General features: G+C 27.4%; 63 protein-coding genes, 1 tRNA gene and 1 riboswitch (1 of these 65 running past the window's edge). Of the genes, 25 read left to right on the top strand and 39 right to left on the bottom strand.

Features of this window, described 5'->3' with window-relative positions; all coding sequences use genetic code 11:
* Positions 1–197: 197 nt before the first annotated feature.
* The gene (locus RT575_RS14265) at positions 198–956 is read right to left on the bottom strand and encodes a DUF4241 domain-containing protein (RefSeq protein WP_313581750.1); all 759 of its coding nucleotides are present in this window, start codon (positions 954–956) and stop codon (positions 198–200) included.
* Between the two features lie 79 nt (positions 957–1,035).
* Positions 1,036–1,401, bottom strand: coding sequence for a methylglyoxal synthase (locus tag RT575_RS14270; RefSeq protein ID WP_313386971.1), 366 nt, complete (start codon positions 1,399–1,401; stop codon positions 1,036–1,038).
* A gap of 101 nt (positions 1,402–1,502) precedes the next feature.
* On the opposite strand from RT575_RS14270, the gene RT575_RS14275 reads away from it, so the two are divergent.
* Positions 1,503–2,552 (top strand): 2Fe-2S iron-sulfur cluster-binding protein, encoded by a 1,050-nt coding sequence (locus RT575_RS14275; protein ID WP_313581752.1) that lies wholly within the window; start codon positions 1,503–1,505, stop codon positions 2,550–2,552.
* A 70-nt stretch (positions 2,553–2,622) separates the two neighbouring features.
* Here RT575_RS14275 and RT575_RS14280 read toward each other — a convergent pair whose 3' ends face one another.
* Positions 2,623–3,291, bottom strand: coding sequence for a head GIN domain-containing protein (locus tag RT575_RS14280; RefSeq protein ID WP_313386969.1), 669 nt, complete (start codon positions 3,289–3,291; stop codon positions 2,623–2,625).
* Between the two features lie 88 nt (positions 3,292–3,379).
* Positions 3,380–4,621 (bottom strand): peptidase T, encoded by a 1,242-nt coding sequence (gene pepT / locus RT575_RS14285; protein ID WP_313581754.1) that lies wholly within the window; start codon positions 4,619–4,621, stop codon positions 3,380–3,382.
* Positions 4,622–4,685: 64 nt separating this feature from the next.
* On the opposite strand from pepT, the gene RT575_RS14290 reads away from it, so the two are divergent.
* Together RT575_RS14290 and RT575_RS14295 are read left to right on the top strand one after the other, a co-directional pair.
* Positions 4,686–5,546 carry a hydroxymethylglutaryl-CoA lyase gene (locus tag RT575_RS14290; protein WP_313386967.1) on the top strand — a complete coding sequence of 287 codons (861 nt, stop codon included), beginning with the start codon at positions 4,686–4,688 and terminating at the stop codon, positions 5,544–5,546.
* Between the two features lie 150 nt (positions 5,547–5,696).
* Positions 5,697–7,046: a peptidylprolyl isomerase gene (locus RT575_RS14295; RefSeq protein WP_313386966.1), complete on the top strand. Its 1,350-nt coding sequence runs from the start codon at positions 5,697–5,699 to the stop codon at positions 7,044–7,046.
* 476 nt (positions 7,047–7,522) lie between these two features.
* Here the strand turns inward: RT575_RS14295 and RT575_RS14300 are convergent, their stop codons facing one another.
* The 5 genes from RT575_RS14300 to RT575_RS14320 form a co-directional block, all read right to left on the bottom strand.
* Complete coding sequence (locus RT575_RS14300; RefSeq protein ID WP_313581756.1) at positions 7,523–8,860, bottom strand: AbiH family protein; 1,338 nt, start codon at positions 8,858–8,860, stop codon at positions 7,523–7,525.
* Between the two features lie 142 nt (positions 8,861–9,002).
* Positions 9,003–9,075, bottom strand: a tRNA-Arg gene (locus RT575_RS14305).
* A 67-nt stretch (positions 9,076–9,142) separates the two neighbouring features.
* Positions 9,143–10,150: a hypothetical protein gene (locus tag RT575_RS14310; RefSeq protein WP_313581758.1), complete on the bottom strand. Its 1,008-nt coding sequence runs from the start codon at positions 10,148–10,150 to the stop codon at positions 9,143–9,145.
* Positions 10,143–10,730: a nicotinamide riboside transporter PnuC gene (gene pnuC / locus RT575_RS14315; protein ID WP_313386964.1), complete on the bottom strand. Its 588-nt coding sequence runs from the start codon at positions 10,728–10,730 to the stop codon at positions 10,143–10,145. The genes RT575_RS14310 and pnuC overlap by 8 nt, the downstream gene beginning before the upstream one ends.
* A gap of 28 nt (positions 10,731–10,758) precedes the next feature.
* Positions 10,759–10,866: riboswitch (TPP riboswitch) on the bottom strand.
* Positions 10,867–10,951: 85 nt separating this feature from the next.
* Positions 10,952–11,974: a hypothetical protein gene (locus RT575_RS14320; protein ID WP_313581760.1), complete on the bottom strand. Its 1,023-nt coding sequence runs from the start codon at positions 11,972–11,974 to the stop codon at positions 10,952–10,954.
* Positions 11,975–12,101: 127 nt separating this feature from the next.
* Between RT575_RS14320 and RT575_RS14325 the strand changes: the two genes are divergently transcribed.
* The gene (locus tag RT575_RS14325) at positions 12,102–12,911 is read left to right on the top strand and encodes a WG repeat-containing protein (protein WP_313581762.1); all 810 of its coding nucleotides are present in this window, start codon (positions 12,102–12,104) and stop codon (positions 12,909–12,911) included.
* Between the two features lie 65 nt (positions 12,912–12,976).
* Here the strand turns inward: RT575_RS14325 and RT575_RS14330 are convergent, their stop codons facing one another.
* The 5 genes from RT575_RS14330 to RT575_RS14350 form a co-directional block, all read right to left on the bottom strand.
* On the bottom strand, positions 12,977–13,669 hold the full coding sequence (locus tag RT575_RS14330; RefSeq protein ID WP_313386961.1) for a zinc metallopeptidase: 693 nt from the start codon (positions 13,667–13,669) through the stop codon (positions 12,977–12,979).
* Between the two features lie 175 nt (positions 13,670–13,844).
* Complete coding sequence (locus RT575_RS14335) at positions 13,845–14,699, bottom strand: sugar phosphate isomerase/epimerase family protein (protein ID WP_313386960.1); 855 nt, start codon at positions 14,697–14,699, stop codon at positions 13,845–13,847.
* 22 nt (positions 14,700–14,721) lie between these two features.
* Complete coding sequence (locus tag RT575_RS14340) at positions 14,722–15,936, bottom strand: sugar MFS transporter (protein ID WP_313581764.1); 1,215 nt, start codon at positions 15,934–15,936, stop codon at positions 14,722–14,724.
* Positions 15,920–16,882 (bottom strand): carbohydrate kinase, encoded by a 963-nt coding sequence (locus RT575_RS14345; RefSeq protein WP_313581766.1) that lies wholly within the window; start codon positions 16,880–16,882, stop codon positions 15,920–15,922. Before RT575_RS14345 ends, RT575_RS14340 begins: the two co-directional genes overlap by 17 nt.
* Before the next feature lie 44 nt (positions 16,883–16,926).
* On the bottom strand, positions 16,927–17,931 hold the full coding sequence (locus RT575_RS14350) for a LacI family DNA-binding transcriptional regulator (RefSeq protein ID WP_313386957.1): 1,005 nt from the start codon (positions 17,929–17,931) through the stop codon (positions 16,927–16,929).
* Between the two features lie 445 nt (positions 17,932–18,376).
* Here RT575_RS14350 and RT575_RS14355 point away from each other — a divergent pair, with 445 nt between their 5' ends.
* Positions 18,377–18,841, top strand: a complete 465-nt coding sequence (locus tag RT575_RS14355) for a DNA starvation/stationary phase protection protein (RefSeq protein WP_313581768.1) — start codon at positions 18,377–18,379, stop codon at positions 18,839–18,841.
* Between the two features lie 108 nt (positions 18,842–18,949).
* Here RT575_RS14355 and RT575_RS14360 read toward each other — a convergent pair whose 3' ends face one another.
* Positions 18,950–19,276 carry a YegP family protein gene (locus RT575_RS14360; RefSeq protein WP_313386955.1) on the bottom strand — a complete coding sequence of 109 codons (327 nt, stop codon included), beginning with the start codon at positions 19,274–19,276 and terminating at the stop codon, positions 18,950–18,952.
* 180 nt (positions 19,277–19,456) lie between these two features.
* On the opposite strand from RT575_RS14360, the gene RT575_RS14365 reads away from it, so the two are divergent.
* Genes RT575_RS14365 through RT575_RS14375 form a run of 3 tightly spaced genes read left to right on the top strand, consistent with a single transcriptional unit; the run spans position 19,457 to position 21,974 of the window.
* A complete protein-coding gene (locus RT575_RS14365; RefSeq protein WP_313581825.1) occupies positions 19,457–20,005 on the top strand; it encodes an L-threonylcarbamoyladenylate synthase in 549 nt (182 codons plus the stop codon).
* Between the two features lie 31 nt (positions 20,006–20,036).
* Positions 20,037–21,458, top strand: coding sequence for an HD domain-containing protein (locus RT575_RS14370; RefSeq protein ID WP_313387043.1), 1,422 nt, complete (start codon positions 20,037–20,039; stop codon positions 21,456–21,458).
* Between the two features lie 3 nt (positions 21,459–21,461).
* Entirely contained in the window at positions 21,462–21,974 is a 513-nt protein-coding gene (locus RT575_RS14375) for an IS1096 element passenger TnpR family protein (RefSeq protein ID WP_313387042.1), read from the top strand.
* Positions 21,975–22,099: 125 nt separating this feature from the next.
* Here the strand turns inward: RT575_RS14375 and trxB are convergent, their stop codons facing one another.
* Positions 22,100–23,047: a thioredoxin-disulfide reductase gene (gene trxB, locus RT575_RS14380; protein ID WP_313387041.1), complete on the bottom strand. Its 948-nt coding sequence runs from the start codon at positions 23,045–23,047 to the stop codon at positions 22,100–22,102.
* A gap of 73 nt (positions 23,048–23,120) precedes the next feature.
* Positions 23,121–24,131, bottom strand: a complete 1,011-nt coding sequence (gene holA, locus RT575_RS14385; RefSeq protein WP_313581771.1) for a DNA polymerase III subunit delta — start codon at positions 24,129–24,131, stop codon at positions 23,121–23,123.
* 3 nt (positions 24,132–24,134) lie between these two features.
* On the opposite strand from holA, the gene RT575_RS14390 reads away from it, so the two are divergent.
* A complete protein-coding gene (locus RT575_RS14390; RefSeq protein ID WP_313387039.1) occupies positions 24,135–24,584 on the top strand; it encodes a type I restriction enzyme HsdR N-terminal domain-containing protein in 450 nt (149 codons plus the stop codon).
* 14 nt (positions 24,585–24,598) lie between these two features.
* Here RT575_RS14390 and RT575_RS14395 read toward each other — a convergent pair whose 3' ends face one another.
* The 3 genes from RT575_RS14395 to RT575_RS14405 form a co-directional block, all read right to left on the bottom strand.
* Positions 24,599–25,540, bottom strand: coding sequence for a substrate-binding domain-containing protein (locus tag RT575_RS14395; protein ID WP_313581773.1), 942 nt, complete (start codon positions 25,538–25,540; stop codon positions 24,599–24,601).
* Positions 25,524–25,718, bottom strand: coding sequence for a C4-dicarboxylate ABC transporter (locus tag RT575_RS14400; RefSeq protein ID WP_313373820.1), 195 nt, complete (start codon positions 25,716–25,718; stop codon positions 25,524–25,526). Before RT575_RS14400 ends, RT575_RS14395 begins: the two co-directional genes overlap by 17 nt.
* Before the next feature lie 137 nt (positions 25,719–25,855).
* Positions 25,856–26,791 carry a hypothetical protein gene (locus tag RT575_RS14405; RefSeq protein ID WP_313581775.1) on the bottom strand — a complete coding sequence of 312 codons (936 nt, stop codon included), beginning with the start codon at positions 26,789–26,791 and terminating at the stop codon, positions 25,856–25,858.
* Between the two features lie 406 nt (positions 26,792–27,197).
* On the opposite strand from RT575_RS14405, the gene RT575_RS14410 reads away from it, so the two are divergent.
* The gene (locus RT575_RS14410) at positions 27,198–28,436 is read left to right on the top strand and encodes an MFS transporter (protein ID WP_313387036.1); all 1,239 of its coding nucleotides are present in this window, start codon (positions 27,198–27,200) and stop codon (positions 28,434–28,436) included.
* Positions 28,437–28,602: 166 nt separating this feature from the next.
* Here RT575_RS14410 and RT575_RS14415 read toward each other — a convergent pair whose 3' ends face one another.
* Both RT575_RS14415 and RT575_RS14420 read right to left on the bottom strand, forming a co-directional pair.
* Positions 28,603–29,019 carry a heme-binding protein gene (locus RT575_RS14415; protein WP_313581777.1) on the bottom strand — a complete coding sequence of 139 codons (417 nt, stop codon included), beginning with the start codon at positions 29,017–29,019 and terminating at the stop codon, positions 28,603–28,605.
* A 6-nt stretch (positions 29,020–29,025) separates the two neighbouring features.
* Positions 29,026–29,820 (bottom strand): siderophore-interacting protein, encoded by a 795-nt coding sequence (locus tag RT575_RS14420; protein WP_313581778.1) that lies wholly within the window; start codon positions 29,818–29,820, stop codon positions 29,026–29,028.
* A gap of 94 nt (positions 29,821–29,914) precedes the next feature.
* Between RT575_RS14420 and RT575_RS14425 the strand changes: the two genes are divergently transcribed.
* On the top strand, positions 29,915–30,754 hold the full coding sequence (locus tag RT575_RS14425) for an AraC family transcriptional regulator (RefSeq protein ID WP_313581780.1): 840 nt from the start codon (positions 29,915–29,917) through the stop codon (positions 30,752–30,754).
* Positions 30,755–30,759: 5 nt separating this feature from the next.
* Here RT575_RS14425 and RT575_RS14430 read toward each other — a convergent pair whose 3' ends face one another.
* The 8 genes from RT575_RS14430 to RT575_RS14465 form a co-directional block, all read right to left on the bottom strand.
* Positions 30,760–31,230 carry an OsmC family protein gene (locus RT575_RS14430; RefSeq protein ID WP_313581782.1) on the bottom strand — a complete coding sequence of 157 codons (471 nt, stop codon included), beginning with the start codon at positions 31,228–31,230 and terminating at the stop codon, positions 30,760–30,762.
* A gap of 162 nt (positions 31,231–31,392) precedes the next feature.
* Positions 31,393–32,076 carry a lycopene cyclase domain-containing protein gene (locus RT575_RS14435; protein WP_313581784.1) on the bottom strand — a complete coding sequence of 228 codons (684 nt, stop codon included), beginning with the start codon at positions 32,074–32,076 and terminating at the stop codon, positions 31,393–31,395.
* Positions 32,073–32,531 carry a sterol desaturase family protein gene (locus RT575_RS14440; protein WP_313387030.1) on the bottom strand — a complete coding sequence of 153 codons (459 nt, stop codon included), beginning with the start codon at positions 32,529–32,531 and terminating at the stop codon, positions 32,073–32,075. Before RT575_RS14440 ends, RT575_RS14435 begins: the two co-directional genes overlap by 4 nt.
* Positions 32,524–32,994 (bottom strand): SRPBCC family protein, encoded by a 471-nt coding sequence (locus tag RT575_RS14445; RefSeq protein ID WP_313581786.1) that lies wholly within the window; start codon positions 32,992–32,994, stop codon positions 32,524–32,526. Before RT575_RS14445 ends, RT575_RS14440 begins: the two co-directional genes overlap by 8 nt.
* 3 nt (positions 32,995–32,997) lie before the next feature.
* A complete protein-coding gene (locus RT575_RS14450; protein ID WP_313581788.1) occupies positions 32,998–33,456 on the bottom strand; it encodes a hypothetical protein in 459 nt (152 codons plus the stop codon).
* The gene (locus RT575_RS14455) at positions 33,456–34,292 is read right to left on the bottom strand and encodes a phytoene/squalene synthase family protein (protein WP_313387027.1); all 837 of its coding nucleotides are present in this window, start codon (positions 34,290–34,292) and stop codon (positions 33,456–33,458) included. The genes RT575_RS14450 and RT575_RS14455 overlap by 1 nt, the downstream gene beginning before the upstream one ends.
* A gap of 6 nt (positions 34,293–34,298) precedes the next feature.
* Positions 34,299–35,786, bottom strand: coding sequence for a phytoene desaturase family protein (locus RT575_RS14460; protein WP_313581790.1), 1,488 nt, complete (start codon positions 35,784–35,786; stop codon positions 34,299–34,301).
* Positions 35,787–35,846: 60 nt separating this feature from the next.
* Entirely contained in the window at positions 35,847–36,503 is a 657-nt protein-coding gene (locus RT575_RS14465; protein WP_313581792.1) for a helix-turn-helix domain-containing protein, read from the bottom strand.
* Positions 36,504–36,716: 213 nt separating this feature from the next.
* On the opposite strand from RT575_RS14465, the gene trpS reads away from it, so the two are divergent.
* The 7 genes from trpS (at position 36,717) to RT575_RS14500 (ending at position 44,176) form a co-directional block, all read left to right on the top strand.
* The gene (gene trpS / locus RT575_RS14470) at positions 36,717–37,688 is read left to right on the top strand and encodes a tryptophan--tRNA ligase (RefSeq protein ID WP_313581793.1); all 972 of its coding nucleotides are present in this window, start codon (positions 36,717–36,719) and stop codon (positions 37,686–37,688) included.
* Positions 37,689–37,804: 116 nt separating this feature from the next.
* Positions 37,805–38,134 carry an iron-sulfur cluster assembly accessory protein gene (locus RT575_RS14475; RefSeq protein ID WP_313387023.1) on the top strand — a complete coding sequence of 110 codons (330 nt, stop codon included), beginning with the start codon at positions 37,805–37,807 and terminating at the stop codon, positions 38,132–38,134.
* Between the two features lie 3 nt (positions 38,135–38,137).
* Positions 38,138–38,989, top strand: coding sequence for a hypothetical protein (locus tag RT575_RS14480; protein WP_313581795.1), 852 nt, complete (start codon positions 38,138–38,140; stop codon positions 38,987–38,989).
* Positions 38,990–38,993: 4 nt separating this feature from the next.
* Positions 38,994–40,451, top strand: a complete 1,458-nt coding sequence (gene sufB / locus RT575_RS14485; RefSeq protein ID WP_313373847.1) for a Fe-S cluster assembly protein SufB — start codon at positions 38,994–38,996, stop codon at positions 40,449–40,451.
* Between the two features lie 105 nt (positions 40,452–40,556).
* The gene (gene sufC / locus RT575_RS14490) at positions 40,557–41,312 is read left to right on the top strand and encodes a Fe-S cluster assembly ATPase SufC (protein ID WP_313581797.1); all 756 of its coding nucleotides are present in this window, start codon (positions 40,557–40,559) and stop codon (positions 41,310–41,312) included.
* Between the two features lie 116 nt (positions 41,313–41,428).
* Complete coding sequence (gene sufD / locus RT575_RS14495) at positions 41,429–42,748, top strand: Fe-S cluster assembly protein SufD (RefSeq protein ID WP_313581799.1); 1,320 nt, start codon at positions 41,429–41,431, stop codon at positions 42,746–42,748.
* Between the two features lie 204 nt (positions 42,749–42,952).
* Complete coding sequence (locus tag RT575_RS14500; protein ID WP_313387019.1) at positions 42,953–44,176, top strand: cysteine desulfurase; 1,224 nt, start codon at positions 42,953–42,955, stop codon at positions 44,174–44,176.
* Between the two features lie 94 nt (positions 44,177–44,270).
* Here RT575_RS14500 and RT575_RS14505 read toward each other — a convergent pair whose 3' ends face one another.
* From RT575_RS14505 to RT575_RS14515, 3 genes are all read right to left on the bottom strand, one after another.
* Entirely contained in the window at positions 44,271–44,597 is a 327-nt protein-coding gene (locus RT575_RS14505; RefSeq protein ID WP_313581801.1) for a single-stranded DNA-binding protein, read from the bottom strand.
* A 78-nt stretch (positions 44,598–44,675) separates the two neighbouring features.
* A complete protein-coding gene (locus RT575_RS14510; protein ID WP_313581803.1) occupies positions 44,676–45,059 on the bottom strand; it encodes a DUF3037 domain-containing protein in 384 nt (127 codons plus the stop codon).
* Complete coding sequence (locus RT575_RS14515) at positions 45,037–45,828, bottom strand: HipA family kinase (protein WP_313581805.1); 792 nt, start codon at positions 45,826–45,828, stop codon at positions 45,037–45,039. Before RT575_RS14515 ends, RT575_RS14510 begins: the two co-directional genes overlap by 23 nt.
* 102 nt (positions 45,829–45,930) lie before the next feature.
* On the opposite strand from RT575_RS14515, the gene RT575_RS14520 reads away from it, so the two are divergent.
* Complete coding sequence (locus tag RT575_RS14520; RefSeq protein ID WP_313387015.1) at positions 45,931–46,578, top strand: ElyC/SanA/YdcF family protein; 648 nt, start codon at positions 45,931–45,933, stop codon at positions 46,576–46,578.
* A gap of 31 nt (positions 46,579–46,609) precedes the next feature.
* On the opposite strand, the gene RT575_RS14525 is transcribed toward RT575_RS14520, so the two are convergent.
* From RT575_RS14525 to RT575_RS14535, 3 genes are all read right to left on the bottom strand, one after another.
* The gene (locus RT575_RS14525) at positions 46,610–47,140 is read right to left on the bottom strand and encodes an adenine phosphoribosyltransferase (protein ID WP_313581807.1); all 531 of its coding nucleotides are present in this window, start codon (positions 47,138–47,140) and stop codon (positions 46,610–46,612) included.
* 85 nt (positions 47,141–47,225) lie between these two features.
* Entirely contained in the window at positions 47,226–47,645 is a 420-nt protein-coding gene (locus tag RT575_RS14530) for a thioesterase family protein (RefSeq protein ID WP_313387013.1), read from the bottom strand.
* A 25-nt stretch (positions 47,646–47,670) separates the two neighbouring features.
* A complete protein-coding gene (locus tag RT575_RS14535) occupies positions 47,671–47,931 on the bottom strand; it encodes a hypothetical protein (protein WP_313581809.1) in 261 nt (86 codons plus the stop codon).
* A gap of 233 nt (positions 47,932–48,164) precedes the next feature.
* Here RT575_RS14535 and dnaA point away from each other — a divergent pair, with 233 nt between their 5' ends.
* From dnaA to RT575_RS14550, 3 genes are read left to right on the top strand one after another with little or no spacing between them, the layout of a single operon-like run.
* Complete coding sequence (dnaA, locus tag RT575_RS14540) at positions 48,165–49,604, top strand: chromosomal replication initiator protein DnaA (RefSeq protein ID WP_313387011.1); 1,440 nt, start codon at positions 48,165–48,167, stop codon at positions 49,602–49,604.
* 10 nt (positions 49,605–49,614) lie between these two features.
* The gene (locus RT575_RS14545) at positions 49,615–50,061 is read left to right on the top strand and encodes a low molecular weight protein-tyrosine-phosphatase (RefSeq protein WP_313581811.1); all 447 of its coding nucleotides are present in this window, start codon (positions 49,615–49,617) and stop codon (positions 50,059–50,061) included.
* A complete protein-coding gene (locus RT575_RS14550; RefSeq protein WP_313581813.1) occupies positions 50,033–50,779 on the top strand; it encodes an SAM-dependent methyltransferase in 747 nt (248 codons plus the stop codon). Before RT575_RS14545 ends, RT575_RS14550 begins: the two co-directional genes overlap by 29 nt.
* A gap of 28 nt (positions 50,780–50,807) precedes the next feature.
* Here the strand turns inward: RT575_RS14550 and glsA are convergent, their stop codons facing one another.
* Both glsA and RT575_RS14560 read right to left on the bottom strand, forming a co-directional pair.
* Positions 50,808–51,839 (bottom strand): glutaminase A, encoded by a 1,032-nt coding sequence (gene glsA, locus RT575_RS14555; protein ID WP_313581815.1) that lies wholly within the window; start codon positions 51,837–51,839, stop codon positions 50,808–50,810.
* Positions 51,840–51,878: 39 nt separating this feature from the next.
* Positions 51,879–52,415: a lipocalin family protein gene (locus tag RT575_RS14560; protein ID WP_313387007.1), complete on the bottom strand. Its 537-nt coding sequence runs from the start codon at positions 52,413–52,415 to the stop codon at positions 51,879–51,881.
* A gap of 169 nt (positions 52,416–52,584) precedes the next feature.
* Here RT575_RS14560 and RT575_RS14565 point away from each other — a divergent pair, with 169 nt between their 5' ends.
* Together RT575_RS14565 and RT575_RS14570 are read left to right on the top strand one after the other, a co-directional pair.
* A complete protein-coding gene (locus RT575_RS14565) occupies positions 52,585–53,382 on the top strand; it encodes an alpha/beta hydrolase (RefSeq protein WP_313387006.1) in 798 nt (265 codons plus the stop codon).
* A 215-nt stretch (positions 53,383–53,597) separates the two neighbouring features.
* Positions 53,598–54,377: a tetratricopeptide repeat protein gene (locus RT575_RS14570; RefSeq protein WP_313581817.1), complete on the top strand. Its 780-nt coding sequence runs from the start codon at positions 53,598–53,600 to the stop codon at positions 54,375–54,377.
* 79 nt (positions 54,378–54,456) lie between these two features.
* Here the strand turns inward: RT575_RS14570 and RT575_RS14575 are convergent, their stop codons facing one another.
* Positions 54,457–55,959 carry a PLP-dependent aminotransferase family protein gene (locus RT575_RS14575; protein WP_313581819.1) on the bottom strand — a complete coding sequence of 501 codons (1,503 nt, stop codon included), beginning with the start codon at positions 55,957–55,959 and terminating at the stop codon, positions 54,457–54,459.
* Positions 55,960–56,044: 85 nt separating this feature from the next.
* Here RT575_RS14575 and RT575_RS14580 point away from each other — a divergent pair, with 85 nt between their 5' ends.
* On the top strand, positions 56,045–57,671 hold the 5' portion of the coding sequence (locus RT575_RS14580) for a TonB-dependent receptor (RefSeq protein ID WP_313581821.1). It continues 233 nt past the right edge of the window; the window shows 1,627 of its 1,860 coding nt (coding positions 1–1,627); it begins with the start codon at positions 56,045–56,047; the stop codon falls past the right edge of the window.

Here is a 57,671-nt window from a genome sequence, read left to right on the forward strand (position 1 = left end):
TTTTCTATTATAATCTTTGTTAATTATTTATTATTGAATTGAAGTAGAAATTCATACAATCAAAAAAGGATCTTACGTAATCCCTAAATCATATTAAATTATAAAAAAGAAATAGATAATAAACTTTATAATTCTTGTGGTAATAAAAAAATCCTTCAAATAAATTTGAAGGATTTTTTTATATTAATTAAAATGATTTATAACCATTCGTCGTCATCGTCGCTATCTTCTAATTCAGCATCAATAAATTGAATGTAAAATGAAACAACTTCTCCTTTTTCATTATATCCAAAGTAGGCTGGGTAAACACCTTCACCGAAACCAGCTTGAAAAATAGGTGTTTTAAATTCAGTTCCAGGAATTGTCCAATTTAACCAATCACCTTCTTCAGATTGATATTTAGGATTGTTTTTAGCATTTGCTACAAATAAATCATTAAAATAATCATCATAAAGATTTACATCATTTCCTTTACTTTCGAATTCATCAATGAATTTAACGAAAGACTCTTTTGCTTCAGAATCAACAATAGTAGTTAAACCACTTTCTATTGCAAAACCAAAATATTCACCTTCTTGTAATTCTTCAATTAACTCAATTCCTTTCATAGCTTCTTCATAACGAACAGGTTTTTCGTTAGTGAAAGCAATTTTTACACAACCAATTAAGTTTTCAACATCGCCATCATCTTCAAATTTAACAATGCTTGCAGAAACAGGAAAATTACCTTTCGGTGTTTCTATAAAATAAGGATCTTTATCCATTGCAAGATATTCTCCTAATGGATCATTCACAAAAATTTTACCTGAAGGAAGGGAAATTTCTCCTAAATTAATTTGATCTATTTCAACTTCACCAATTTCTTTATCTGTAAAATATTTTTCTAAATCATTTGGAGCTAAAGTTAATTCTCTTTTAGCTTCCCAATTTTTTAACCATTCTGCTGTTGGATGCATAGTTTATATTTTTATACTTCACAAAAGTACATTAAAATTTGCTCTTAATAAATAAGGCATAATTTATTGTTTTGTTAATTTACCTTAAATGATCTAAAAGCATTTCTGCAGTTGCAGGATTTGTAGCTAAAGGAACATTATGTACATCACATAATCTTAATAGCATATTAACATCTGGTTCATGCGGATGTTTCCCCATAGGATCACGAAAAAATAAGACCATATTTGTTTTTCCTTCTACAACACGAGCAGCTATTTGTGCATCTCCACCAAGAGGACCTGATAAAAATTTTGTAACTTCTAATCCAGTTTGTTCTGCAAATTTTCCTGTTGTTCCTGTTGCTACAAATTTGATATCATTTTTATGTAAAATATCTTTATGTTTCATTAAAAAATTAACCATTTCAGCTTTTTTTCCATCATGTGCAATCAATGCTATTTCCATATATTTTTTCTATTGATTCTAAAATCTTATTTTTGTACTAATTTAGTAAACTATCACAATATACTTGATAGCTTTTAAAAATTACTTATAGTAAAAATAAAATGAAATTTAATTTATTAACAGTTAATGAGGTTAAAAAATTAACGAACGATTCTGTTCAGATTAGTTTTGATATTCCTGAGGATTTACAAAATGAATATAATTTTTTACCAGGTCAATATATAACACTTAATGTTGATGGAAATCGTAGAGATTATTCATTATGTGTATCTCCTAAAGACAAAAAATGGAGTATAGGAGTTAAAGCCCAACCAAATGGAAAAGTATCTACTTATTTATTTAATGATGTTAAAGTAGGAGATCAATTAGAAGTTGCAACTCCAGACGGACGTTTTACTATTCCATCTAAACCAAACGAAAAACGTACTTTATTAGCGTTTACAGCAGGAAGTGGAATTACGCCTATTATGAGTATGTTAGAATATACTTTGCAAACAGAAGAATGGGTTAATTTTCATGTTTTTTATGTCAATAAAGATGAAAATTCTATTATGTTTAAGGATCGTTTAACAGAGTTAAAACAAAACTATCCTAATAATGTCTTTATTCATTATTTTTATACTAAACAAGATCAAGAAAATTTTATTTATAATGGGAGAATAGATGAAAAGAAATTTGATTTGATATTGAATCAATTGGTTGATATTAATGAAGTTGATGAAGCTATGATTTGTGGACCAGAAGAAATGATTCTTACATTGGCTAAGAAAATAAATGATGCTGGTATTATAGAAAAACATATTCATTTTGAACTTTTTAATCCTTCGATTAAGTCACAAGAAATTTTCACAAAACATAAAGAGGGACCACAAACAGTAGAAGTTACTGTTACTTTGGATGATGAAACGTCAGTGGTTACTTGGAATAAAGAAAAAAATTTAATAGATTCTTTAATAGATGCGGGAATTGATGCGCCTTATTCTTGTAAAGGTGGAGTATGTTCTTCTTGTATGTGTAAAGTGACAGAAGGTGAAGTAAATATTGGAGATAATTTTGTGTTAACTGATTCTGATTATGAAGAAGGAATGACATTAGCTTGTATTTCTAGACCTAAAACCGCTACTTTATCAATTGATTTTGATGATGTTTAATAAAATTTAATTACGATAAGGTTTAAAAAAAAATGTTTCAACGAATTCGTTGAAACATTTTTTTTATTTATTATTTAAAATTGATTCTTCCTCCAACAACTTTTTTCTGATTACGTTGGGCAGGTTTACCATAAATATCAATTACTCCTCCAGCTCTCGTTTTAGCATCTACAGATTCAGTTGATGTAGCTTCTATATATCCACCAGCATTTGTTGTTAATGTAGAGTTTTCTGCTTTTAAAGTTTTAGAATAATATTTACCACCAGAGTTAGCAACTACTGTTTGGAAATCTGCAGTTCCTGTCAAAATAACTTCTCCACCAGAGTTTATTCGAACTTCTAGATTTTTAGTACTTACAGGAAGTTTTACAGATGACCCCTCATTAGATGTTATATTAAGTTTTGTTGATTTTACTACATCATCAGAATGAATACTAGAACCTTGGCTTGCTTGTATATCATGTAAAGATTTGTAATGAACAATAACGTTTGTAGCATCTCCTTGCATAATTTTTGTTCCTGTCAATTTTATTCTTAATTCACCACTTGTATTTTCTAGTTTTACATCTTCTGAATTCAGTCCTTCTAATTCAACATAATTTTTATCAGAAACAACTAATTCTACAGGTATTTTATCATATACTTTTAATGTACTAAAATCTCCGATGTTTACTTTTTCTTGAGCAAATAAAAAAGATGAACCAAATAAAGCTACGCTAGCTAATACTATATTTTTCATAAAAAATTTCTATTTTGATTTGTGAATTTAATACAAATTCCAAACCAAAATAGAAATTATACATTGATTTTGCCAAAAAAGCAAAAAATTATTTGTTATTTTCTGCTGTAAGTTCTGCTATACGTACAATAACTTGTGTAGCTTTTTCCATAGATTCTACAGGCACATATTCGTAAGGTCCATGAAAATTATGTCCCCCTGCAAAAATATTTGGACAAGGTAATCCCATAAAAGAAAGACGAGCACCATCAGTACCACCACGAATAGGTTTAATATTTGGAGTAATACCAGTATCTTTAAGTGCTTGTTCAGCAATCTCTACTGATTGAAATTTTTCTTTTACTTTTTCAATCATATTGAAGTATTGATCTGAAACTTCAGCTTTTATTACTTCATGATCATAACGTTCTTGTATATCTTCAGCAATTTGTAAAAATAAAGACTTTCTTGCTTCATATTGCTCCATATCATGATCGCGAATAATATATACTAATTTTGCTTCAGATACATTTCCACTCATTTTAGCTAAATGAAAAAATCCTTCACGTTTGTCAGTTAATTCAGGAACTTCATCGTTTGGTAATTGAGAAGCAAATTCTAATGCAATATTAGATGCGTTAATCATTTTATCTTTTGCATATCCAGGATGAACAGATTTTCCTTTTATTGTAACAATACCAGAAGCTGCATTAAAATTTTCGTATTCTAATTCTCCAATTTCAGAACCATCCATCGTATAAGCCCATTCAGCTCCAAATTTCTCTACATTGAAAAAATCTGCACCACGACCGACTTCTTCATCAGGAGTAAAACCAATAGCAATACGTCCGTGTTTAATTTCTGGATGAGCAATTAAATATTCAGCAGCGGTTACTATTTCTGCAACACCAGCTTTATCATCAGCTCCTAATAATGTAGTACCGTCAGTTGTAATTATAGTTTGACCTTTATATTGTGTTAATTCAGGAAATTCTGAAGGAGACAAAATCATAGACTCATTTAATTTTATATCTCCACCATCATAATTTTCCCAAATTTGTGGTTTTACATTTTCACCAGAATAATCAGGAGAAGTATCCATGTGAGAAACAAAACCAATTGTAGGAACATCATAATCTACTGTAGAAGGAACATATCCGAAAACATACCCATTATCATCAATAGAAACATTTTCTAAACCAATTTGTTTTAATTCTTCTACTAAGTAATTAGCTAAATCCCATTGACGGTCTGTACTTGGAAATTTATCTAAAAAAGGCTCACTTTCAGTATAAGTTTTTACATATTTTAAAAAGCGATTAACCAGCTTTTCTCTCCATTCTGTTTGCATTGCGTTTTAATTTTTGTCAAAATTACTAAATTATCTACCTTTAAAGCGCAAATAAAGCAAAAAAATGAGTGAACGTACTTTTAAAATTATAGAATGTCCAAGAGAAGCAATTCAAAGTCATAAAGAATTTATTGCTACGGATAAAAAGATTGATTATATCAATCGTCTTTTAACAGTTGGTTTTGATACAGTTGATTGTGGGAGTTTTGTTTCTGCTAAAAGTGTTCCTCAGATGGTAGATACGGAAGAAGTATTGAATAATTTAGATAAATCATCTTCAAAAATTTCAATTGTTACTGCTAGTAGGAGTGGAGCAATTAAAGGATTAGAACATGAAAAAGTTGATATTGTAGGTTTTCCTTTTTCTATATCTGCAAATTTTCAGAAATACAATACTAATAAATCTCAAGAAGATGCTTTTGAATTAATAAAGTACATAAGAAATGTTGCTGAAATTAATAATAAAGATGTTCTTATTTATTTATCGATGGCATTTGGAAATCCATATGGAGAGATTTGGAATGAAGATATAGTAAAAGATTGGATTAGTAAATTATCTGATTTAGGGATTAAATTTATCAATATATCTGATACAATAGGTTTAGCAAAAGAAAATAATATTATTAATTTGTACAAAGAATTAATTCCAAACTATAATAATATTGAATTTGGAGCTCATTTTCATACAGTTTATAATGATTGGCATGAAAAAATAAAGGCAGCCTATGACAGTGGTTTTAGAAAATTTGATGGAACAATAAAAGGTTTAGGAGGTTGCCCATTTACAAATTACGAAAAAGTAGGTAATACACCAACAGAAAAATTAATTAGTTTTGCAAATCAGCAAAAGGAAAAGCATGGGCTAAATTTATTTGATTTTGAATCGTCATGGAATGTTTCATTAAGAACTTTTGGATTGATTTGATTTTATCATAAAAAAGTAATTGTTTTGTTAAAGGAAATTAAAAAATTTTAGACTTTAACAAAAAAAACTAAATTTGCTCATCAGTTATTAAAAACTGAACTAAGAATATTTAAAATGAAATTAAGGTATATGAAGTATAAATCGAGCATAATGTTGTTATTAGCAACATTGTTTACCGTAAACACTTTTGCACAAACAGCAAAACAAACACCACAACGTCTTGTTAAAGTGGATGGAATTGCTGCAGTTGTAGGAAATCAGATTGTTTTAGAATCTGATGTAGATAGAGATTTCTTAATGTCTAAGCAACAAGGTATGCAAGTTGATAATAAATGTGATTTCTTGAATGATATCATGTTAGATAAAATGCTGGTTGATAAAGCAAAACAAGATACTTTAATTAAAGTAACACAAGATGAGGTAAACCGTCAATTAAATTTACAAGTTGATGGATGGGTTGCACAAGCAGGTGGAGAAAAACAAGTATTAGACTTTTTTGGTTTTCGTACGATGGCCGAAATGAAAAACGAAACAAAATATATTGTAGAAGATAATATTTATGCTCGCCAAAAAAGAGAAATGGTTGTAAAAGGTGCAGATGCAACACCAGAAGAAGTTCGTTTATTTTTCGAAAAACATAAAACTGAATTACCTGATGTAAAAGATGAAGTGTCTATAAGTCATATTGTTCTTTTTCCTCAAGTTTCAGAAGATAATCAACAAAAAATAATTGATCAGTTAAAAGAAATTAAAAAAGAAGTCGAGGAGGGTGCTTCTTTTGCTACTAAAGCTATTTTATATTCAGAAGATCCAGGTTCTGCAAGTAATGGAGGAGAATATAAAAAAGTGATAAGAGGAAAGATGGTAAAAGAGTTTGATGCAGTTGCTTTTAACTTGCAAGAAGGTGAAATCTCAGAACCCTTTAAAACAGATTTTGGATATCATATTATAAAATTAGATAAACGTCGTGGACAAGAATTAGATTTACGTCATATACTTATTACTACGAAACCAACAGAAGAAGAAATTAAGGAAACAACAAATAAATTAGATTCTATCCGATTATTAATTAATGATGGCAAAATGACTTTTAAAGAAGCTGCATTAAAGTTTTCTGATGATAAATATACAAAGTATAATTCAGGAAATTTAATGAACCAAAGTTCAGGGGATGATCGTTTTGAAAAAATTTCTTTACCATTACCAATGTTTACAGCAATTACAAATTTACATGAAGGTGATGTTTCTCAGGTTTTTGAAGATGATTTTGATAATAAAAAAGCATTGAGAATTTTAGAATTAGATAGATTTTATCCTGAACATAAAATTAATTATGAGGATGATTATTATAGAATTCAAAAATTTGCAGTTCAAGATAAAGAAAGAACATTATTATTAGATTGGGTTAAACGTCAAGTAGGTGATGCTTACATAAAAATAGGTAAAGAATATCAAACATGTAATTTCCCTATTGATTGGGAGAAAAAACAAGTTAAATAGTAAGATTCTTTATAAAAACATAAAAGCAGTAATTTCTAAGAAATTACTGCTTTTATGTTTTTATACTAAAGGTTATTAGTTATGTTTATAATTTACTTGATTGTTGTTAGTTAGCTTAATAGTTCGTATTATTTTTAATACAATAAATAAGCTGATTAATATAAATAATGGTAATAGGTTTTTCATAACAACTATTTTATAAGTTAATAATTCTAAGATACAAAATAATTGAGGAGTAAAGAAAGTCACTTATCTATTTTTAATGAGTATAAAATATTATATATTAATAGTTTATATTCAATTTGTAACCACGATGAGTTATCTATCGAACATTTTGAAAGCATATTAACTTGGATACAAAACGTATCAAAATCAGCTTAAATGCTTTTTAATTTTTAAGTGTTTAAATATTATTGATAAATTAAAACTTAAAGCCTCACAATTAAAATGTGAGGCTTTTGTTTAGAAATTATATTTTAATCTAAAGTTAAATTTTTACATAATTCTTTATTAACAACTCTATTTCTTAATTTACGTTTATCAGTAAAATTTCTGTAAATATTCATTATTGTATCTTGATAATTATCATCATCTGTCCTAATAAAAGGTACAATACTTATACAATTATCATGTTCAAATACAGTGTTTAGTAATGTTCTATCAGATGTTCCACATGAATGACCTAATATGAATAATTGGAAATGTTTTGATTCAAGGAATTCAATTAATTTTCTGTAACTATTATTTTTTAAATAATTAATTGATTTTATATGTTTTAAAAAATGATTATTATTTTTATCTTCTAAAATTTTATAGTTTTCATCTAATTCATCTCCAAAACCAAAAATAATAGGACTACTTTGGTTGTCAGTTAAGTCGCCATGAATATTTATATGAAAATTAATCTCATTTTCATCAGTAAAGTAAGTTGGTGTATTAGTATAATTGAAATTCAAAAATAAATAATTATCAATTGTAAATTCATCATCTAATATATTTAAATTTTTATCTTCATTTATAAAATATTCAATAAAATCACCATCAGTAGGAAATCCTTTAAAACCAATTCTTTTATAAAAATCATTGATTGTAGTTTGATTACATTTATTTAAATCACAGTTTATTTCAATTAGTTTTTCTTTTATTTTAATTGGACAGAAATAACTTGGTCTCAAATCATTTGAATATATATTTTCTTTGATATAATCAATGTATTCTTTAGATTTTGAATTTATAATTGATTCAATATTTATTGTTTTAAGATATTCTTCTAATTTATTAGTAAACATTGAAAAATCTTTATTCAATTTCTCTATTTTGTTATCAGAAGTTTTAATTAATTCATCATAAAATATTTGTTCAATATTACCCCAATTACTGTTAGTATTGTAATTTTTAATTAATAGACTTAAAATTATATTCTTAATAACTATTTTGCTATTAATCGAATTTAATTCACTTTGATTGTGTAATGTAATTTGTTTTAAATCATTGAAATTATCCTTATCAGGTGAATAAGAATGGTATCTAACACCATTATTAATTTTATCAAAAAATAATTCTTTATTAAAATGAGAAAAGTCAATTGTATTAATTCTTATAAAATTATCATCATAATCAATATATTTAGCTTTTTCTTTTATCTTTGATAGAACATGCTCTTCAAAACCTGTGATATTGATTTTCTTATTTTCAATTTCTATATTTACAGATTTAATAATGTCATCTATCAACCATTTCATAAAGTCCCCATACAAGGTAGGCAAACCAATACCTTTATCAAATCCATTCCCGATAAGTATAACTCTATTCATATTTTCATTTAAGGTTACTTGTTATATTTCAAAGATACTTATATTATTAAACTTAACCGAATACCTTTTTCTGTTTTTAAAGTGTTATAAATGAATTAATTGTGTTTTTGTTTTGTTAAAAAAAAGATAGTTTTTATAAAAATAACCACGATGAGATTCGAACTCATACTGTCAGAACCGGAATCTGATATTCTATCCAATTAAATTACGCGGCTAATAAAAAGAGAGTAAATGTAATTGATTTTAATTTTAGATTTAATATATAGTTGTTAAAATAGTTAGTTATATTGTTTTTCTAAAATTTTTATGTTGCGTTGCTGTAAAGTAATCACGGAAAATTTGATTAATTTCGTCATTGATTTTTGAAGCTTTAATTCCTAAATGTGGATAGATATCAATAATATATTTAGTTATAGTTTCTACTGTTATTTCTCCGAATGTATGAATTTCATTTTCTAATTCTTTAGATATCTTTCTATTATTTAAAAGTTTATTTTCAATTATTGATGCATATTTATCAATTTGAAAAGTACTATTTTCTATAAGTTTTTTTAATTTTATTTGTACTTGATAATTAATTATTTCTAAACTTTTTTCTAGGAAATGATTAGCCATTCCAATATAATTAACTAATAAAGTTAAATCAGCAAAAATGGAAAAAGGAACTTTCTCAATTAAATCTTTAGAATAAAAATTATTATAAATAAAACTGTAATCTTTATTTATTTTTTGATTATTAACTTCGAAACTATGAGAAGCAGTTGCTACCATTCCCATTGATTTCCATGTAGAAATAGGGGTAACTTGTGATTTGTCTAAAATAAATGACAAAAATACATTGTTACCATCTTCATCTATAATTTCTTTTCCTTGTTTTGTGATTTTTGCATTTAAAGTATAATGTGTAAGATAAGGAGCTCCTGTAGCGTAATGCCATAAACCATTTATGGTATAATAATCACCATTTACTTCTGCTGTACCACCTAACATACCGCTTCCACCAAAACAAGTTTTTTTATTATAGAATAATTCTTTTGCAATACTTGGTTTTAAGTTTCTTGAAAAATAATTTGCACCACTGCATAAAGTCACAAACCATCCAAGACTTCCGTCTATTTGTGCAATTTTTAGTAATTTTTTTAAACCTTCATTAAAATTTAATCCTAAACCTCCATATTCTTTAGGAACCCAAATTTGTAACCATTTTTCATTGTTAATTAATTCTAATATTGATTCATTGAAAAACTGATTATTTAGTAATTCTTTGCGAAGTAAATTAATATTATGCATGTGTATTTTTTATAATTTTCTTCCAATTCATATAACCAGAAATTGCAATACAGAATAAAATAAAAGAAAGTATTGCATATAAATAAAGGTTTTTATGTATCATTAATGGGATAGAAATGATGTTACTTATATTTAGTAATATCCAATTTTCTAATTTTCTTTTAGCCATTAGCCACATTCCAGCCCATGCAAATGCACTTACAATAGAATCCCAGATAGGCACATCAGAATCTGTATAATGTGTTAATGCTAAGTAAAAAATAACAAAACTAAATAATACAATTATAATAACAGTTAACCATTCTTTTTTATCGGTTTTTGTTATTTGAATTTCATGTTTTTTCTTACCATATTTCCAATATAGCCAGCCATAAATACTCATTACTAAATAATAAATATTTAGAGTGAATTCTGCATATAATTTAGAATTGAACATAACAAATAAAGTGAGTAATATACCAGCAATACCAAATAAATAATTTTTTGAATTGTTATATCTAGCTAAAATTACTTGAAAAATTGAAAAAATAACGCCTAACCATTCTTGCCAAGACGTTTGTGTTAAAATATCCATCATCATTATTATTTTATTTGATGAGGAGACAGAAGTTATTACTAACATCAATCCCTCCGCCAGCATTATCTGGATCAGGTGTAGAACATATAGATGTTCTTGGGTATATTCTCAGCCAAAATTAGCACCCCAATTATTTCCCAAAGATGAAAAGTTTTTTGGAATTAAACAATAAAAAAAGGATTGAATTTTTTGAATTCAATCCTTTATATAAAAATTATAATTTATTATTTCCAAATATATTTATCACCAAGTGTAATTGTTGATTTAACAGCATATTCTCCATTATCTTTTTTCTCTACGATAACTAAAGTAGGATAATATTCTCCAGATGGTAATATTTTAGTTAATCTTGTTTTAAATATTGGTGATTCAATTTCTGAATAACCAGTTATTTTAGGCAGATTTAAATTAACCAATTCGTAACCATTTATTGTTTTAAAGTCATTAATAACATCTTTAGAAAAATATACTAATAATTTTAAATCATTAGTAGGTTTAAAATCTGTATTAATAATTCGATTATCATCACCTTTTATAGTTACTAATAAGTTTTCGAAATCAACAGATAATTCCCAAATACCTTTAAAAATTAAACTTTTATTAGTATTTATTAAATCCATAGAACTTTCAACAGTTGTATAATCATCAAAAAGTTTTGGATCAGAATAATTAGTACCTACAACTGTATTATTAGAAGGTGTAGTTACGGTACTTGCATCTCCGTTTATAGCAACAATATTATTTTCAGCTCTATTGATTAATATTTTGTTATTTTCTAAACTTATTTTATCATCTAAAATTTTATAATTCAAAATTTTGTTACTTTCCTTATCTTTTAATACGATAAGTGGTGAATAATTATCATTTTTTAGATTTTTAACATCTGAATTATTAAAAGATATAAATATATTATTAAAACTAGTTCCTTTTCCTTCTAATTTACCTAGAATAACATCTTTACCTATTTCATTATCTAAATTATTTAAATTTAAATTAGAGTTCGTTGGTATAAAGTATAAATTTAAAAATAATGTATTACTTGTTTTTTTTGATTTGTTTGTAATTTTATTTCCTGTTATAATAAAATTACTATCAGAAGTACTTGAAATTTTCCAATCACCATCAAAGGTGTATGTATTATTTGTTGGTATTGAGACTTTATTAATACTAATACTATCTCGTTGTGCAAATGTATAACTACTTGTTAGTACGCTTACAGTTAGAATTAATTTTGTAAAAATGTTCATAGGTTTTAATTTATTGTCACCTACAAAAATAAGAATATTTCTATAATAAAACATTTAATAGGTTTCATTTTTAATGATTTATAAAAAAAATAATTATTTTTGCCCTTTAATTGCTTAAGAAATAATAATGATTTTACAGCCAAAAGATACAGATCAGTTTGATAGTTTTATTCATAAAGATTCAACAAAATTTGATGAGATTACTGTATTTGATAGAAATAATTTAGCGCCTGTTTCAATAAATAATAAATTTGGATTGATTGATTTACAGGGAAATGTAATACTTCCCTTAGAATATGATAATCTTGTTTTGACGACTGTAAATGCTTACAGTGTAAAAAAGAATGATAAGTGGGGATTTGTAACCAAAAATAGTCAAGTATTAATTCCATTTGATTATGAATTGACTAGTGATTTTATTGAAAATATATGTGCAGTTAAAAGAAATGGAAAATGGGGATTTATTGATTTACTTAATCAAGAAGTTATTCCATTTGATTATGATGGTTGTACAGATTTTAAAGCTGGTTTTGCTGGAGTAGAAAAGAATGGAAAGTGGGGATTGATAAATAAAAAAAATGAATTAATTATTGATTTTAAATATGAATATTTAACTCCAGTAGATAGTAATTTTGTGACTTTTGGTGTAGCTACTTCTAAAAAAGTAGATAGAATAGATATATTAGCATATTTTCCTTATTTTTTATCAAAAGATAACTATTTAATACATTTCGGATTATTGTCCTTTGATGATAAAGTTATTTTAGATGCTGTTTCTGAATTACCTATTTTAGAAAGCTTTGAGAATAGTCCTGTTGTAAGACAAAATTATAGATTAGGTTATATGAAAAATGGGCAAGAATTTATAAAATTTGACCAATTTACTATAGACCCTTATGAAGAAAAAATTTTAAAACAAATAGGAGTGATGAACTAATTGAAATAAAAAAAAACAACTTTAGATTTCTAAAGTTGTTTTTTATTATTATAATATTTTTTATTTTACTCACTTCGTCTATTTCCCATTGCTAACATTACAAAGTATAATAATTGAGCAAGAGATCCTATTGCAGCTACAACATATGTTCTAGCAGCCCATTTTAAAGAATCTTTAGCACCATCATATTCATTAGGTAAAAGCATATTTTTATTTTTTAACCATGCTAAAGCTCTATTTGATGCATCATATTCAACAGGTAATGTTACAAATGCAAAAATAGTTGTTAGAGCAAAAAGAAAAATTCCAATCCATAATAGAGTTGAGTTATTTGAAGAAGCCATAACAACCAAACCTAACATTAAAATCCATTGGTTCATTCTTGAAGCAAAGCTTACAACAGGAACCATTTTTGATCTAAATTCTAACATATTATATCCCACAGCATGCTGTACAGCATGTCCGCATTCATGAGCTGCAACAGCTGCAGCAGCGGCATTACGTTCGTGATATACAACTTCAGATAAATTAACTGTTTTATTTTCAGGATTATAATGGTCAGTTAATTGTCCTGGTGTAGAAATAACTTTAACATCAGTAATACCGTTATCATAAAGCATTCTTTCTGCTATTTCTCTTCCAGACATTCCGTTAGCTAAATGTACTTTAGAATAATATTTGAATTTACTTTGTAATTGGTTTCCTACAAACCAACTAATTAACATGAAAAGACCAATAATAATGTAATAACCTGTCATTTATAATATTTTTATTTTAATATCTTCCTATGTTTTTTCAAAAAGTATTCCAATACTTTATATCAGCCAAAAATTGCAAATTTTATAAAAATTATGTCATATATAGACAAAAAAAACTGACCTAAATTTTATCATTTAGGTCAGCTAGTAATTAGTAAATAGGTAGTAAGAAAAATTATTTAGAAAAACTATAAGTTTTATCTTTCATGAATTGTAAACTTTTAACAGCAAGATCCTCTGCGTTATATGGTGAATTTTGCCATAATGAAACGGCACTTGACATTCCTTTTACTTGTGAAGTGAAGTTTTCTAAAACAAGATTTCCTTTAAAATTAATTTTGCTTAGAGCATTAAATAATTCATCCCAATTTATAGTTCCTTCACCTAGCATACCTCTATGAGATTCTGTCATGTGAATATGTTTTAATTTATCACCAGCAAGTAAAATTGGATCACGGAAGTTATTTTCTTCAATATTCATATGAAAGGTATCTAAATGTAAAAATAAATTATCACAATTAGTTTCATTGATTAGATCCAATACATTTTTTGCTGTATTACAAACATATGATTCATATCGATTTATAGGTTCTATAGCTATAGAAATTCCATATTGAGAAGCGAGACTTGAAGCTTCTTGCCAAACTTCTATAATTGTGCTTTTTTCTTGTTCTGTAATCGTATTCCCAGAAAAATAACCTAATCCACTATGTAATACACCTCCTAAAAAATCAGTTTCTAAAGTTGCTGTATGTATTATAGCTTTTTTTATCAATGCTAAACTTTCTTTAGGATATTTAGGTATATGTGCATTAGCTGGTAAATTAAATGAACAAACGACATCTAAATTATGTTTTTTAAGTTCTTTTTTTACTTCTGTTGCTTCAAATTCTTGATAGGGAGGAAGTAAAATTTCTAATAAATCAAATTGATGTTTAGCAGTTTGCTCTATAGCATATTTTCCTGAGTTTAATTCCCAATTAGGTAAAACCCATGACAATAATGAACATCCAAATTTTATATCATTCATAGTTTAATCGTTTAATCAATTATTAATTTGATTTAGGTTTATATAATTTTAAAGCGAAAAGTAAAATTACAATATAGCATATTATTGGTAAATAATAAGAATGAGCAACATTTGTTTCAGCTATTTTTCCCATAAATTGAGGGAAAATAGCACCTCCAAATAAAGCCATTACCAAGAAAGATGATGCTTGATGTACTTTGTTTCCTAGATTTTTTAATCCCAAACTAAAAATTGTTGGATACATCACACTTAAAAAGAAATTTAAAGATATAAGAGATATAAATGAAATCATTCCTAAATCTTGTGCTACTACTAAGCAAAGAATAACATTGCATAAAGTAAAAATTGCTAAAAGAATATTAGGTTTAATGAATTTCATTAAATAAGTTCCAACAAATCTGCCTATCATCATTAATCCTAAACTTAAAGAGAAATAGTAAGATGCTGTTGTTTCAGTGTAATGCATTCTTTCTACAGCATAGTTTATAAAATAAGCCCATGTACCTGCTTGCGCTCCAATATTAAAAAATTGGGCAATTACAGCGTAAACAAAATGTTTTTGTTTGTATAATGGAATATTGTGATTTTTATCTTTAGAATTTTCTTCTTCTGCATGTGGGTCGTTTAAATTAGGTACTTTAATCAAAGAAAAAACAATGAAGTAAAATAAAATAAAAACAGCTATACATGTATAAAGGATTTTAACAGATTCTAAACCATCTCCAGTTTCATTAAAAATAAAAAAACCTCCCAATAAAGGACCTAATATAGCTCCCAATCCATTGAATCCTTGAGCGAAGTTTACTCGTTGGTCACTTGTTTTCTCATTACCAAGAGCTGCCACAAAAGGATGAGCCACTGTTTCTAAAGTAGCTAAACCTGCAGCTAATACAAATAATGCTATTCTAAATAAATTAAAAGATAAATAGTTAGATGCAGGAACAAACATAATTGCTCCGATAGCATAGAGAGCTAATCCTAATTGTACACCTTTTTTATAACCATATTTTTTTAAGAATAAACCAGCAGGAATTCCCATTACTGCATAAGCACCAAACATAGAAAATTGAACTAAACCAGATTCTGCTTTTGAGATATTCAAAACATCTTGGAAATGTTTATTTAAAACATCACCCATAGTAAGAGCAACAGCCCAAAGTAAAAATAAACTACATACTAAGAAAAATAATATAGTATATTTTTTTTCTGTAAGACTTACTTTATTTTGAGTACTCATTATGTAATTTCTTCATGTTAGTAATTACACTAGAATAGTCTGTTGGATGTTTTTTCTTGAATGATTCAAACTCCTCTAAAGTATATTCAGGACATGCCCCTTTACTAGAAGTAATGAATGCACCTAATGCTGTAGCATGTTCCATCGTTTCGAAAGGATTTTTTTCATTAATCCTTTTTGTTAAGAAACCAGCTAAAAAAGAATCTCCACTTCCTACAGTATCATTTATAGTAATAGGTACGGCAGGAAATTGATAATGTTCATCATCTTTATAATAAATAGCTCCTTTACTTCCTTTAGAAACGATGATTTCATTTAATTCAAAATAATCTTGAACATATTTTATACTCTCAGCTTCAGTAGTGTATTCTTTGTCAATAAATTCTAATACCATTCTTAATTCAGCTTTATTAAATTTTGCTAAATGCGTATGATGAAGTATATCTTTAATAATTTTTTGATCAATAAATGGAGGGCGAAGATTAATATCAAATACATTAAATTTAGCATTTTCCATTAAAGAAAATAAAGTATCCTTTGCAACTTTATTTCTTGTTGCTAAACTACCAAAAACAAATGCTTTAGCTTCTTTTACAAAATGTAAATCATTTTCTGTAAGAGCTATATGATCCCAAGCTACATCATTTACAATATCATAAATAGCATCATTGTGTTCGTCAAATGTTGCAATTACTGTACCTGTAGCATTTACATCATCTATTTGTAAACCAGCAGGGTTCATTTTACGATCTTTAGTAACTTCTAATAATTCTTTTCCTAATGCATCATTTCCTATTCTACTAATCATATGAGAATCAACCCCCATTTTTGATAAGTTATATGCTACATTAAATGGAGCTCCTCCAATTCTTTTTCCGTCAGGAAAAATATCCCATAATATCTCTCCAAAACAAACAATTTCCGGTGTGTTAGTTATTTCTCTCATTTCATTAAATATGGTTAAACGTTTAATCTTTTTGTTAAATAAAATTAATTTGTACTTTCTCTTAAAATAAGTTCAGCACAAAGTTTTTTACTTTCTGTTATTGTATTTTGTTTATTTATAATTTTTAAAATCATTTCTAATGCATTCTTAGCAATATCATCCAAAGGCTGTTTAATGTATGATATTTCAACAGGAAATAATTCATAAGCATCAGATTCATCAAATGCAATTACTTGTACATCTTTAGGTATATTAATATTATTTTTTAATAAATATCTTAACCCAGAAAATGCAAGTTTATTACTTGTAAAATAAATTGCATCAGGTCTTATATGTTGTGTAAAATGTTTTTCTAAACCAGAATAAACATCTTTTTGAATTTGATCGATTCTAACTTTTATAGCTTCAGTTTTAGATATATTATTTTCTTTTAACGCTTCATAAAAACCAAAATCTCTATCAAGTAAATTCATTAAAGTCGTTTCATAAGAAACTAATAAAGGTGATTTAGCACCTTTTTTAATTAGCGTTTTTGTTGCTTGGTAAGATATTTCTTTATTATTAATTTTTATACCACTTGAATTTATATTACTCAAATGTCTATCTAATATTATATATGGAAATTTCTCTTGATCTAATTTTAAAAAACTATTTTCACTTTTTTCAACAGGAGCTAGGATAAGGCCATCAACTTGCTGGTCGATAAAAAAATTAATTAATTTATCAAATTTTTCATTATTTTCTCCTGAACTACCAACAATAATAGTATAACCAATTTTTAAAGCTTCCTCTTCTAATATTTTTGCTATTTGTCCAAAAAAAGGGTTCGCAATATCAGCAACAATAAAACCTAAAATTTTAGTTTTACTTGTTTTAAGACTTTTAGCAATTTTATTGGGTCTATAATTTAATTTTTTAGCTGCTTCTTTTATACGATTAGCCGTATTTTCGCTTATACGATTGTTCGGCATCTTATTTAATACATAAGATACAGAAGCAATAGATACATTTGCTAAATTAGCTACATCTTTTATAGAAACTTTCTTCAAAATTATTATCGTCTAGTTCACAAAAATAAATATATTTTTTAATTGTACAATAGACACTTTTATTTTAATGATATATTTAATAAAATCAATAATTATTTGTATCTTTTATTTAAAATACTGTGTAACCTATACACTATGATTGTTTGCTTTAATATTTGCAATAAGGTAAACAGTTAAAGAATTGATAAAAAAACATAGTTTTTATAATTTAATTTAATTAATATTTAACTTTTGAAAATTGAATAGATTGAAATATCTACACTATTTTTGTCAAACAAAAGAATAATAATAATGGTTTATCTATTTAGACATAATTATTTTTTTAGAGTTGTTCTATAGTTTTTAATTATAATATAATAGTTTTTTCATTTTAAAAATCTATTACTAATCGTTCTTTTCATTTTAAATTTGTTGTATTAAAATTAATCAATTAAAAATTAAACAAATGAAATTATTAACGCCAGAAAAAAAACAAAAAATAGCTGATATATTAATAAAATTATTAGCTGATGAACATGTTTTATATTTAAAAACTAGAAATGCACATTGGAATATTGAAGGTCCTGATTTTCAGACAATCCATGTTTATTTCGAATCATTATATAACGAATTACAGATTGTAATAGATGATGTTGCAGAAAAAATACGTCAAAAAGATGTATATGCTCCTGCTACGATGACTGAGTATTTGCAGTTAACTCATTTATCTGAAGCTAGAAAAACAAATAAAAAAGATAGTTTAAGTTTTATAGCTAATTTATTACATGATCATGAAGTAATTATTAATTTTTTATCTGAAGCAATTGTTGAGATCGAAGAATTTAATGATATTGCGACTTCTGATTTTTTAGTTGGTCTATTAGAACAACATCAAAAAACTGCTTGGATGCTTAGATCGCATCTAAAATAAATTTTGAACATTATTTTACTTCATAAGTTTTTAGTGTTAATTCATATTAGTGTTAATTAGGTTGAAAGCCTTGGATTTATCCAAGGCTTCAGCTTTTTATATACTTTCCTAATCTAAAATTTCTTTTATTTCAGCATTTAATGCATTTGTTTTTACAGAATTTATACCATTTTTAGCACCAGATTCTGTTTCATAACTTTGACTTGTTCCAATTATTTGTCCATTCGTTGCTTTTAAATTGAAATGCCATTTTTTAGAAGAACCTTCAATTAATTCAAATTTAGAATCATCTTGAGAGTTTTTACGTACAGATTCTATTCCGTTTTCACAGCTAGCTTTTTGTTTATACCCTTCGCTAGCTAAAATATTTTGACCATTTTTTGCTTTAAGGCGAAAACGAAATTCACCAGCTTTGTCTTTATAAATTTCAAACATAATTAATAGTTTTTAATTTCTTATCTTATTGGTTTATAGTATAAAAATAATGAAAATGAATAACTTATTTAGAAATTTAACTAAAAAAACTTTTAAAAAATAGAATAATTATATTAAAATGTTTTTCAGTCTTAATTATTACACAATATATTTGTACGATAAAAAAATATAATGTCTAATATTAACGAGATAGTAGAAAAGCTGAAACAAGGAGAAACAATGCTATATCCAACAGATACAATATTGGGTTTAGGTTGTGATGCAAAAAATGCAGATGCGATTGAAAAAATTTATAAAATCAAAGATCGTCCATCTTCAAAATCCTTAATTATTTTAGTTGATTCTCCTAAAATGTTACAGGATATTGTAGAAGTTCCTGAATTAGCTTGGGATTTAATTGATTTAAATGAAAAACCTTTAACAATTATATATGATAATCCAAAAGGGTTACCTGCATCATTAATTGCTGAGGATAATACTATAGCTATTCGTTTGACAGATGATTTATTTTGTAAAAAAATAATAGGAAAATTAAATGGACCTATAGTTTCTACTTCTGCAAATTTATCTGGACAACCATCGCCAAAAGTATTCTCAGAGGTGAGTAAAGAAATTTTAGAAAGAGTAGATTTTGTTGTTCAAGAAACAAAAACATTTGTGCCTCAGTCGACTGCATCTACGATTATAAAATTAAGTTTAGATAACGAAGTAAAAGTTATTAGAGAGTAGTTTTTTTCATCAAATCGTTTACTTTTGCAAAATGAAAATCTTAGAAGCTGTAACAAATCCAATTTTTAAAAGTGTTTCTGAAGTTGCTGAAAAAATCAATCAGGAAACTTATGTAGTAGGAGGATTTGTACGTGATTATTTATTAAATCGAGGTCAAAAAAAAGACATCGATTTCGTTACGGTAGGTAATGGAATTTTATTAGCAAAAGAACTATCAAATAAATTAGGAAATACATCTCAAGTTTCTGTATTTAAGCGTTTCGGGACAGCAATGTTTAAATATGATCAAACAGATTTAGAATTTGTAGGAGCAAGAAAAGAAAGTTATTCAGAAGATAGTAGAAAACCACACGTTGAAGATGGAACATTAGAAGATGATCAAAAACGTCGTGATTTTACAATTAATACTTTGGCTATTTCTATGAATAAAGCTACGTTTGGAGAATTAATTGATCCATTTAATGGTGTTGAAGATTTAGAGAATAAAATTATAAAAACTCCTTTAGAGCCTAATATAACTTATTCTGATGATCCTTTACGAATGATGAGAGCTATTCGTTTTGCTGCTCAATTAAATTTTGAAATTGAGAAAGATTCATTTCAAGCAATTATTGATAATGCTGAAAGAATTAGTATTGTTTCTTTTGAGAGAGTAATGGACGAGTTTCAGAAAATTATGATGACTGATAAACCTTCAGTTGGTCTATTATTATTAGAACAATCAGGTTTGTTACAATATATTTTACCAGAACTTATTGCCTTAAAGGGAATTGAAGAAGTAGAAGGACAGAAGCATAAAGATAATTTTTATCATACATTAGAAGTTGTAGATAATATCTCTATTAATACAGATAATGTTTGGTTGCGTTGGGCTGCATTGTTACATGATATAGGAAAAGCTGTAACAAAGCGTTTTGATAAAAAAGTAGGTTGGACTTTTCATTCACATGAATTTGTAGGATCTAAAATGGTTGTAAAACTTTTTAGAAGACTTAAATTACCAATGGGAAATCAAATGAAGTATGTAAAAAAATTGGTTATGATGAGTTCTCGACCAATTGCAGTTGTAACAGACGATGCAACTGATTCTGCTCTTCGCCGTTTATTATTTGATGCAGGAGAAGATTTTGAAGATTTAATAATACTTTGTAAAGCAGATATAACTACAAAAAATGAAAAGAAACAAAGACGTTTCAAGCAGAACTTTGAAGTTGTAGAGCAAAAAATAAAAGATGTTGAAGAACGAGATAGAGTTCGTAATTTTCAACCACCAATTTCTGGAGAACAAATCATGGAAATTTTTGGAATTTCACCAGGAAAAGAAATTGGAATTATTAAAAACGCTATTAAAGAAGCGATTTTAGAAGGAGAAGTAGAAAATAATTATAATTCTGCTCTAGAATTTGTAATTAATTTAGGAAAAGAATTAAATTTGGAACCGAAAAATATTTAGAAAGTGATATATAAAATTCGTGTATTCCTTGATGCAAAAGAGGATGTTTTTAGAGACATAGAAATAAAAGAAAAGCAAACTTTATTCACATTATATAAAGGTATTATAAGTGCTTTTAGTTTACAAGGTGAAGAGTTAGCTTCATTTTATGAGTTAGATGAAGAAGGTAATCAAGGTAAAGAGATTCCTTTAGAAGACATGTCAGATGATGAAACTGATGAAACAATGGCTGATTTTTACATCAAAGAAGCTTTTTCAGAAGTAGGAACTCGTTTGATGTTTGTTTATGACTTTTTCGAGATGTGGACTTTTGTAGCTGAATTAATAGCTGTAGAAGAAAAACCTGCAGTTCTTAATTATCCCTTAACAGTTTATCGTTTTGGATCAATGCCTTTAAAAGCACCTAAAAAAGACTTAGTAGTTGATTTGGATGAAGATGATGATATGGATTTTGCAGAAGATGCAGAATTAAATGATCTACAAATTGATGAAGATTTAGATGTTGACGATTTATAGAAATTAAATCTTATTATATATCAAAAATCTGGATGCGAGAGCATCCAGATTTTTTTATTTTTATCATGAAAATTCTAAAAATAACTGATATTATAATATCAGCTATTTTTTTGAATATGCAAAGATTATACTTCTTCAAAAAACTCAGCAACATAACGTTCAGCATCTAAAGCAGCAGCACATCCAGAACCAGCAGCAGTAATTGCTTGTCTATAAACTGAATCTTGTACATCTCCAGCAGCAAAAACACCAGGTATATTTGTTTTATATGAACGATCTTGAGTGATTAAATAACCTGTTTCATCCATATCCAATTTACCCTTGAATAAATCTGTATTTGGTTTGTGTCCAATAGCAATAAAAACACCGTCAACAACTAATTCTCTTTCTTCATTAGTAACGTTATTAATTATTTTAGCTTTTTCTACAACATTATTACCATCTAAACCAGTTAATTCATGGTTGTATAAAACTTCTAAATTAGGAGTATGTTCTACACGATGTTGCATTGCTTTAGAAGCTCGCATTTCATCTTTACGAACTAATAAATATACTTTGTTACATAACTTAGCTAAATAAGTTGCTTCTTCCGCAGCAGTATCTCCACCACCAACAACAGCAACATCTTTACCACGATAGAAAAAACCATCACAAGTTGCACAAGCAGAAACTCCGCTACCAGCATATTTTTTCTCGTCATCTAAACCTAAATATTTAGCTGTTGCTCCAGTAGAAATAACAAGAGAACGAGATTGGTATTCTGTAGTATTAGTTTTTACTTGGTGCAAGTCTCCTTCTTTTTCTCCAAAAATAACTTCTGTTACGTATTCGTATTTTATTTCTGTTCCAAAACGTTCAGCTTGTTTTTGTAAATCAGCCATTAATTCTGGTCCAGAAATACTTTCAGGATAACCAGGGAAATTCTCTACATCTGTAGTAGTAGTTAACTGACCTCCAGGTTCCATTCCTGTTAAAATCAATGGATTCATGTTTGCACGTGCAGCATAAATTCCAGCTGTATAACCAGCAGGCCCAGATCCGATGATGATGATATCTCTTACGTTATTTTCCATGTTATATTTTTTCTTTATTTTACAAATTTAGTTATTCTAACGTTACTTTATATGTACTTATTATTTCTAAAAACTATAGGTGCATAATTTTATACACTAATTCTATTAGTAATTGGCTTGGTGTAACGTTTCCAGTTGTTCCTACACCTTTCCCTTTCATATCATAATCACGTATAAAAGAGATAATTCGTGTTGCTTTTTTAAGAGGGTAATTATTTGCAGCAGTTGTCATTCCTTGAACGAAATATGGATTTATTCCTAAAACTTTCGCTAAGTTTTGTTTGGACTTATCTGTAGTTACATGTACTTGAATGATATTAGTAAATAAATTAAATATCGTTGTTATTGAAACTACATAGGGATTATCCTTAGGATTTTTTTCGAAGTATTTAATAATCTTAAAAGCTTTTTCTATATTTTTAGTTTCAATCGCATTTCTTAATTCGAAAACGTTATAATCTTTACTTATTCCAATATTATCTTCAATTAATTTAGGAGTGATTACTTTATCATCTTTTGCAATAGTAAACAGTTTTTCTAATTCGTTATTTAATCGAGATAAATCAGCACCTACATATTCTGTTAAAAGGAATTTAGCTTTTGGTTCTATTTTAAAACCATTTTCAGATACTTTTTGTTCTATCCATGATGAAATTTCACTCTCATAAATTCGCTTAAACTCAAAATAGAAGCCTTTTTCATTTAGTAGTTTATATACTTTTTTTCTTTTGTCTAATGTATTTCCTTTGTAATTAATGACCAATATAGTCGAATCTTGTACTTGGTTTGCGTACATTTCTAATTGATCGATAGATCGGCTAAGATGTTGTGCTTCCTTCACAACAACTACAGATTTATCAGACCCCATAGGATATTGACGAGCAATACTAATTAGCTGACCAATCTCAATATCTTGTCCATAAACAATAGTTTGATTAAATCCTTTTTCTTCTTCAGTTAGAATAGAATTTTCTAATAAATTTGTTATTTGGTCTATGTAAAAAGGTTCATCTCCCGCTAAGAAGTAAATAGGTTTATAGTTTTTGTTTTTTATATCTTTGATTAAAGATTCTACAGGACTCATACAATGACTGAATTAGTACAATTAAATTTTTCCGAAAAATACCAAATAAGATTGAAACAATCCCAAGATAAATTATATATCTTTTGTTTTATTCGAAAAAAATGGTTAGTCTACACACCGGAAGAGTGGGTAAGGCAACACGTTATCAGGTATTTAATAGATGATTTAGGTTATTCAATTTCAGCTATTGCATTAGAAGTTCCTGTGCCAATTACTGGAATGAGAAAACGTGCAGATATTGTTGTTTATCAAAATGCGAAACCTTATATTATGGTAGAATGTAAAGCACCTAAAGTAGTAATAAATCAAACGACTTTCGATCAAATAGCTAGATATAATATTGTGTTGGGAAGTCAGTTTTTGATGGTAACCAATGGGATAAATCATTTTTATTGTATGATGGACTTCGAACAGAAACGATATAATTTTTTAAAACAGCTTCCTAAAAAATAAAAAAACACCTAAAATTAACTTTTAGGTGTTTCTATATTTAGTCTTACTTCTCTTTTATATAAATAATAAGGCTGAAGATTTTCTCTTGTTACGATTTTTTGTCCTCGTTGTGAGCCAGCAAATCTAGAATAACCAGCGCCTATTCCAAAACCTATTTCGTTTTTCAATAAATAAATTTCTCTATAAAAAGGATAAATACCATTTCTTAAATTAGGATTTGTGGGTTCTATAGCTTCATCTTTGTCATTAGTAACAGCTAATATTTTTACACTTTTTAGGTAATTTTCAACTTTTGGATTTCCTTTATCACTAAGTATATTTAAACCAACAATTCCAATCGCTTTTTTATCTTTTTGTAAATAATCAATTACTTTTTCTGCTGTACCCATAGCTGTAATTTTACTATTTTCTGGCACAGATAACTTCAATTTATCATTTAATGTATTGTAATTTGCAGAATTTGGATGGTCAAATACAAATGTTATAGCAGGTTTAGTATGGTATAAATTATCTTTTATGTCTTTTATACTAATAGATGTAATAGGATTATCTATAGATGTAATAAAAATGGTAGCATCCAATGCAATTGGAGAAGCAATATAATTTATTCTTGTTTTATCAAATAAATGTTGTTGCTGTGCTTTTGTTAAAGGTTTACTTACCATTAACAATGGAATTTTACCTTCATAAAAATCTTTAATAGCTTTTTCTTCGATTTCTTCGTTAATCTTTATTTTTACATCAGGATAATCAATCATATACATGTCTGCAAATGATTGTGCCAGATTTTTAAAACTTGGATCAACAGTCATTGTTAAATTACCATACTCATGTAAGGCTCTTTTTACAGGTGTTTTTTGCTCTGCTTTAGTTTTATTTTCATCTTTCTTTTTACAGTTAAAAATAGTAAAAAGCCCAATTATCATAATAGATATAATACTAATTTTTCTGATCATCTTTATAACCTTTTATACCTCTAAATACTCGAAAAATACCATATACAATAAATAATATTCCAAACAACATAGATTTTGTAGGATCCAATTTCACTACAAAAAAATTATACTTCCAAGTAAAAATTCCGATTAAAAAATAACCGAAACCTATTAATCCGTAAACAATATTCTTATTCATAATTTGATACGAAGTTACAATTTTATTGTGTTAACAAGGAATTAAAACTTAAAATTGTCGTATTTTTAGTATTCATTTTTTTTATTTCAAAAATATAACCGTTGATTAATCAACGGTTATATCAGGAGTGTTTTAAACTATTGTGCAATTTGGAATTTAACTGGAATAGAGAAAATTAAATTTGCTTCAGAACCATCTTCTAACTGCGCAGGTTTTATTTTTTTACCTTTTCTTACAAGTTGTTTATTAATTCGTTCTAATGCACTTTTAGCTTCTTTTCCAAGATCTTGTTGACTACCACTTAACGGTTTTACTTGTGAAATTTCACCATTTTTATTCACAATAAACTGCATTTTAGCTGCTGCTACATTTACATTATTTTTAGCTGCTGTTTCAGCAAAATCAGCCAACTCATAACTTAATTCTTTAGAAATTTTATCGCTCATACATTTAGTAAGTGCTTCATTTCCTTTTTTACTTTCACTTTCACAGCCAGGGTAAATAGCCATAACAGCAGCTAATCGAGTTGTAATAGTTTTATTTGTATTCTCTACAGGTTTTGTTTCTTTAGGTCCTTCAGTAGCTTTTGTATTTTGTCCACCAACTGTACTTCCAATTTCACTTACTTCACCACCACCAATTTGTCCTGTAGATTCTTCGCCTCTTCTATTAAAAGCACCTAAATCTGCTTTTTCCAAATCTTTTATCGGTTCTACAGTTTTTTCAACACTAGGTTTCTCCTTTGGTGTAGGGATAATATGTTCAACTTGTTCTGTTGGCGCTTGTATTGTTTTTTTCTCTGTTGCAATCTTTTTTTCTACAGGAGGAATAACAATATCTTCGTCTTGAATAAGAAGTTTACATACAGTTAAAGTAACAGATTTATCATTTTTTAAACTATTTTTTGTTGGTTTATTTGCAAATAAAATACCTCCAGTTGTCAAAGTAATGAATCCTATTCCAAAAAATAGAGATTTCATAAGATCTCGATTAGCGATTTGTCTCAATTGATAAGCGCCATATTGTTTGTTTCGATTTTCGAAAACAATGTCTAGAAATGTTTGGTTATTCATATCAGAAAATTTTAAGATTAATACTATTTTTCTTTATAGATTCCGAATAACTTAAAATGGTTGGTTGAAGTTTGAAAAAAAATCAAATAATTAAAGTTTTTTTTATTTTATTATTGTTTTTATGATTAGGGCAATCACTACGTGTCGCGCTATCCATTACAATCTTTTTTTATCTATTTATTTTTTTATTAAAGAATAAAAAAGGATTTCTATTTCTATCGCTATTGCATTTAATTTAATTATTCTTATTTTAATAATTAGGCCTTTATTTTATTTAATAAATAGTTTATGTATTTAATATTTGATGATTAAATAATAATTGTTTAAAACAATTAACTATTACCTAAAAATTGTAATAATTCATAAAATAGCTCATTACTTTTGTGCTCCAAAAAAATATAAATTAATGCCTGATCAAGATCAACCAATTCAGAAAACATCTAAACAAGTATGGATTTTAATAACTGTAGCATCTTTAGGATATTTTGTTGATATCTATGATTTAATTATTTTCTCTATCGTTCGTATTACATCATTTCAAGATATTGGAGTGCCATTAGATGATATGCGTGTAAAAGGAGAATATGTACTGAATATGCAAATGGGAGGGTTATTGATAGGAGGATTAATTTGGGGAATAATTGGAGATAAAATGGGACGAATGAAAGTCCTTTTTGGTTCTATTTTAATGTATTCTATTGCAAATATTGCTAATGGTTTTGTGAATGATGTTACAACTTATGGAGTTATACGTTTTATTGCTGGTATTGGTTTAGCTGGAGAACTAGGAGCTGGAATTACATTAGTATCTGAAAGTATGCATAAATCTAAAAGAGGATATGGAACAATGTTAGTAGCTTCTATTGGTGTTCTAGGTGCTTTGTTGGCTTATTATGTTTCTCAAGAATTCAATTGGCGTATCGCTTATTTTGTTGGAGGAGGAATGGGATTACTATTATTACTTTTACGTTTTGGTTCTCTAGAATCGGGATTATTTAGTCATATAGAAAAAAACTCAGCTAAAAAAGGAGATATCCGAATGTTATTTAATAATAAATACCGATTAAAACGCTATCTAAATTGTTTAGGAATAGGACTACCAATTTGGTTTATTGTTGGAGTTTTAGTTACTCAAGCTCCAGAAATTGGTAAAGCTCTTGGTGCAGAAGTAGAGTTAAGCGCTGGTAAAGGGGTTATGTTTACTTATATTGGAATCTCTCTAGGAGATGTATTGGCTGGACTTTTTTCACAACTATTGAAATCAAGAAAGAAAGTTGTTTTTATTTGTCAATTATTAATCATCATTAGTTCATCGTGGTATTTAAGCTCTACAGGAATTACAGAAACTAAATTTTTGTTTTTAGCTTTTTTTATGGGAATAGGAGTTGGTTATTGGGCTACTTTTGTTACAATTGCAGCAGAGCAATTTGGTACAAATTTACGTGCTACAGTTGCAACTACAGCTCCAAATTTTGTTCGTGGAGCTCTTATTCCTTCAACACTATTATATGGTTATATTGTTGATTATTTTGGAATAATTACAGCTGCTTTTGTTATGGTGTTTTTATTATCGGGAATTGCAATTTTTTCTTTAACTCAATTGAAAGAAAGTTTTGATAAAGATTTAAATTATCTTGAAGAATAATATAAAAATGAAGTAAGAAGATATTTTTGGGATATATCTTCTTACAAAATCTAAAAAGTTAAATATAGCTAAAATTTATGGTTTTAGTTTCTTTAAAATTTTTGTGTAAAAATGCAGTTTTTTTTGTTTTTATTAATTCAAGTATATTAAATTCATGGATTTATCCTTAATTTAAGGAATTTGCTAGTATATCTGCAATTAATTGATCTGTATCACCATCTGATCCACTTATACCAATAGCTCCAATTAAATTGTCTTCATAATAAATCGGCATTCCACCTTGTAATGGTAAAATATTTGGTGTGCTTAACATTGATGTTAATCCTTCGTTCACAAAATCTTCGAATAATTTTGAAGGAGCATTTATGTAGGCTGCAGATTTTGCTTTTTTTATTGCTACATCTATAGTAACTAAAGAAGCACTATCCATTCGTACGAAATTTATTAAAAGTCCAGATTTATCAGTCACTGCTATAGCTAGATTTAACTTCTTTTCTAAAGCAATTTCAATTCCTTTTTGTATTATTTGCTGTGTTGCAACTAATGTTAATTCATAAGATGATTTGATTAAATAATTTTCCATAAATTTTTAATTTTTAATTCTTTCTTTTCTTCTTTCTTCTGCAGATGAATCTTCAGATTGTCCATATTTCCAATATGATAATATTTGAAATGAAGATAAATGAGTGTCTTCCATATTGCGTGAATATTCTCTTATTTGTTTTGCAGATTTATATTCACAAGCAACAAATATATATTTGCTACAATTAGGAAATGGAGTGGAAGAAAATGCGTCAATTAATTTCTGCTCTTTCCCAGGATTTTTATTGAATATCCATTCGATTTCAAATCCTACAGGTTTTTTTAATTCTAAAATATCTTCAGGGCTATGAACTTCTATAATTGCTTTTCCTTTAGTTTCTTTTGGTAATTTTTCAAGCATAACACTTATTACTGGTAATGCTGTATGGTCACCAACAAGTAAATACCAATTGGCATCAAGATATAATGGTTTTGATTTTGCTTTCATTAAAACACCTAATTGATGTCCTTTTTCAGCATTTATTGCCCATTTAGAGGTAGGACTATCTTCTCCATGTGCAACAAAATCTATGGTTAATGTTTTATTTAGAAAGTCTATATTTCTTGTTGTGTAAGTGCGTATAATTGGTTTTTCTGAATTATTATTTTTTTCTAATGATGGTAAAATAAATGTTTCCTTGTTATTTGTAGGAACTATAATTTTGTTATTATCACCAATTTTTGCATCAGAAAAAACATTTATATCTCCTTCTAAAATAATACGAATGAAGTGAGGCGATAAATATTTTTTTTCTTTTACAGAAAGTATAGCTTTCATTATTTGAGGTTTTTTTCCAAACATAAATCTTTATTTTTATACAAATTTCAGTTGAAATACTAGTATTTTTTCGGTATTTTTACATTTGTTTTCGGTATTTTTAAATAATTTATTTATAATGGAAAAGCAGTTTCAACCAATAGTTGTATTACATGAGATTATTCAACCTCAATCATCTTCTGCTATTTCACATGATTACTATGAATTTATTTATCTTAAAAAAGGGAAGGGAATTCATTATAATAAAGGAGAGAACATTCCTTTTTCTTCTGGGGATTTGTTTTTTATTAAAGCAAAAAAAGAGCACTCATTTCAAATAATAGAGGAAGCAGAAGTTTATATTGTGAGATTTTCACAAAATGCTCGTTTAGTATTAAAAAAGTTAACAAATAATTCAAATGGTAGGGCAGTATCTTTATCCAAAGCTCAATCTCCCTTAAATGCTAAAGTAAGTTTTTCTTCTAACGAAAAAGTATTAGTAGAGACTACACTCGATTTATTACTAAAGTTATATGAAGATGGGGTAAAAAATGAGAGCTTATGTTATTTTCAAATTTTAAGTTTGATTACATTAATAGAAAGAAATTTAACGTACCAATCTTTTAGTAAAGAACCATTGCCTCAAAAAAAAGATTTAGCTAAAGCTTTACAACATATTCATAAATATCTTCGTGAACCAGAAATGCTTTCTGTATCATATATTGCAAATAAATTTAATGTTAGTGTTAGTACATTAGGTATTTATTTTAAAAAAGATACAGGAATGTCCGTAAAGAAATACATAGAAGAATGTAAGAGACTAGCAATACAGAAGTTGATTATAGAAGAAGAATATTCCTTTTCAGAAATAGCACATCAATTTGGTTTTACAGATGAAAGTCATTTCAGTAAATGGTTTAAAAAAAAATGTGGAATAAATCCTACAACATATAAAGAGCAAAATAGGAAAGAGATTTAGTTGTATTATACATAACAAACAGCATGATGTTCTACAATGAAATTACACGAATTAGCAATAAAACAAAGTTGATTTGCTTCTTTGTGTAATGAATTTACAAGATCAATTTTTGTTTCATCAATAATTTTTACTTTAGGATGTAAAATAACTTTTGTTATTTTTCCACTTCCATCATTATTTACTTCTAAAATAGCTTCAGCTTGATCATTGTAATTTATGATTTCTATTTTATGTTTACTACAACAATATAAAAAAGACATCATGTGACAAGAGACTAAACTACTTAAAAGTAAATCTTCAGGATTATATAATTCAGGATCTCCTTTAAAAATTTTTGCAGCAGAAACCATAAGATCAGGTTTTCCATCTATAGATAAATTATGACTTTTTGTATATCTTTTTTTTGTTAAATCAATAGATTGCTCATTTTTAGATTTCCATTCTAATTCCACTTTAAAAATATGTTCAGATTTCATGTTTTATTTTCAAAATTACATAATTATCCTTTATTGATTCTATTTTACCTTTTCTCAGTAATTGCGTTAGGGGTTGTAGTGTAAATCCTTTTTGCGTAGCATTCTAGCGAAGTAAAAAGATTGCAACGAAAAACCCGCCCGAAGGGAACGCTCAAAAATTAATTATTTTTTAGAAAATAATTTGAAAAAGTAAAGGTTTAATAAGAATTGGCTATAACCATAAACAGCATCTTCGATAGGGATAGTTAAAATTCTTATACCCAAAAAATTGGCTGGATTATAATTCACAATTGGAGATTCTAAACCTGTTCCTGTAAGCATACCGTTGACAGGAAAAAAACCAAGCATAAGTAATGTGAAAACTAAAGAGGCTTTGCTAATCCAGTTTACACGTGCAATGAAATGTAAGTAAATAAGTGTTGCAATGGTTATAAGAGCTGTTACAAGTGTATATATTTTGTCATGATGTAATAACGCAACGACTGAACAGATGATGATTGTGATGAATGTGATGAGGTTATTGAAGCCAACTAACCATTTTAATTTGTAAAACTTGTCGATACAAAAATATGTGAAAACACATGAAAAAGGAATGCAAATGAAAAATAACCATTCTTCTAGTGGTAAACCAGCTATTATTATACCTAATGTATAGTTTTTGTTGAACCACCAAACACCTTTTTCTGTGAACCAGATATCCCAAGCAATAAATGGTATTGCTACGATAATTGAAGCTTTGATGAATGCACCAAAATGATGATTGAATTGTAGCCTTTTATCGAATGAGGCAATGAAACAGACAATTATGGTGAAAAATAAAATGAGTGAGTAGGTGAATGTTATCATTTTGATGAATTGAAATACATTTTAAAAAATTTGATTGGTACATAAAGAAAACCAAAACATTCGCCATCTTCTTTGGTTATGTGTTTGTGATGTTGTTTGTGAGCTCTACGTAATGCTAAAAAATAGGGATTTTTTGTTCGTGTAAAATATTTTATTCGTTGATGAATAAAAATATCATGAACAAAAAAATATGCCATTCCATAGAGCATAATACCTAGTCCAATATAAAATAGATAATTAAAACTATCGACTGAACCAAAATACATTAGTGCGATAGTAGGGATGGCAAAAATAACAAAAAAGTAATCGTTTTTTTCTAATTCGCCTTCGCTGCTATGGTCATGATGGTCTTTGTGTAAGTACCAAAGAAAGCCATGCATGATATATTTATGAATTAACCAAGTCGCAGCTTCCATTGATATAAAAACAGTTATAACGATAAGTAAATTAATCATTTTTTGCTTGGTTAAATCGTAGTTCTAATATTTTATAACGGTAATCAAAAATCTTATTCAATTTATCTTTAACTATTATAGCATGAGCTATCTTTCCTAAAAAGCCAAGAGGAAGTTCATAATCGACAGTATCTTTCATTAATACACCATTTTGATTTGGAATAAATTCATGGTGATGATTCCAAAGTTTGTAAGGACCTTTTTCTTGAAAATCTGTGAAACTTTTGTTTTTGTCGACTTGTGAAATACGAGTTTTCCATTTTAGTGGAATATTAAAAAGTGGAGAAACAATATAGTCGATAATCATTCCTTCGAAAATAGGCTGATTTCTATATTTTGAAAGTACAGTAAAATTCATATCTTTTGGTGTAATCTCAGATAAATTTTCAGGAGATGAAAAAAACTTCCACGCTGTTTCTAAGTTACAATTTAATTGCTGTTCTCTATATAATTGATATTTCATTTGTTAGTTTTTTGTAATTGTATTTATATGGTTTTGTAAAATAGGAGATTGAATACTTTTTATGTTTTTTTTGATAAAAGATTTATCTTCCTTTATATTTTCTTTATAATCAAGAAATCGAGGTGTGTTTTTTTGAATTGTAATTCTTATTAGCCTCAATTCTGTATTATAGGGCTCTATTAAAATGGCTTTTTCAAGATTTATTTTTCCTTTTTTGAATGTTTTTAATTTCCGAAAAGGATTGATAACGTGTTTTGCCCAAATTATTTGTAAACCTCCTAAATAGCCTAAATAAATGGGTTTATCTTTTAAAATTTCCAATTCTCTTATCATTTCTGAACACAGTTCTTTATCTGTGACAGCTTTACTATAGTTATTTCTTATAGTTTCTAATTGTGTAGAATCTGTTTGAGCTCTGATTTGTAAACAAAATAAAAAGAATACAAAAGCAAAAAATTTCATTACAGAAATGCAGTTTTGTACCTTACGTAACTTTTGAATGCTACATAGGCTTTTTGTGAATTAGGAATACGAACACGATTGTTTAATATTTCGTCTGATGATTTATTTTTTATTTTTTCGAATAATGATAAATAATACTTATAAGCTAAATAAACACCAAACATTGATGAACTAGGAAGTTTTTTAATGCCTACTAATGCTTCTTTAAATTCTTGTTCAATATCTTGTTCAATTTCATTTTTTATAGTGTTATTAAACATTTTCATATCAACTTCAGGAAAGTAAGTACGCCCTAAAGTCTGGTAATCATCTTTTAAGTCTCTTAGAAAGTTAACTTTTTGAAAAGCAGAACCCAATTTCATAGCATAAGGTTTTAGTTCTTCGTATTGTGTTTTATTTCCATTGGTAAAAACTTGTAAACACATTAAACCAACAACCTCGGCAGAACCAAAAATATATTCATTATATAAGTCTGAATTATAATCAATTTTCTTTAAATCCATTTCCATACTATTTAGGAATTGGTCAATCAATTGTTTATCAATTTTATATTTACTTACAGTTTCTTGAAACGATTGTAAAATAGGATTTAATGCAATACCTTCTTCTAAAGCATTGCTAGTTTCTTCTTTTAATCGGTTCAGTAATTTTTCTTTATGAAATCCATGGAAGCTATCTACAATTTCATCGGCTAATCGTACATAGCCATATATAGCATAAATTGCAGGGCGAATAGCAGGTTTTAGTGCTAATATTCCTAAGGAAAAACTTGTGCTATATTTTTTTGTTGTTCTTTTACTTACGTCATAAGACAACTCATCAAAAAGAGTTTTCATGAATTTTTAGTTTTTAAGATGATTAACTTCGTTTGCTACTATTTTTCCAGAAATGATAGATGGAGGAACACCTGGCCCCGGAACAGTAAGTTGACCTGTATAGTAAAGATTTTTTATTTTTTTGTTTTTTATTTTTGGTTTAAGTACTGCTGTTTGATTTAGTGTATTTGCCAAGCCATAAGCATTTCCACCATAAGCATTATAATCAGTCATAAAATCGCTTACACAATAACTTTTTTTGTATTCGATTTTATCATATAAATTTTCAATTCCAGTTACTTTTTCTAAGCGAGTAAGCATTTCTTTTAGATACTTTTCTCTGATATTTTCTTCGTCGTTTATTCCTGTTGCAATAGGCATCAATAGAAATAAATTATCAGAATTTTCTGGAGCAACATGTTTGTCTGTTTTAGAAGGACAACAACTATAGAACAGGGGTTTATCTGGCCATTGTTTATCACCATATATACAATCGATATGATAGTCCAAATCATTTTCAAAAAATAGTGTATGATGTTTTAAGTTAGGTATTTTTTCGTTTATTCCTAAATAGTAAATTAGGCAAGATGGTGCAAAAGTTTTCTTTTTCCAGTATTCTTCATTATAATTTCTTAGATTTTCATCCAATAAGCTTTCTGAATGATGATAATCAGAAGAAGCAATTACTACATCAAAATTATGAAATTCGCCATTAACTAATAAAGAAGAAACTTTGTTATTATTTGTGTTTATTTTTTCTACGTTTGAATTAAAATGAAATTTAGCTCCTTGGATTTTAGCAACTTTTTGCATTGCTAAAACAAGTTGATAAAAACCACCCATCGGATAATGTGTACCCAATGCATAACCTCCAAAATTCATTAAACTGTATAGAGCAGGGATATTTTTAGGAGAAGCACCAAGAAAAATAACAGGAAATTCCATTAACATTTTTAGTTTTTCATTTGTAAAATATTTAGCTACATACGTTCTAAAATTGCTTAGTAAATCTAATTTTAAAGCACTATTTGCAATTTTAGGAGAAAAGAATTCAAACCAATTATGGCAAGGTTTAGAAACAAAGTCTTGCATGCCAACGTTGTATTTATATTTTGCTGCTTGCATAAAAGCATCTAATTTTTCTCCAGCACCTTTCTCTATTTTTTCGAATAACTTTTTTAAATCATTATAATTTTCAGGAACAGTAATTTTTTCATTAGAAAAAATCATTTCAAATTGAGGATTTAAAGAAATTAATTCATAAAAATCAGATGAATTCCAACCAAAATCATTAAAAAAATTATTAATGATATCTGGCATCCAATACCAACTTGGTCCCATATCAAATACATAACCTTCTTCGGTTTTAAACTGTCTTGCTCTTCCACCAGGTTGTGAATGTTTTTCGAAAACATGAACTTCATGCCCTTCTTTTGCTGTGTATGCCGCAGCAGATAATCCTGAAAAACCAGAACCTATTATTGCAATTTTCTTTTTTGTATTCGATTTTATCATATATCTTTTTATATGCTATAAATATGTAATAGGGGATAAGTAGGCAAAGAGAAATATCAATTAATTCTTTAATTTCATGGCTTCTTGCAATAAATTTTCAGTAGCAATATTTCTTTCATAAATAGGGTTATGGAATTGCTCTAATTTATTAAGGATACGAATTAATTCCATTTTTTCATTATAAGACAAATCTCCAGTAACAATTGCACTTGCTTGTCTTATTTTTTCCATTTGGTTTTTTAATGCTATCTTACCTTTATTCGTTATAGAAATATATTTACTTCTTTTATCAGTCAAAGAGTCTGTTTGTTCTACAAAACCTATTTTTATCAATCTATTAATAATTTGTATACCAACAGGTTTTTCATGTACATTTTTTCTAATTAGTTCTGTTTTGGTCATTTCTCCAAAAGCATCTAAATTTATAAGGTAAATAATATCTTCTTGTGTAGCGAAGTCAGAGTTTAATAAAGCAGATTTGGTATAAGATTTAGCATATCTATTCATGTGTACTATTTGTGTGTTTATAACACTTTCAGCACTTCTTCCATTTTCTTTTCCTTCCCAATTAGGTTCTTCTTTTTCTTGTCCAGAAAAATTTTCTACAACCCATTGTTTAAAACCATTTACATTATTTTGATAGCTATTAGAATTGTTTTGTGCTAATTCAAATTCATCAACTAAATCAATAATATCCTTAATAATTTTATACTTCATGTTTTTGTTATTGGTATACAAATATACTATTTATTTCTAATTAAATATATAAATATACTTTTTTTTGCTCGAATTAGTTTAGAATTATACTATTTTAAATAATTAATTATCAATTGTTAATTAGACAATTATTAATTGATAGTATAAAAAATAATATTCATTGGCACATATCGTCTTTATGGACTATCTTTGTCATTAAATTATTTAAATAAAATGCCAAGAATACTTACAGGAGTTCAAGCAACAGGAACTCCACACTTAGGAAATATTTTAGGAGCAATATCACCAGCGATTGAATTGACAGAAAAAGAAGGAAATGATTCGTTTATATTTATTGCTGATTTGCATGCTTTAACACAAATAAAAGATGCAGAAGTTTTAAAACAAAATACGTACGAAGTGGCAGCAACTTGGCTTGCATTAGGTCTTGATCCTTCAAAAGTTGTTTTTTACCGTCAATCAGATGTAACTGAAACAACGGAATTAATGTGGTATTTATTGAATTTTTTCCCATTTCAACGTTTAACATTAGCTCATTCTTTTAAAGATAAAGCGGATTATTTAGCAGATGTAAATGCTGGTTTATTTACTTACCCAATTCTTATGGCAGCGGACATTTTACTTTATGATGCAGAAGTTGTTCCAGTAGGTAAAGATCAATTACAACATTTAGAAATTACAAGAAGTGTTGCAGAAAAATTTAACCATCAAATGGGAGAAACATTTGTTTTACCACAAGCAGCAATTGACGAAAATATAATGTTGATTCCAGGTACAGATGGAAATAAAATGTCTAAATCAAGAAATAATTTCATCAATATATTCTTACCTGAAAAACAATTACGCAAACAAGTAATGTCGATAGAAACAGATTCTACGCCATTAGAAGAGCCAAAAAATCCTGATACAGATAATGTATTTGCATTATATAAATTGCTAGCAAGTCCAGAACAAATAGATGAAATGAGAAATAATTATCTTAAGGGAGGATATGGTTATGGTCATGCAAAACAAGCTTTATTTGAACTTATTTTGGATAAATACTCTAATGCTCGTTTACGTTTTGATGAATTAATGAATGATAAGGTAACTTTAGATAATTTCTTAGAAGAAGGAGCTGCGAAATCTAGAAAGGTAGCTAAAGATGTATTAAAAAGAACCAGAGATAAATTAGGTTTAAAATAATAAAAAAAATATTTCTTCATAGATAAAATAAGTTGCAGGATTGTTAATATTTATATTGTTATTTATTTAATTTCATTTTAAATAAGTAACTTTGTACTAATAAAATATAATTCGAAATGATTAAAGTATCAGAATCAGCAAAATCAAAAATAAATTCACTAATGCAGGAAGATGGATCTTCTATTGAAGAATCTTATGTTAGAGTAGGTGTTACTAGTGGAGGATGTTCTGGATTATCTTATAATTTAGAATTTGATAAAGATCAAAAGCCAGAAGATAAATTGTTCGAAGATAACGGTGTAAGAATTTTAGTAGATAAAAAATCATTTTTATACTTAGTTGGAATGACTTTAGAATATTCTGGAGGATTAAATGGTAAAGGATTTATTTTTAATAATCCTAACGCAACTCGTACATGTGGTTGTGGTGAAAGTTTTGCAATATAAATCATGAAAAAATTTGCTTTATTAATTACATTTTTTAGTTGTATATCTATTTTTGCTCAAAATACAATTATAGAAAAAGATCTGATGATTTATAGACCAACAGATTTTTCTATTAAACTAAATAAAGCATATACAGAAAATATGTTTTTTGGTTTATTTGGAATAAAGAATTTAATGAATGCATTAGATGTTAATTCCTCAAAAATAAAAACAGTTGTAATTACAAATAGAGCTTCTAAAAATGTAGTTTATAAAGCAAATTATGATGTAAATAATAATCTTCTTGTTATAGAACTTACAAATGAACTTGTAGATCCAGTAAAAGTAAATTATACTTATAAGGATGGAGTTTTAGAAAAAGAAGTTATTAAAAAAGGAACTGATGAGAAGATAAATCAGTTCTTCTATGATCAGAATAAAATGTACATTAAAAATGCAAACAAATTATTTGATATTGTTTGGCTAGAAGGTGATATTTTATTGAAAAAAACATATTTGGATCAGAAGTTAGGTTTTGAAGATAGATTAATGCATGATTGTAGAATAACTAAATCTTTGGGACGTGATATTAATAAAGTATGTTATAGTAGTTCTAATTTTCAAATTCCTTTTAAAATAAAGGAATTCACACCAGATGTAGAACTTAAAACTGAAAAAGTTAATTTGATTGAAGGACCTTCGTCTGAAATTAAATTAATGTCTATAAATAAATACCAAATTTTGAAAAATAATCAACCTCAATTTGAAGTTGTATTAGATCAAAATAAACGTATAAAAGAATTTAAATTTTTAGGTAATAAAACGGAAAAACAAGAACCGATTAATTTTAATTTTACCTATACATTTTATAAATAATAAGATGAGTAACACAAAATATACAGAAGACGATTTACGTGAAGATCTTGCGAGCCAAAAACAATATGAGTTTGGTTGGTCGACTGAAATGGAATATGAAGATTTTCCAGTTGGATTGAATGAAGATATCGTTCGTGCTATTTCAGCCAAAAAAGAAGAGCCAGAATGGATGACTGAATGGCGTTTGGAAGCTTTCCGTGCATGGCAAAAAATGGAAGAACCTGAATGGGCAAATGTAACTTATGAAAAGCCAGATTTTCAGGCTATTCGTTATTATGCTGCACCAAAAATTAAAAAAGAATTATCTAGTTTAGATGAGGTTGATCCTGAGTTATTAAAAACTTTCGAAAAATTAGGAATTTCTTTAGATGAACAAAAGCGTTTATCTGGTGTAGCTATTGATGCAGTAATTGATTCTGTTTCTGTTAAAACTACTTTTAGAGAAACATTAGCAGAAAAAGGAATTATTTTTATGTCAATTTCTGAAGCTATAAAAGAACATCCAGAATTAGTAAAGAAATATATCGGTCGAGTAGTACCTCCAACAGATAATTTTTATGCAGCATTAAATTCAGCAGTATTCTCTGATGGATCTTTCTGTTATATTCCAAAAGGTGTTCGCTGTCCTATGGAATTATCAACATACTTCCGAATTAATTCAGCAGGAACAGGACAATTCGAGCGTACTTTATTAGTTGCAGACGAAGGTTCTTATGTTTCTTATTTAGAAGGTTGTACTGCACCAATGCGTGATGAAAATCAATTGCATGCTGCCGTTGTTGAATTAATTATTATGGATGATGCAGAGATTAAATACTCTACAGTACAAAACTGGTATCCAGGTGATGAATCTGGTAAAGGAGGAGTATTCAACTTTGTAACTAAACGTGCTGTTTGTGAGAAAAATGCTAAAGTTTCTTGGACACAAGTAGAAACAGGTTCTGCAGTTACGTGGAAATATCCATCTTGTATTTTAAAAGGAGATAACGCGGTTGGAGAATTTTATTCAATTGCCGTAACAAATAATTACCAACAAGCAGATACAGGAACAAAGATGATTCATATTGGTAAAAATACTAAATCGACAATTATTTCTAAAGGTATTTCTGCAGGTAAATCTCAAAATTCTTACCGTGGTTTAGTAAAAGTAATGAAAGGAGCAGAAGGAGCAAGAAATTTCTCTCAGTGTGATTCATTATTAATGGGTAACGAATGTGGTGCTCATACTTTTCCTTACATAGAAATTGAGAATAAAACAGCTCAATTAGAGCACGAAGCTACAACTTCTAAAATTGGTGAAGATCAATTGTTTTATTGTAACCAACGTGGTATTGATACTGAAAAAGCAATTGCATTAATTGTTAATGGATTTAGCCGAGAAGTATTAGATAAATTACCAATGGAATTTGCTGTAGAAGCTAAAAAATTATTAGAAATCTCATTAGAAGGTTCTGTAGGATAATTTTTAGAAGTTAGGAATTAGAATTAAGAAATTAGAATAATACAAATAGATTTAGATAGCAAGATACTTTTATCTAAAATCTAAAATCTAAAATCTAAAGAAAAAATGTTATTAAATATAAAAGACTTACACGCACGTATTGAAGAGCGTGAAATATTAAAAGGTTTAAACCTTCAAATTAATCCAGGAGAAGTTCATGCAATTATGGGGCCAAATGGAGCTGGTAAATCAACTTTATCAAATGTTATTACAGGTAAAGAAGATTACGAAGTTACAGATGGTGATATAGAATTTGGTAATGAATCAATTTTAGAATTAGCACCAGAAGAGAGAGCGCAAAAAGGAATTTTTATGTCTTTCCAATATCCAATCGAAATACCAGGTGTTTCTGTTACTAATTTCATTAAAACATCTATTAATGAAACACGTAAAGCACAAGGCTTAGAAGAAATGGGAGCTTCTGAAATGTTAAAATTGATTCGTGAAAAAGCTGATTTATTAGGGATTAAAAAAGATTTCTTATCACGTTCTTTAAATGAAGGATTTTCTGGAGGAGAGAAAAAACGTAATGAAATATTTCAAATGTTAATGTTAAATCCAAAATTAGCAATCTTAGATGAAACTGATTCTGGTTTAGATATTGATGCTCTACGTATTGTTGCTGAAGGTGTTAATGAGTTTAAAAATAAAGATAATGGGGTTTTAGTAATTACTCATTACCAACGTTTACTAGATTATATAGTTCCTGACTTTGTACATGTTTTAGCTGATGGAAAAATCATTAAATCAGGAGGAAAAGAATTAGCCTTAGAATTAGAAGAAAAAGGTTATGATTGGGTAAAAGAAGAAGCAGGAATCTAATTAATTTAGAATTTAGAAGCTAGAAAATAGAAGTTAGATATTTTTATAAAATTTATTATTAAAATCTAAACTCTATATCTAAAATCTGAGGTCTAAAATCTAAAATCTAAAAAAAGATGATTGATTTAAAAGAAAACTTAGTTTCTCGTCATTTGGTGTTTAATGAAAAAAACAAAGTGAATAAAGGAATCGAAGGTATGCGTCAAGAAGCTATCGATATCTTTAATCAAAAAGGTTTTCCAACACGTAAAGACGAAGAATGGAAATATACAAACCTTGCTCCTTTATTGAAAGTGGATTATAAATTATTCCCTGAAGATGAAGTAGCAATTGAATATAAAGACATAAAAAAATATTTGATTAATGAAATCGATACATATACAATCGTTTTTATTAATGGAAAATATTCGTCTTTCTTATCAAATACAACACATGATGAAGCTGATATATGTGTACTTTCTAGTGCAATGCATAAAACAGTTCATCAATCTGTAATAGAAAATTATTATGGGAAAATAGCAAAAAAAGATGAAAGCTTAGTTGCTTTAAATACTGCTTTTGCTAAAGATGGAGCATACATTTATATTCCTAATAATGTAATTCTTTCTAAGCCAATTCAAATTGTTTATTTTTCGGAAGGAGCATCTCAAGAAGCAATGTATCAACCAAGAAATTTAGTTGTTGTTGGAGATAATGCACATGTACAGATTATAGAAAGACATCAAACATTAGATAGTAAAACTAACTTAACAAACGTTGTTACTGAAGTTAATGTTGGTAAAAATGCAGAAATTCATTGGCATAAATTACAAAATGATACAAATGATGCATCTTTAATTGATAATACTTATATTAATCAAGAAAGAGATTCTCGTGCAAATGTATTTACTTTTGCTTTTGGTGGTAAAATTGTACGAAATAATTTAAATTTCTATCAAAATGGAGAAAATTGTAATTCTATTATGGATGGAATTACTGTCATTGATGGAAAGCAACATGTAGATCATCATACATTTGTAGAGCATAATTTCCCTAATTGTGAATCTCATGAATTGTATAAAGGTATTTATGATGGTAATGCACATGGTGTGTTTAATGGGAAAATTTATGTACATAAAGAAGCTCAAAAATTAAATGCTTTTCAACAAAATAATAATGTATTATTATCAGATAAAGCTTCTATTGATACTAAACCTCAATTAGAAATTTTTGCAGATGATGTAAAATGTTCTCATGGTTGTACTGTAGGTCAATTAGAAGAAGAATCATTATTTTATATGCAACAAAGAGGTATTCCTAAGAAAGAAGCAAAAGCAATGTTATTATATGCATTCGCTTCTGATGCATTAAGACATGTTAATATACCTCAAATATCAAATAGAGTTAACGCTATAATTGCAAAAAAATTAGGTGTTAGTTTAGATTTTGAATTATAATTAAGTTTTTTGAATTATAAATAATAGGTTTTAATTTTAAACTTATTTTTAAATATAAAGTAAGTATTTGAAATTAATTTTGAATGCTTACTTTTTTATTTATAGTATCTTTGATTATAGAGCAAAATATTGTTCTTTAATTGTAAATAAATATTTATATAACAGTCAAAGTTTAATTTTTACTTTGACAAAATTCAGTGAAAAATGTCAATAGATATTCAAAAAATAAGAAGTCAATTTCCAATTCTAGAAAGAGAAGTAAACGGTAAACCTTTAGTTTATTTAGATAATGGAGCTACTTCTCAAAAACCAAAAGTAGTTTTAGATATTCTAGATGAATATTATGAAAAATATAATGCGAATGTACATCGCGGTATTCACACATTAAGTCAAGAAGCTACTGATATGATGGAAGAATCTCGACGTAAGATTCAGAAATTTATCAATGCAAAGTCTGATCACGAAATAATTTTTACAAAAGGAACAACAGAAGGAATTAATTTAATTTCTAATGTTTTAAGAAATGTTCTTACAGCTGAAGACGAAATTATAATTACAGAAATAGAACATCATTCAAATATTGTTCCTTGGCAATTGTTATCAGAAAGAACAGGAGCTAAATTAAGTTATATTCCACTTACTAAAGAAGGTATTTTAGACATTGAAAAATTAGACGATCTATTAACAGAAAAAACAAAAATTGTTTCAGTTAATCAAATCTCTAACGCTTTAGGAGTTGTTAATCCTATAAAAGAAATTATAGCTAAAGCACATCAGAAAGGAGCTTGGGTTTTAATTGATGCAGCTCAATCAGCGCCACATACTCATATAGATGTTCAAGAAATGGATTGTGATTTTCTTGCTTTTTCTGGACATAAAATGTACGGACCAACAGGAATAGGAGTTTTATATGGAAAGGAAGAGATTTTAAATGAATTACCTCCATTTCATGGAGGAGGGGAGATGATAAAAGATGTTACAATGGAGAAATCTACGTATGCATGTTTACCATTTAAGTTTGAAGCTGGTACTCCAGATATTGCAGGTATTATAGGTTTAGGGGCTGCAGTAGATTACATTAATTCTATTGGAATCCAAAATATTCATGACTACGAAAAAGAATTAATTGATTATACAATTCAACGTTTATCAGAATTTGATGAAGTAGAAATCTATGCTAAAGATGCTGAACATTCAGGTGCAGTTTCTTTTAATTTAAAATTTTCTGGTGTCCATTCTTCTGATGTAGGAATGATTTTAGATAAAAAAGGAATTGCTGTTCGTACAGGTCATCATTGTGCACAACCAATTATGCAACATTTTAATATTCCAGGAACTGTTCGTGCTTCATTCGCTATATACAATACAAAAGAAGAGGTTGATGTGTTTATAGAAGGTTTAAAAACAGCTATAAGAATGCTTGGATAAAAAATAATTATTCTTTTATGTAATTAATTGATAAAAGAAAATATATAAAAAAACAAAAGGGAAATAATTTAATTTTTCCCTTTTATTTAACGCTTTATAGAAGAATTATTTCACCTATTACAATTTCTGTGATGTTTCTGTTAATATCATCTTTATCAATATAATCTCGATAAGTTAGTTTTCCTTCTACACCAATTTGTTTTCCTTTTTCAACATGTTTTTCAATGATTGATACTATTGGGCCATATGCTACTATATTGTGCCAAGTAGTTTGTTGAATTTTTTCATTTTTGCTATTTGTATAGCTTTCATTTGTAGCTAAACTAAATTTTGCAATTTTCTTGTTGTTTTCTAGTGTTTTGATTTCAGGGTTTTTTCCAACATTTCCTGTTAATCTTACACTGTTTCTTAATGTACCCATGGCGATAAATATTTAAAAAATTATTATTATGCTAATTTATAAATAAAATTTAAAATACTCATTTTTAATTACTTAAATTTAAAAAACGTATTCTTTAAATAGTTTTTCAAGGGTTTTATCAAGATTATAAGTTTTTCCAGGATGTGGTCTTGAAGTTTGAATTGATGAACTTCTTACAGCAGTCAACCAACGAAATCGTTCTGCAATTCCAAAACTTGATATAGTTGATTCTGTATGTAAACCTTGAGCAATTTTAGATAAAGCATTCAAGTTACTATCAATAAAATTTAAATCTAATTCATGACAAAAAGAGTTAATTCTTTTATCATTGATAAAATATTTGACTTTTAAATAATTTTCTTTTTTTGAGAAAAGAATTACACCAACATTTATAAATTCTTCGCGTTCAACTTTAGGTACTAAACGAAGAATTGCATATTCATATAAGATTTTTTCTTGCATTATTGGCTTCGTTTATGAAAATTTCTGTATTGTTTAATCTTGTTTTTATAAAGGTTTTGTAGACAGTTCTCATTTCATCATAAGTAGAATGATATGTTTCTATCTCTAACCATTCATCTGGAATAAGGTCTACAATTTCATCAATTATATTTTCATTTAATTTTAATTTAAATTCTTGATCAACCTCTTCTAATTTTGTTGCATTTTTTAATAAAACATGATCTTTTATAGGTTGAAATGGAGCTACTGCAGCTTTTTCCCAATTATCCCATGAATGATGGAAATAAAACGATGCACCGTGATCTATAAGCCATAATTCTTTATGCCACATTAGCATATTTGTATTACGAAATGTACGATCTACATTAGTTAAAAATGCATCTAACCAAACAATTTGTGATGATAATTTATCATCAATTAGCATAACCGCAGGATCATAATTTATTGCCCCAGATAAATAATGTAAGGCTAAATTAGTTCCTTCACTAAATTTTAGTAAATCTTGTATTTCTTCATCTGCTTCAGATTGTCCAAAGTATTTATCTAATAAGGCAAAAACTAATTCAGGAACTTTAAATCCAAGAACTCTTGCAATTTCACCTCCCAGTAATTCAGATATAAGCATTCTTGCACCATGACCAGCTCCTTTAAATTTTAAAACATATTTAAAACCATCATCAGCATCAGCTAATGCAGGTAAAGAACCTCCTTCTCTTAGAGGTTGTAGATAGCGTTCTACAGTAACCGTTCTTAATTCTAGTTTGTCCATTGTTCGTAAAATTACGATGATTTTTTTTAATTTTTTTAGTAGAAATATTTTTTAATATGGTAAATCTTGTAGATTTTTGTAAGGGATTATTATAATATAAAATTGGGGAGGTTTTTAAAGGTTGGTAAATTTATATTTCGTAAAAGTACATTATTGATAGGTGGTATAGCTATTTTTACTTTATTAGTAGCATTGGTTATACATATCTACACACTATTTTATATCTATAATATTCAAAAACAAATTCCAGATGATTATAGAATAGCGGTTGTTTTTGGAGCAAAAGTAAATGAAGATAGAACACCCAAGATTTATTTAAAGGATAGATTAGATGCTGCTATAAGACTTTATAAAGCAGGTCAAGTAGATGTTATATTACTTTCTGGAGAAAAAATTCATGAAAATTTTAATGAAATAGATGTCATGGAAAAATATGTATTAGATAGAGGGGTTAAAATTGAGGATACATATTTAGATGGTTCAGGATTGGATACATATAGTACAATTTATAGAACTAAAAATATTTTTGAATTTAATAAAGTCATATTAATTTCACAATCTTACCACCTGAGAAGAGCTGTATTTTTAGGAAAAGTATTAGGTCTTGATTGTATTGGTTATAATGCGGACAAGAATTCTTATGATACAGAAACTAGCCAAACAATTAGAGAAATTTTTGCTAATATAAAAGCTTTGTTGGACATAAGAAGTGATAGAGCTCCAGAAATAATAATAGATCCTAAAAAATAAAAAAGCCCTTATAAAAGGCTTTTTTTTATTATTAAAATTCTACTAAAGAAACTATGTCTTTGGTATGTTTTATTAATTTATCTTTTCCATTTAAAAATGTTAAATCCATGATGAAAGAAAATTGTGAAACTTTTCCACCACATTTTTCTATTAACTTAGCACAAGCCTCGGCAGTGCCTCCTGTAGCTAATATATCATCGTGAATCAAAACCCTAGCATCTTTTTGAATGTAGTTAGGATTAACTTCTATTGTAGCTTGTCCGTACTCTAAATCATAAGATTGATTAATTGTTGGAGGTGGTAATTTACCTGCTTTACGAATTAAAACAAACGGAACATTTAATTTTTGTGCAATTTGTATACCATACAAAAAACCTCTACTTTCTATACCACAAACGATATCTATTTTTCCTTTTGCTTTTTCTACAAATTCATTTACAATCTCTTCAGAAAGTTCAGGATTCAAAAATAAAGGAGTGATGTCTTTATAAATTATTCCTTTTTTAGGAAAATCAACTACATCTACTATTGTGTCATTTATTTTTTCTTGTATTGTTGACATTGCTATTTTATTAACTGTTTTTATTAAACAAAGCTGCAAATTTAATAAGAAAAATTTAGATAGATTCTTAACTTAAAATTAAAATTTACAAACCTAAGCTTGTCCATATTCTTTCAGGTACACGAATTGGTTTACGTGTTTCTGCATCTATAAAACATAGAATGGTATAACCTTCATTTATTTTTTTTCCAGCTTCATTATATATATTATAATCAAATTGAATTCTTATTCCTGTATTTCTTTCTTTTACAGTAGTTTCTATTTCTATTAATTCATCATACAGTGCGCTACCAATATATTTTGAGTGCATTTCTATAATAGGCATTTGTATTCCCATAGCTTCTAACTCGGCATAAGGAAAACCTCTTTCTCTCATTAGTTCTACACGTCCAATTTCATAAAACTCAGGATAATTTCCATAATAAACTACTTTCATTTGGTCGGTATGTTTATATAAAATACGAGTTTTTGTTCTAAAAGTATTTAAATTATTAACTTTTTCCATTGTTTATTCAATAAATTATAATTAATTATTCTGTAATTTTTTTATAATCCATCCAGCTAAAAGATTTTTCTGTTGAGCTATTTTGTTCTTCTTTTAAAAAATCATATGAAATTTGAATAATTGTTTTGAAGTTTGGAGTTGAAACTTCATAAAAAAATATTTTCTCATTTTCATTATCTGATTCCTCTAAACGGAGAAAAGAAAAATTATTTTTAATTCCTAAATCTTTTAAATGATTTTCGATTTGTGATAATGCAAAATCTATTTTTTCTTGTGCTATGTTCATAATATAACAAAAGTAATAATTTTTCGTTTTTGATGATATAAAATTTAAGATAAAACATTATATTTAATGAATATACTTTTATTAAAATTTTTAAGGTTTATACAAAGTATTTTTTAATATTTCAATATACTTTTCATTTTTTTTATTAAAAATTTGTTCACAATTTTGTGGATGAACGTTGGTTAACAATCTTCGTTGAATATCAATAAATTACATTTTTAAAAATAGCACTTTTGAATAATATAACTACAATAACTGCAAACGCTGTCTGGGATAAATGTCTATCTTTTATAAAAGATAACATTGCAGAAGATGCATTTAATACATGGTTCATTCCAATTAGACCAGGAAAGTTAAATAATAATGTTTTAACAATACAGGTTCCAAGTAAATTTTTTTACGAATGGTTGGAGGAACACTATATCAAAATTTTAAAAAGTGCTTTACAAAAACAATTAGGACCTGATGCAAAACTGGTTTATAGTATTTTGATGGATCAAAAATCTCAAGGTCGTGAACCTTTTACAGTTCGTATTCCAAGTTCTAATAAAGAAAAACCAAGACCTCAAGAGGTTGATTCTCCTATCAATTTACAAGCTGGTAAAATGATGAATCCTTTCGTTATCCCAGGTTTACAAAAGCTTAAAATTGATTCGCAATTAAATCATAATTATACATTTAATAATTTTATTGAAGGAGAATCTAATCGATTGGCTCGTGCTGCAGGTCGTGCTATTGCAAAACGTCCAGGAGGAACTTCTTTCAATCCACTTTTTATTTATGGTGGTGTAGGTTTAGGAAAAACACATTTAGTACATGCAATTGGTTTAGAAGTAAAAGAAATACATCCAGAAAAAACAGTACTATATGTTTCTACAGAAAAATTTACACAACAATTTATTGAAGCTGTAAAAAATAATAATCAAAATGATTTTATTCACTTCTATCAAATGATTGATGTTTTGATTATGGATGATATTCAATTTTTATCTGGTAAAGCAAAAACACAAGAAGTGTTTTTCCATATATTCAATCATCTACATCAAAGAGGTAACCAAATTATATTAACTTCAGATAAATCTCCTGCTGAAATTCAGGATATGGAAGATCGTTTAATTTCTCGTTTCAAATGGGGATTATCGGCAGATTTACAAAATCCTGATTATAATACTCGTCTTTCTATTTTAAAACAAAAATTAGAAAATGATGGTATTGAGTTTCCTGATGAAGTTATGGATTATATTGCTCAAAATATTGATACAAATGTAAGAGAATTAGAAGGTTCTTTAAATTCTATTATTGCTCAAGCAACATTAAATAAAAGAGAGATAACATTAGATTTAACTGCGCGTACTTTATCTAAACTGGTACAAACTGCACGCAAAGAAATATCAATTGATTATATTCAAAAAACAGTTTGTGAATATTTTAAAGTTAAGTTAGAAGATATTCAATCAAAAACTCGTAAAAGAGATGTTGTTCAAGCTAGACAATTAGCAATGTATTTTGCAAAACAATATACAAAAGCTTCACTTGCAAGTATTGGTACTCAAATTGGAAAAAGAGATCATGCTACAGTTTTACACGCTTGTAAAACAGTTAAAAATTTACAAGAAACTGATAAAGCTTTTCGTGGTTATATAGAAGATATATCTCGTAAAATAGCTGATTAATATTTAATTTATGAAAATTTTAATGGTTTGTCTAGGTAATATTTGTCGTTCTCCATTAGCAGAAGGAATATTACAATCAAAAGTAGGAGATAAACATTTAATTGATTCTGCAGGAACAGGAAATTGGCATGTGGGTGAACAACCAGACAGAAGATCTGTTGCTGTTGCAAAAAAGTATGGTGTAGATATATCTGATCAACGAGCAATGCATTTTAATCCAGTTTTTTTTGATGAATTTGATTTGATTTTTGCAATGGATAAACAAAATTCTATTGATTTACAAAAATTGACAAGAACACAAGAAGATCAAGATAAGGTAAAGTTAATTTTAAAGGAAGGAACAGGATTATCACATAATGTTCCTGATCCATACTACGATGGTGAAGATGCTTTTGAGCATGTTTATCAATTATTAGATGAAGCAACAGATGGCATCATCAAAAAATACAATCTTTAATAATAAAATGAATCCAACAAAAGTATATTTAATTCCTTCACTTTTAGGCGAGAGTGAACATAGTAGAGTATTGCCTTTATATAACTTAGATATTATTCGTTCTTTAAACACATTTGTGGTTGAAAATGAAAAATCTGCACGAAAATTTATAAAACAAGTTTGTCCTGATAAAGTTCAATCAGATTTAGATATTTATATTTTAAATAAAGCGACTGAGCCAGAAGAGATGTTTGACTTAATCAAACTTTTGGATAAAGGTATTTCTTTTGGAATTATTTCTGAAGCTGGTTTACCAGCAATTGCTGATCCTGGTGCACAATTGGTAAAAATAGCACAAGAAAAAAGAATTCAGGTTGTTCCTTTAGTTGGACCGTCATCAATATTATTAGCTTTGATGGCTTCAGGAATGAATGGTCAAAAATTTGCTTTCCATGGATATTTACCAATAGATAAAACGGAACGTAAGAAAAGGTTAAGTTATTTAGAGAATGAAAGTGCAAAAACAGGAGTAGCACAAATATTTATGGAGACTCCATACAGAAATAATCAAATGGTTGATGATTTAACAAAAATCCTTCATTCTGACACAAGAATTTGTGTTGCTTGTCATATAACGCTTGATGATGAAGATATCAGAACGTTGACAATACAAGAATGGAAAACTGAAAAATATGATTTTCATAAACGACCTGCAATTTTTGTAATGCAGGCCGAATAATAATATTTCTATTAAATACAATTTAAGTTTAGTTAAATAAACTTAAATTGTATTTTTTTACAAGTTCTAAAATCATGTTGTATCCTGCAACAGAGTTTCCTTGTTTATCTAAAGCAGGACTAAATACTCCAATTCCGATTTTATTTGGTACAGAAACTGTAATTCCTCCTCCAACACCAGATTTACTTGGTAAACCAACATTTCTAGAATATTCTCCACTATATTCGTACATACCTGCTGTTAGCATAATAGATTGTATCAACTGAGAAACTTCAGAATTTTTATACTTTGTATCTCCATCAAAACGTGTACATTGATGACCAAAGAAATAACCAATTTTAGCCAAATCTTCGGCTGTTACTTCTATAGAGCATTGTTTGAAATAGTTGTTTAATTTTTCTTCATCAGTAGCTTCAATCAAACCACTATTTTTCATAATATAAAACATTCCTCTATTTCGGTGCCCAGTTTCTTTTTCTGAATTGTAAACTGTTTTGCTATAATCAATTGTATTGTTCTTTGTAATGTAACGAATCGTTTCCAAAATTTTACGAAATGGAATTTCCCCTTCACCGTCTATTAGAGATGTTGTCAAAATAGCACCAGCATTCATTAAAGGATTCAGAGGTTTACCATTACCCTCTAAATTAGCAAAATAATTAAATGGTTTATCAGTTCCATAATATCCCATTTTATCAAAAATGTTTTGCTCTCCTTTTTCATTAACTGCAATCATAAGAGCAATAATTTTAGAGATACTTTGTATAGTAAACTTCTGATTCACATCACCGACACTTATTATCTTACCATCTTCATTAACAACAGATAAAGCTATTTTCTGTGCTTCCATTTTTCCTAACTCTGGAATATAATCTGCAACAATACCATTTTTATAACTTGCTTTATTATCATTCAGAATATTATCTAATACCTCTTTATTTAAAGATGATAATTCAGTTTTTACATGCTTATTGTTTTGTGCATAACATATTGTGCTAGTAGCTGAAATACTAAAAATGCTATAAGCTAAAAAGATTGATGTAATGTAGTTTTTAATCATTTTTTTATGTTAGTAGATTGTAATTCATGTTATATAAAATTATCTAGCCTCGTGAGATGGCCATATTAAATTATTTGGGTTAAATCCTACTTTTTTAGATGATTCAAAAAATCTAGTTTTTACAGTTTCAGAAATTTCTTTTTTGCGAGATAAAATCCAAAGATTTTGATAGTTTTCACTAGCAATTAAAAGATTGTTAAACTCTTTATCAAAATCAATTACATATAATTTCTTTGCAATTCTTGGTAAAAAAATAGCAGAGAAAATTCCTACATTATCAATTTCCTGTTTTGCTAAACCTTCTGTTTTTATCCATTTTTTCTTTTTCGGATTGTAACCTCGAATAATAATATCCAAAGATTCATGATCTTCGGTCATATTGAATCGGTGTGTTACATTTGTTTGGTTTTTTTGCGTATTGTTTTCAATACGAGCTATTTCATACCATCTGCCTAAAAAATTTTGTAAGTTAAAATTTTGTGCTGGTTTATATTTTATATTTTTTTTATTGTGATTTACTATATATGCAGTTGTGCCAACAGCAAGAACTGCTAACGCTAATTTTTTTAAATTCATACTTTTTAAATAAGATGTTTCAAAACAAATATATTAATATTTTTATACAATAGATATTTCTTATGTTTTTGTTAAGAAAAATTATTATTTATTATAAACGATATAAATTATATAAAAATTATACTTTGAGTTAGATTTCGACTATTTTTGTTTACTAATAAATACAATATTGTTAGCACATACAGTATACACAAATGAAAAGAGTACGGAGTGGGTTACCTTCGTACATGGAGCAGGAGGTAGTTCAACGATTTGGTTTAAACAATTAAGAGAATTTAAAAAACATTTTAATATACTTTTACTTGATTTAAGAGGACATGGACGTTCTAAAAATAATTTAAAATCATTATTCGAGAAACGATATACATTTGCTTCTGTAGCTAAAGATGTCATAGATGTTTTAGATGGACTTAATATCCAAAAAACACATTTTATAGGTATGTCCTTAGGAACTATCGTTATTAGACAATTAGCTGAGGATTATTCAGATCGCTTTCAATCAATGATTATGGGAGGAGCAATAATGAAAATGAATTATAAAAGTCGTTTGTTAATGACAGTAGGAAATATATTCAAACATATGATTCCATATTTATTACTTTATAAAATTTTAGCATTTGCAATTATGCCTAAAAGCGCTCATAAAGAATCTAGAAATCTTTTTATTAATGAAGCGAAAAAGCTTTACCAGAAAGAATTTTTAAAATGGTTTAAACTTACTGCTGATATAAATCCCTTATTAGAATGGTTTCGTGAAGTAGAACTTAGTATTCCTACTTTATACATAATGGGATCAGAAGATTATATGTTTTTGCCTGCTATACAAAAGCTTATAAAAACGCATACTAAATATTCAAAATTATTTGTCATAGAGGATTGTGGACATGTTGTAAATGTGGATCAACCGAAAATTTTCAATCAAAAAGTTATTGAATATATCAATCAAATAATTTCTAAGAATAAATAATTTTAGGGCAATCCCTACGGTCACGCTATACGCTATATCTTTTTAGCTTGGTCATTGACTTAGTCGAAATGATGACCAAGCCAAAAAGGATGCCGCTTCTATCGTTATTGCATTTTTTAATTCCGATTAATAAATTAGTTATAGGATATTAGAAAAGTATCTTATATTTAGGAATATATAAAAGTTATATTAAATACTTTTCTAGTACAACTAAAATGAAAAAACAGATTTTATTTTTCTTTCAAATTATAAGTTTTCAATTCTCATTTGGGCAAAATACTGAAGAATTAAACAAACAGTCTGAACAATTAATACAGCAAGGGAAATACAACGAAGCCTTTCTTATTTTAAAAAAATCGGCTGAGCTTGGAAATGCAGAAGCTCAGTATAATTATGGGTATTTTCTACAAGAAGGAATTGCAGGAAATAGAAATGAAAAAGAAGCTATTAAATGGTTTAAAAAATCATCTGAAAATGGATTTAACGATGGACATTATGCAATGATGATGGCTTATGGAAATGGAAAAGGAGTTGAGCAAAATTCTGAAAAAGCTTTCGAATATGCATTGAAATGCTCAAATAATAATGATGCAACTTGCATGTGGAATATTGTTAATTGTTATTTAACAGGAAACGGAGTAAAAGCTGACACTACTAAATTTAAAGAATGGATTTTTAAATTAGCAAAACTTCAAAATCCTGAAAATCTTGCATCAAGTGGTTATATAACTTCAGCAAGATTAGAATTGGCTCATTTTTATAATAATGGAGAATATTTTGAAAGAGATATTTACCAAAGTTATTTATGGTATTTAATATATAACGAATTTAAGGTTGATTTCAGTATTTTAAAGCAAGAAGAAGTTATCCAAGAAATTAAAGAAATTGAGAAGAGTTTATCAAAAGAACAAATTGAAAAAGCACCAAAAGATGCAGAAAATCTATTAGGAAGAAAACTTAATAATTTAGATAAACTTTATAAAAATTCACTCTAAAACTCGTTTATTATATGTATTAATAACAATTTCAAAAACTCTAATTTTGAAATAGTTATTTCTATTTATATAAAAATATTTAATTTTTACCATTATTGTCGTCAATTAGTGATAAAATACTCAATTTCAGAATAGCAATTGTTTCATCAATTTCCTCAAAGTTTAAATGACCAAAACCAACTCGGATAGAAGTTGTTTTTTTTGTTTGGTAAAGAAGAGTTTGTGGAATAAATAAACCATGTTTAGAACATATTTTCTTGATTTGCATAAGATTAATTTTATGTTTAAAAGAAACCCAAATTGCTAATCCTCCAGAAGGTTTATTTACATCAATAAATCCATCTAATTCTGTTTTTATTTTATCATAAAAATAATCACCTCTTTCTTTATATATTTTACGTAGTTTTTTTAATATCCTGTTTATTTCTCCATCGTTAATCATCTCTCCCAAAACCTGTTCTATAAAAGGATCAACTTCTTGATTAATAATTGATAAATGTTTTTTTGTTTCTTGAATAAAATTCTCTGGAGCAATCATAAATCCAGCATGATAGCCAGATGCTAAATAATTACCAAATTTTCCAATATAAATAACCATTCCATTTTGATTGGTACTTGCCAAAGGAAGAATAGGGCGATTGGAATAGTGAAAATCAAAATCATAATCATATTCAATAATTATAAATCCAAATTCTTTGGATAAGTTAATTAATTCTATTCTTCGTTCCAAACTTAATGTTACAGTTGTAGGATAATGATGATGGGGAGTTACAAAAACTATTCTTATAGGATTATTCTCGCATACAATTCTCAAAGCTTTCATATCCATTCCATTTTCATCAACAGAAACTTGCTTTATTTTTACATTTTTTGTCTGAAAAATCATGTTTGTCTTATAGTAACTTAAATCAGTAATTGCAACACAATCATCTTTATTCAAAAGCATCTGACTAATAATATAAAGAATCATTTCAGAATTTTTTGTAAAAACAATATTTTCTTTAGAAATGTGTAAACCTCTTGTAAGGTTTAAATAATTGGCGAGATTTTTAAGAAAAAATTCATTTTCCGTTTGATTTATTTTTAAAAATGATGTTTTCCTTTTTAAAATTGATGAATATAATTTCGCAGGGATTTTTAGTTCAGCTAATCTATTGTCAATAGTTCCATCTGTTAAATAAAGTTTTTCTGTATAAGGTTCGTATGGATTATCTAATAAAATAGATTTTTCAAAATCAAATCCAGCCTCTTTAGGATAACTATTAATTGAGTCTTGCTCTTTATTAGTTATTTTCTGGAATTTGTAAGAAGATTTTTGATTGAGGATATAACTTCCTTTATTAGGAACTATTTCAATCCAACCTTGTAATTCTAATTCTTGTAAGCTAGCTACTATTGTATTCCTATGTAATTCAAATATTTTACTTAATTGTCTTGTTCCAGGTAGTTTAGTTCCACTTGGTAAGTAACCAAGTTGTATTGATTTAGCAAACTGATCTGCTAATTGTAAATAGATTGATGTTTCAGAATTTTTATCTATTTTTATAAAACTATTAAACGGAATTTCAACCGGACTATCCATAATATAAAAACTGGTACTAATTAATAGTTCGGAAAGATACTACTTTCGCATCATATTTAACACATTATAAAAATATTTCATTAAAATGAAAAAAATAACTATGGTTTTATATTTTGTAGGTCAGAGTATTTTTGCTCAAAATATAAATGATACCATTGCGATAGGAGAAGTATCTATTTTAGATAATCGTCTTAATACACCTTTATCTAAAGAGAATAGAAATATATATGTTATTGATAAGGCTGAAATAAATAAGTTACCAGTACGTACAATACAAGAGGTTTTACAATATGCTGCTGGAGTAGATTTACGTCAAAGAGGACCTTTTGGTTCCCAAGCAGATATTTCATTAGATGGCGGTAGTTTTGAACAAACTTTAATTTTATTGAATGGAATAAAAATTATGGACCATCAAACAGCTCATAATGCCCTTAATTTACCAATACCCTTAGAAGCTGTAGAAAAAATTGAAATTATTCGTGGGCCAGCTGCAAGGGTTTATGGTAATAATAGTTTAACTGGTGTTATTAATGTTGTAACTCGTAAGCCAACTAAAACTGGTATTTACGCTCATACTTATTTAGGAACTAATTTTGAAAAAGATACAGAAGATACAGGTGATACATTTATAAATAGGGGTATTCATTTGGGAGCTAATTTTGCAAAAGAAAAACATCAACATCAGATTTTTGCTAGCCATGATTGGGGAAATGGTTATAGATATAATACTGCTTTCGAAAATAATAAATTATATTATCAAGGTAATTTTGAGTTTAATGATAAAAATAGTCTTATAGCTTCTTATGGATATGTAAAGAATGGATTTGGAGCAAATGGATTTTATGCAGCGCCAGGAGATAAAAATTCTAAAGAGATTGTAGAGACAACATTGGCTACATTACAGTCTAAACATCAATTGGCAGATAGATGGTCATTAGCTCCTAGATTAAGTTATCGTTATAATTTTGATGATTATCGTTATTTTAAAAATAATTTAAATTCAGCTCGTTCAAAACATTATTCAAATTCTATTTCAGGAGAAATAAATTCTACATATCAATTAAATAAAGGGCAGATTGGATTGGGAGCAGAATATAGAAATGAACAAATAAACTCAACAAGTATAAAAAATCATACAAGAAATAATGTAGGTTTTTATGCAGAGTATAAAACTGACCTTACAAGTAAATTAAATGTAAATGTAGGTACTTATGTAAATTACAATTCACAATATGGTTGGAAGGCTTTTCCTGGGATTGATGCAAGTTATACAGTTACAACGAATCTTAAGTTAGTTGCAAATGCAGGAACTAGTCAACGTATACCATCTTTTACTGATTTATATTTAGATCAAAGGCCAGGTAATATAGGTAATCCCGCGATTGAATCTGAGAAAGCATTTCAAACAGAATTTGGCTTTAAATATAATAAAAGAAGTTTTAGTTTTAATGGGTATTATTTTTACCGATCAATCACAGATTTTATTGATTGGGTTCGTTTAACAACTAATGAACCTTGGCAAGCAAATAATTTTGGAGATTTAAAAACAAATGGATTTAATACAAAAGTTGCTTATCAATTTAATTTAGGGAATAAACAATTGTTAAAAGTATCTGCAAGTTATTCTTATTTAGATCCAAAATTTGAAAATGTTGATGATAAATATAACTCAAAGTATAAGATAGAAAGTTTAAAACATCAGTTTATTAATA

The organism is Chishuiella sp., from assembly GCF_032109125.1.
GTDB lineage: Bacteria > Bacteroidota > Bacteroidia > Flavobacteriales > Weeksellaceae > Empedobacter.

What these genes read in the sequence shown, in the direction of transcription:
- RT575_RS14300 (WP_313581756.1), bottom strand. Translation starts at nt 8,860, where the DNA reads ATGAATAGAGTTATACTTATCGGGAATGGATTTGATAAAGGTATTGGT.
- RT575_RS14445 (WP_313581786.1), bottom strand. Translation starts at nt 32,994, where the DNA reads ATGAAATATCAATTATATAGAGAACAGCAATTAAATTGTAACTTAGAA.
- RT575_RS14325 (WP_313581762.1), top strand. Translation starts at nt 12,102, where the DNA reads ATGATTTTACAGCCAAAAGATACAGATCAGTTTGATAGTTTTATTCAT.
- RT575_RS14405 (WP_313581775.1), bottom strand. Translation starts at nt 26,791, where the DNA reads ATGAATAACCAAACATTTCTAGACATTGTTTTCGAAAATCGAAACAAA.
- glsA (WP_313581815.1), bottom strand. Translation starts at nt 51,839, where the DNA reads ATGATTAAAAACTACATTACATCAATCTTTTTAGCTTATAGCATTTTT.
- RT575_RS14515 (WP_313581805.1), bottom strand. Translation starts at nt 45,828, where the DNA reads ATGGACAAACTAGAATTAAGAACGGTTACTGTAGAACGCTATCTACAA.
- RT575_RS14560 (WP_313387007.1), bottom strand. Translation starts at nt 52,415, where the DNA reads ATGAATTTAAAAAAATTAGCGTTAGCAGTTCTTGCTGTTGGCACAACT.
- RT575_RS14390 (WP_313387039.1), top strand. Translation starts at nt 24,135, where the DNA reads ATGACTGAATTAGTACAATTAAATTTTTCCGAAAAATACCAAATAAGA.
- RT575_RS14455 (WP_313387027.1), bottom strand. Translation starts at nt 34,292, where the DNA reads ATGAAAACTCTTTTTGATGAGTTGTCTTATGACGTAAGTAAAAGAACA.
- RT575_RS14465 (WP_313581792.1), bottom strand. Translation starts at nt 36,503, where the DNA reads ATGAAGTATAAAATTATTAAGGATATTATTGATTTAGTTGATGAATTT.
- RT575_RS14280 (WP_313386969.1), bottom strand. Translation starts at nt 3,291, where the DNA reads ATGAAAAATATAGTATTAGCTAGCGTAGCTTTATTTGGTTCATCTTTT.
- pnuC (WP_313386964.1), bottom strand. Translation starts at nt 10,730, where the DNA reads ATGATGATGGATATTTTAACACAAACGTCTTGGCAAGAATGGTTAGGC.
- RT575_RS14460 (WP_313581790.1), bottom strand. Translation starts at nt 35,786, where the DNA reads ATGATAAAATCGAATACAAAAAAGAAAATTGCAATAATAGGTTCTGGT.
- RT575_RS14340 (WP_313581764.1), bottom strand. Translation starts at nt 15,936, where the DNA reads ATGAGTACTCAAAATAAAGTAAGTCTTACAGAAAAAAAATATACTATA.
- RT575_RS14450 (WP_313581788.1), bottom strand. Translation starts at nt 33,456, where the DNA reads ATGAAATTTTTTGCTTTTGTATTCTTTTTATTTTGTTTACAAATCAGA.
- RT575_RS14420 (WP_313581778.1), bottom strand. Translation starts at nt 29,820, where the DNA reads ATGTTTGGAAAAAAACCTCAAATAATGAAAGCTATACTTTCTGTAAAA.
- RT575_RS14310 (WP_313581758.1), bottom strand. Translation starts at nt 10,150, where the DNA reads ATGCATAATATTAATTTACTTCGCAAAGAATTACTAAATAATCAGTTT.
- RT575_RS14265 (WP_313581750.1), bottom strand. Translation starts at nt 956, where the DNA reads ATGCATCCAACAGCAGAATGGTTAAAAAATTGGGAAGCTAAAAGAGAA.
- RT575_RS14360 (WP_313386955.1), bottom strand. Translation starts at nt 19,276, where the DNA reads ATGTTTGAAATTTATAAAGACAAAGCTGGTGAATTTCGTTTTCGCCTT.
- RT575_RS14525 (WP_313581807.1), bottom strand. Translation starts at nt 47,140, where the DNA reads ATGTCAACAATACAAGAAAAAATAAATGACACAATAGTAGATGTAGTT.
- RT575_RS14320 (WP_313581760.1), bottom strand. Translation starts at nt 11,974, where the DNA reads ATGAACATTTTTACAAAATTAATTCTAACTGTAAGCGTACTAACAAGT.
- RT575_RS14475 (WP_313387023.1), top strand. Translation starts at nt 37,805, where the DNA reads ATGATTAAAGTATCAGAATCAGCAAAATCAAAAATAAATTCACTAATG.
- sufD (WP_313581799.1), top strand. Translation starts at nt 41,429, where the DNA reads ATGATTGATTTAAAAGAAAACTTAGTTTCTCGTCATTTGGTGTTTAAT.
- holA (WP_313581771.1), bottom strand. Translation starts at nt 24,131, where the DNA reads ATGAGTCCTGTAGAATCTTTAATCAAAGATATAAAAAACAAAAACTAT.
- RT575_RS14335 (WP_313386960.1), bottom strand. Translation starts at nt 14,699, where the DNA reads ATGAATGATATAAAATTTGGATGTTCATTATTGTCATGGGTTTTACCT.
- sufC (WP_313581797.1), top strand. Translation starts at nt 40,557, where the DNA reads ATGTTATTAAATATAAAAGACTTACACGCACGTATTGAAGAGCGTGAA.
- RT575_RS14370 (WP_313387043.1), top strand. Translation starts at nt 20,037, where the DNA reads ATGAAAATCTTAGAAGCTGTAACAAATCCAATTTTTAAAAGTGTTTCT.
- RT575_RS14570 (WP_313581817.1), top strand. Translation starts at nt 53,598, where the DNA reads ATGAAAAAACAGATTTTATTTTTCTTTCAAATTATAAGTTTTCAATTC.
- RT575_RS14430 (WP_313581782.1), bottom strand. Translation starts at nt 31,230, where the DNA reads ATGAAATCTGAACATATTTTTAAAGTGGAATTAGAATGGAAATCTAAA.
- RT575_RS14480 (WP_313581795.1), top strand. Translation starts at nt 38,138, where the DNA reads ATGAAAAAATTTGCTTTATTAATTACATTTTTTAGTTGTATATCTATT.
- RT575_RS14505 (WP_313581801.1), bottom strand. Translation starts at nt 44,597, where the DNA reads ATGGGTACATTAAGAAACAGTGTAAGATTAACAGGAAATGTTGGAAAA.
- RT575_RS14550 (WP_313581813.1), top strand. Translation starts at nt 50,033, where the DNA reads ATGGCATCATCAAAAAATACAATCTTTAATAATAAAATGAATCCAACA.
- RT575_RS14395 (WP_313581773.1), bottom strand. Translation starts at nt 25,540, where the DNA reads ATGATCAGAAAAATTAGTATTATATCTATTATGATAATTGGGCTTTTT.
- RT575_RS14345 (WP_313581766.1), bottom strand. Translation starts at nt 16,882, where the DNA reads ATGAGAGAAATAACTAACACACCGGAAATTGTTTGTTTTGGAGAGATA.
- RT575_RS14290 (WP_313386967.1), top strand. Translation starts at nt 4,686, where the DNA reads ATGAGTGAACGTACTTTTAAAATTATAGAATGTCCAAGAGAAGCAATT.
- sufB (WP_313373847.1), top strand. Translation starts at nt 38,994, where the DNA reads ATGAGTAACACAAAATATACAGAAGACGATTTACGTGAAGATCTTGCG.
- RT575_RS14535 (WP_313581809.1), bottom strand. Translation starts at nt 47,931, where the DNA reads ATGAACATAGCACAAGAAAAAATAGATTTTGCATTATCACAAATCGAA.
- RT575_RS14440 (WP_313387030.1), bottom strand. Translation starts at nt 32,531, where the DNA reads ATGATTAATTTACTTATCGTTATAACTGTTTTTATATCAATGGAAGCT.
- RT575_RS14295 (WP_313386966.1), top strand. Translation starts at nt 5,697, where the DNA reads ATGTTGTTATTAGCAACATTGTTTACCGTAAACACTTTTGCACAAACA.
- RT575_RS14575 (WP_313581819.1), bottom strand. Translation starts at nt 55,959, where the DNA reads ATGGATAGTCCGGTTGAAATTCCGTTTAATAGTTTTATAAAAATAGAT.
- RT575_RS14530 (WP_313387013.1), bottom strand. Translation starts at nt 47,645, where the DNA reads ATGGAAAAAGTTAATAATTTAAATACTTTTAGAACAAAAACTCGTATT.
- RT575_RS14510 (WP_313581803.1), bottom strand. Translation starts at nt 45,059, where the DNA reads ATGCAAGAAAAAATCTTATATGAATATGCAATTCTTCGTTTAGTACCT.
- trxB (WP_313387041.1), bottom strand. Translation starts at nt 23,047, where the DNA reads ATGGAAAATAACGTAAGAGATATCATCATCATCGGATCTGGGCCTGCT.
- RT575_RS14435 (WP_313581784.1), bottom strand. Translation starts at nt 32,076, where the DNA reads ATGATAACATTCACCTACTCACTCATTTTATTTTTCACCATAATTGTC.
- RT575_RS14410 (WP_313387036.1), top strand. Translation starts at nt 27,198, where the DNA reads ATGCCTGATCAAGATCAACCAATTCAGAAAACATCTAAACAAGTATGG.
- trpS (WP_313581793.1), top strand. Translation starts at nt 36,717, where the DNA reads ATGCCAAGAATACTTACAGGAGTTCAAGCAACAGGAACTCCACACTTA.
- RT575_RS14270 (WP_313386971.1), bottom strand. Translation starts at nt 1,401, where the DNA reads ATGGAAATAGCATTGATTGCACATGATGGAAAAAAAGCTGAAATGGTT.
- RT575_RS14415 (WP_313581777.1), bottom strand. Translation starts at nt 29,019, where the DNA reads ATGGAAAATTATTTAATCAAATCATCTTATGAATTAACATTAGTTGCA.
- RT575_RS14275 (WP_313581752.1), top strand. Translation starts at nt 1,503, where the DNA reads ATGAAATTTAATTTATTAACAGTTAATGAGGTTAAAAAATTAACGAAC.
- RT575_RS14330 (WP_313386961.1), bottom strand. Translation starts at nt 13,669, where the DNA reads ATGACAGGTTATTACATTATTATTGGTCTTTTCATGTTAATTAGTTGG.
- pepT (WP_313581754.1), bottom strand. Translation starts at nt 4,621, where the DNA reads ATGCAAACAGAATGGAGAGAAAAGCTGGTTAATCGCTTTTTAAAATAT.
- RT575_RS14355 (WP_313581768.1), top strand. Translation starts at nt 18,377, where the DNA reads ATGAAATTATTAACGCCAGAAAAAAAACAAAAAATAGCTGATATATTA.
- RT575_RS14500 (WP_313387019.1), top strand. Translation starts at nt 42,953, where the DNA reads ATGTCAATAGATATTCAAAAAATAAGAAGTCAATTTCCAATTCTAGAA.
- RT575_RS14425 (WP_313581780.1), top strand. Translation starts at nt 29,915, where the DNA reads ATGGAAAAGCAGTTTCAACCAATAGTTGTATTACATGAGATTATTCAA.
- RT575_RS14545 (WP_313581811.1), top strand. Translation starts at nt 49,615, where the DNA reads ATGAAAATTTTAATGGTTTGTCTAGGTAATATTTGTCGTTCTCCATTA.
- RT575_RS14400 (WP_313373820.1), bottom strand. Translation starts at nt 25,718, where the DNA reads ATGAATAAGAATATTGTTTACGGATTAATAGGTTTCGGTTATTTTTTA.